Origin of the sequence: Streptomyces sp. NPDC005761, assembly GCF_040630635.1 — a bacterium.
Taxonomy (GTDB): Bacteria; Actinomycetota; Actinomycetes; order Streptomycetales; family Streptomycetaceae; genus Streptomyces.
The window spans coordinates 1-57,009 of sequence record NZ_JBEXXX010000027.1 but is presented as its reverse complement, the minus strand read 5'-3'; the positions used below and the strand labels follow the sequence as shown (position 1 = coordinate 57,009).

Sequence of the window (57,009 nt, the reverse complement as noted above, 5' to 3'; positions counted from 1 at the left end):
GCTACCCCGTCTCCACACATCTGGCCCGGCTGCTGGACGACAAGATCCTGTGGGCCCCGGCCGTCGCGGGCGGGGTACTGCTGTCCACGCGGGGCGGAGACTTCGAGCTGTGCCTGGGCGAGGACCTGTCCATCGGCTACCAGGACCATGACGCGACCGACATCCACCTGTACTTCCACCAGTCGTTCACCTTCCGCATGCTGACCCCGGAGGCCGCGGTCCCGATCGTCGCCTGAGCGGCGGCAGGGGCGGATCCGGGCGCCCCCGGCCCGCACGGTCCGTACGGTTCACCGGCCGCTCGGACAAGTGCCTGCACCGATGCTGTCCTGTCGGACAGAGACTGTGGGGCTACCATCACCGACTCCGGCTCCCCGAGCCCCCCTCCGTCGCCATGTGCCCCTCACTCCTCCGCGCGTGTCGCGGCCGCGGTCCGCCACGCCGTCGCGACCGGCCTGCTCGGCGAGTCCAGCCCGGTTGCCGGGTTCGTCGACGCGGACGGGGTCCGGGACACGGTCGCCGCCCTCCACGCGTCGTTCGAGGGAGTCCCCGGAGTGCTGCACACCTTCGCCGCGAAGGCTGCCTCACTCGTGCCCGTCCTGAGGCTCCTCGCGAAGTGCGGCATGGGGTGCGAGGTCGCGAGCCCGGGTGAGCTACGGATCGCGCTCGACGCCGGGTTCTCGCCGTCGAAGATCGTCCTCGACTCCCCGGTCAAGACGCGTGACGAGATCCGGTGGGCCCTGGCGCTCGGTGTGGCGCTCAACGCCGACAACCTCGACGAGGTGGACCGGATCGCCGCGCTGCGGCCCTCGGACGCGGTGTCCGCGATCGGGCTCCGGGTCGATCCCCAGCCCGGCGGCGAGGCCGTCGGGCCGATGAGCCCAGCGCCGGCCACCTCCCGGTTCGGCGTGGCGCTGCACGATCCCGGCGCGCGCGAGCGGGTCGTGGAGGCGTTCGCGGCGCACCCGTGGCTGACCCGTCTGCACGCCCATGCCGGTTCGCAGAGCGGTTCCCTCGAACTGATCGCGGCGGGCGTCGGCGAGACGTACCGGCTGGCCGAGGAGATCAACACACGGCTCGGCTGCAGGCAGGTCACGGGGCTCGACATCGGCGGCGGGCTGCCGGTCGGCTTCACCGGCGACACGGCCCGCCCCGCCTTCGCCGCCTACGCGTCCGCGCTGCGCGGGACGGTCCCGGGGCTGTTCGACGGACGGTACGGCCTCGTCACCGAGTTCGGCCGGTCACTGATGGCCGAGAACGGTTTCATCTGTGCACTCGTGGAGTACACGAAGGATGCCGGGGGCCGGCGGATCGCGCTCACCCACGCGGGCACGCGGACCGCTCCCCGCACCGTCCTCGCGCCGGACGCCCAGCTGCTGCGAGTGGGCGCGTTCGACTCGGACGGGCTTCCGAGGACCGGGCCGGCGCTCGCCCAGGACATCGCGGGTCCGTGCGGCTTCGCCGGGGAGGTCGTCACCCACGCCCGGGAGCTGCCCGAACTGCGGGCGGGCGACTACGTGGTGCTGTACGACACCGGCGCCCACCTTTTCTGGACACCGTGGGCCGGCACCAGCCTGCCGCGGCCCGCGGTGTACGGATTCGGAACGGCGGCGAGCGCGGGGCAGGACGGGCCCGCGGTGCGCTTCGCCCCCGTGCGTGACGCCCAGTCGCTGGACTCGATCGCCGCGGAGAGCGGGCTCGCGCACGCCGATGCCTTGCTGGGGCTGGACGCCTGAGTCCCGCATCTCGCCCTCAATCCCGCGCCCCCGCCCTATTTAGTAGCCATGGACATAGTAGCCATGTACTGTATCGAGCATGAGCAAGACACCTTCGGGCCCGACCCCCGGCTTCCTGGTCTGGCGACTGTCCATGAGATGGCGGGTGGCCCTCGACCGGGCGCTGGCGCCGCTCGGGCTGACACACGCGCAGTACTCCCTGCTCGCGTCCCTGTCGGGGATGCAGCGGGCGGGGCTGAGACCGAGCCAGCGCGCACTCTCGGACCACACCGGACTCGAAGCGCTCTACGTATCGAAACTGGCCCGCGGCCTGGAGGCCGCCGGCCTCGTCGACCGGGCCGCCGACCCCTCCGACACCCGGGCCGTCCGGTTGTCCCTGACCGACGAGGGGCGCACGGTCACCGACCGTGCGGTCGAGGTGGTGCGCCGGCTCATGGACGAGTTGCTCGCCCCTCTGGGCGGCCTGGACGGTCCGGACACCGAAACCTTCACCCGGACGCTGACGGCACTGCTCGACGTGCCGTCTCCCGTATCCACCGGCCCTTCCACCAAGGAGTCATCATGACCACCGCACCCACCGTCAACGGACAGGTGATCGGCCAGGCCCACTACGCCACGCGCGCCGTTCTCGAGAGCGTGCTGGCTGCCACGGGCACAACGTTCCACCAGTCGGTCGCGCTGAATGCCACGGCGGACAGCGGCGGGAGCACCGAGCGGCACCTGCTCCTCGAACGGATGACGTCCACGCTGAAGATCGACGCCACGACCGTGGAAACGGTCTTGGCCGGGCTGATCGCGCAGGGGCTGCTGGAGCAGGAGCCGGGGGACGCGGCACGGCTCACCATGACGCCCGCGGGCAGCGAGCTGCACCATACGCACAGGGCCGCACTCACCAAGATCACCGACCGGCTGTACGCGGACCTGCCGGCCGAGGACCTGGCGGCGGCGGGCCGGGTCCTGACCGAGGTCACCGCACGGGCCGACGCCGTGCTGGCCGAGGGCTGAGACCGGCGCACCGGGCCCGCGGCCGGGGCTGAGCGGGCCAGGTCGCCGGGCCCGCGGCCGGGGCAGGTTCAGCCGACCGGCGAAGGCTCCGGCTCGGGCGAGGGCACCGGCTCGGGGTTCGGCGCGGGCGGCTGCGGGATCGGGTCCGGAGCCGGGCCCGGCGGCGTGGGCACAGGCGGCGTCGGCCCGGGGCCGGGCGGAACCGGCGTCGGCTCCGGCAGCGGCTGGGGCGGCCCCGGCATCGGCCCGGGGGTGGGCGCCGGCGGGACCGGGTCGGGGAACGGGTGAGTCATCTCGGGCCTCCGAACGGTCGGGGTGGATCTCCTCCACCGTCTCCCGGAGCGGCTGCCCGCGCCCGGCGAGTCCACACGTACGGGCTGCGGATGCGCCAGTCGGCTCACGGCCCGCGCGCGGTCAGCGCCCGGCCGCGACCGCCGCAGCGTCCAGACCCGGCCGCGGGCTGGACAGGACCGGGATCCGGGTGACCGAACGGCCTGCCGCGCCCGCCATGGAGGCCTGGGCCAGCACGATCACGTCGGCGTCCTTCACGGCGTCGGCCGCGGCCGCCACGAGATCCAGATAACCGTCATGATCGCCGGCCTCGAAGCGCTCCCAGGCGCCGTCGACCAGGACGGTGCGCACCTCCACGTCCGGCTCCCCCGCCCGCTCCGCCTCCTGCGCGAGCAGCGCGCGGGTCGGCTCCAGGGTGGCGTGGTGCGCCGCCAGGACGGTGACCCGCCCCGCGCGGACGGCCGCAGCGGCCATCGGGCGGTCGATCCGCAGGACCGGGATTCCGAGCCGCGCTCCGACGGACTCGGCGACCCCACCGATCGTCGAACAGGTACAGAGCACCGCGGTGGCCCCGTCGGCAACGGCACCACTGACCAGCGCCTCGACATCACCTGCCACCGCCTCCGGCCCCAGCACGCCCGCCCGGTCGAGCAAATCCTCGTACACGAGGTGGCGCACGACGAGCCCGGGGTGGTGGGCGTCACGCAGGGCGTCGAAGACCGGGACGTGGACCGGGGAGGTGTGCAGGAGTGCGAGGCTCATCCGCGACACGTTACCGGCAGCCCGGCCCACGCCCGACAGCCGTCCGCCCGCCGGTCAGCGGCTCAGCCAGGTCAGACGGGTCAGTAGAGCTCGGGGTGGGTGGCGAGCTCCTTCTTGGCCTGCTCCACCAGGTCCGCCGGCGCCTCGGGCGCCTCGTCGGGGTGACGCGATGCCCACTTCGCGGCGTACGGGCAGAGCGGGACGACGGGGACACCCTCGCGGGCGGCCATGGCGTAGAACTCCTTGACCAGGGCACCGCCGATGCCCTTGCCCTCGTGCCCCTGCTCGACGACCGTGTGCACGGGGACGAGCGCCGCGGGCGCCCCGTCCATCACGAAGTACACGATGACTCCGGCGGCCTCGCCGTCCACATACGCGAGCAGCTTGCCCGCCGCCCGGTCGTCCCGGATGTCGGGCACGGTCTGTCCGTCCTGCTCCGCCATGGCTGACGCTCCCTCGCTGAAATGAGGCGTAGTCAGCGCGCCGCGGGCACGGCGTGCGGACTGCGCTCGGTGTCGGAACCCGGCACGGGCGCGGAGGCGTCGGTACCGAGCTCGACGATCCGGTTGCCCGCGTCGACATGGACGATACGCGGAATCAGCTCACGCGCCTCGGCATCGTCGACCTGCGCGTAGCTGATGAGAATGACCAGGTCGCCGGGGTGAACGAGGTGGGCGGCAGCGCCGTTGATCCCGATGACACCGGAGCCTCGCTCGCCCTCGATGACGTATGTCTCCAGCCGGGCACCGTTGTCGATGTCGACGATGTGGACGAGCTCGCCGGGCAGCAGATCAGCGGCCTCCATCAGCGCTACGTCGACCGTGACCGAGCCGACGTAGTGGAGGTCGGCCTGGGTCACGGTGGCGCGGTGGATCTTGGACTTGAACAGAGTACGCAGCACTTTGGACTCCTCCGAGACGGCTCCCTGCCTGCTTTGTGCAGGTCAAGGGCGGCCCCGAGTGTACACCGGCACGTGCCGAACGATGTTTGTGAGGAACATCGCTCCGGTCAGGCGAAGTGGCTTCCTATCTGGGCTTTCCCTTCTCTCGGGCCCTTGTTGAAACAATCGCCCCGGAACGCGCGGGGGCCTCCTGCTGACCGGATGCCGACATACCTGACGAGTCATCATGCATGCGGAAGACCCCTCGGCACTCCGCACCTGGGTCTGATCCCTTGTACGTGGCAGCGCGAGCGCGCCCCGCTGCTCACTCCCCGCGCAAACGATGTGTGCACCGGCCCAGCGATCCGATATGCCCACACAGGAGGGCCTCGCCGCGGCCCGCGGTCCAGCTACAACCACTCCCCTCCATGCCCAGCTCCGGACACCACCGGGGGCGGAACGATCAGCAATATCTCGTCGACCAAACGCAGCCGTGGGAGCGCAGACCACTCATCCCACCGAGAAGGCGTCAAAACCTCAGGTCATGGATGCCCGGAAGCACGATGACGCAGAACGCTGCAAGTTCGCTGCACCGTTGCGGAGCCCACAGGTCCCCAGAAAACGCGTTTCCCCTTTCCATCCGGCTGCGTCCCCCTCGACCCAGCTCGAATGCGGATCGGTCAGGCGCCCGCCACACCGATTCCACGGCATTCCCACGCGACCACTGCTGCCAGGATCACAGAACCCCGGCCCACCATTCGATGATCGTCTTTCGGACAAAAAGGTCTGCCGGCTGCGCCGCCGAGCGTTGCGTCACCCGCTTGAAGCAGAGGCGTGGGATCGCCACCCGCTACGAGAAGACCGCGACCGTCTACCTGGCCGGACTCCAAGTCGCGGCACCTTCCTCTGGTCAACCCGATGATGCAAACACACACTGCCTAGTCATCGTGGTCGTCCTGCAACGTGCGGCGACGTTCCTGTTCGCGCTTGGAGTAGGCGGCTGCCCGGATCGCCTCGTCGCTCTCCAAGCCCGATCCCAATGCGCCGCCCACCGTGGCGATCGAAGCGACGAACCAGGACAGCGTCCAGTATTCCGTGGCGTGGAGCGGCGTTCGTGTCATGGAGGCGAACACCTGGTCGGTAAGGATGAACAGCGCCCACACCCAGTTGATGACCAGCAAACCCACGTAGCAGACGAGCACCCCGATACCTACGGTCACAACGGTCGAGGCGTTATAGAGAGCCTCCCTCTTCCTCGCCTCCGGCGTGGCCTCCGCTGTTCGATGCCACAGGTTCGCGTCCACGATCAGCCAGCCGATCATGAGCGCGACAGAGCCGACCATGGCGATCACGAGACGCGGCGCGCTCAGGGACGCGGCCAGGTTCCAGACGGTGGAGTTCACGGTGGCGATGGCTCCTGTGGCGAGTGCGGCGGCCAGGGCCTTGGACAGACCCGGCACCAGCAGCCACGGGCGGTTGGCGCGGACCATACCGACGAGCACTCTGAGGTAACCGCGCGGCCCGCTGGCGACGTAGCGCAGATCGGCGGTCTCGTCCTCGTCGACCGGGCCCGGATGGATAGGTGCGAGACGACCGGCGAAGGGCCCCAGCGGTGGCTGACTTCGCCGCGCTTCCTCAGCCCCAGTGGCCTGCGGGTTCGCCAAGCTGAGCACGGCTTCTTCCACGGCTCGCCGGGCTCTTCTCTGCAGCCGCCAGCCCCCCAGTGTCGGAAGGGACAGCAGCGCGACGCCGTGTTCGTGACTCAGATCCACAACGAGCTTGCGCCTGTGAGAGTGCAGCGGAAGGTCGGTGAGGGCCACGACGATGTCCCAGTTCTCCGTACTCGCGCGGTCCATGACACGGCGCATCAAGGTGGGCGGATCCTCGGCCCCTGCGGTGAAAGGCTCACTGACCACCTCGACGTCGAACCGTCGCCCCTGGCCTGACTTGCCCGCGAGCCGATCAGGAAGCGTCTGGGCCATGCGCTGAGCGATCTCGGTCGGCGCGTCCGGGTCCGCGAGGAGCGCCACGACCGTAACGCCCTGCGAGGACACCGGCATGGCTGGACCCTTCGTCGGCTGTCCCCGCGATCGCGGGTGCCCACAGGATGCCCCCGGGGTGGCGTGGGCACGACGTGACACGCTGGCTCCCGCCGACCGGTGCAGGCGGTAGGGCAGATCTCTTCGGTCGCCCAGTACCAAAGCCTGCTCTCACCACCAAGGTCACGATCGCGTGTGTCACCGCGGCCACCCGCTCCGGTACCGCGCCTGCGCCCGCCTGCACCGCATGCCGCGCCACCGTCCCCGCCGGGCCGGTTAGGGCACGACGTCCGGCCCGCGGGCGACTTCCCTGCTGTCAGCGCGTGGACGTAGGACAGGCCCCGTTCCTCAAGACCGAGACGGGAGCGCGTGCTGACGCCGTAACCCGCATCGCCGACGACGACCGGGTCGCTCGGATTTCGCCTGGGGACGTTGTCGAGCAGGCTCAGCGCAAGGCGCCACTTCTCCTGGCACACCGCGCCCTCCGGAATACCGGCTTGGCGGCAGCGCTCCGACTCGTCCGTCCAGCCTCTCGGCAGATACAGCTGCCACTCCAAGGGCAGGACGCTGTGTCGGTCACGGCATGCACACTGACCGCGACCTGGCAGTTCGCCCGGTTGCCCGGCACCCCGCAATACTGCCGGGCAACCCCTGCCTGCATGTTCCCGTCCGGCAGACGAGCAGCCATCGCTGGATCGACTTGCGCCGGCCACGCAGCATCGAGGCCCGCAGCTAACGGCGCCCCATCGCCACTGATCGCGCTGCGGAACGACCTGAACATCTCGCCCCGAACTCCGTCACCTCAGGCCGGCGCCCCTCCACATCGCTCAGCTTCACGTCCAGACCTCCAGAAGGTGCCCATCACCAGCCACTGTCACCCAGGGTGACCAAGCGATACTTGCAGTGTGTCGGGAATGGATCCGGGACACTTCGAACGCTCGTGCGAGCGAGCCCGGTGACGGTGCCTGTCGCGCGGTTCCCGGCGCGATCAGGTAATCAGGAACGGTGAACAAGGACGCGAGCGACCCCTTCGTGCATGTCCGGGGCGCCAGTGAGAACAACCTGCGGAACATCGATGTCGACGTTCCGCGGGACGCGATGGTCGCCTTCACCGGCGTCTCCGGTTCGGGCAAGTCCTCGCTCGCGTTCGGCACGCTCTACGCGGAGGCCCAGCGGCGCTACTTCGAGTCCGTAGCACCTTACGCCCGAAGGCTGTTGCAGCAGGTCGGTGCGCCGCACGTGCAGGAAATCACCGGACTGCCACCGGCCGTGGCCCTGCAGCAGCGCCGCGGGTCGCCCAGCTCGCGCTCGACGGTCGGCACCATCACCACGCTGTCCAACCTGCTGCGCATGCTGTACTCCCGCGCCGGCACCTATCCGCCCCGGGCCGCACGGCTTGAAGCCGAGTCGTTCTCACCCAACACCCCGGCCGGCGCCTGCCCGGAGTGCCACGGGCTGGGCCTCGTACACGACGTCGCCGAGGACCTGCTCGTCCCGGACCCCTCGCTCAGCATCCGCGAGGGGGCGATCGCCGCCTGGCCGGGTGCATGGCAGGGCGCCAACCTGCGCAGTGTCGTGAGCGGCCTGGGGATCGACATCGACCGGCCGTGGCGCAGGCTCCGGAAGAAGGACCGGGACTGGCTGCTGTACACGGACGAGCAGCCCTCCGTGTACATCGAGCCGGAGGAGGACCGCGTCGACTACGGCTACCAGGGCAAGTTCTGGAGTGCCCGCAAGCACGTCATGCACGTCCTTGCCGACTCCAAGAGCGAGAAGATGCGCGAACGGGCGCTCCGGTTCGTCAGGAGTGTGCCGTGCCCGGAGTGTCACGGCAGCGGACTGCGTCCCGAGGCGCTCGCCGTGACCTTCGCCGGACGTTCCATCGCCGAAATGAACGCGATGCCGCTCACCGAGGTCGTGGCGCTGCTGCGGCCGATCGGGGGGCGGTCCAGGGCCGACGCCACCACGTCAACCGCCCGATCCGGGGAGACGACCGAGGTCGCGGTCCGGATCTGCGGCGATCTGGTCGCGCGGGTCGACGTACTGCTCGACCTGGGCCTCGGGTACCTCAGCCTCGGGCGCCGCTCGACGACCCTGTCGCCCGGCGAGGCACAGCGCCTGCGGATCGCCACCCAGCTGCGCTCGGGGCTGTTCGGCGTCGTCTACGTCCTCGACGAACCCTCCGCGGGCCTGCACCCGGCTGACGCGGAACCGCTGCTGGACGTACTGGACCGCCTCAGGGCGGCAGGCAACTCACTGTTCGTCGTGGAGCACGACATGGACGTCGTACGGCGGGCGGACTGGGTGGTCGACATCGGCCCCCGCGCGGGCGAGGGCGGCGGACGCGTGCTGTACAGCGGCCCGGTCGCCGGTCTCGAGCGGGTCGGGGAGTCGGCCACGAGCCAGTACCTGTTCGGGCGCGCCCAGCCGCTCGATCACCGCCCACGCACACCGCACGGCTGGCTGCACCTGCGCGGCGTCTCCCGCCACAATCTGCACGACGTGTCCGTCGACATACCGCTCTGCGTACTGACGGCGGTGACGGGCGTGTCCGGCTCCGGAAAGTCGACGCTGGTGACGCAGGTCCTCGCCGAGGTCGTCCGCGCCCACCTCGGACTCGTACCCGAGGGGCCCGACGAGGCGCAGTTGGAGGTCGACGTCCTGGACGCGTCGGGGGTCGAGTCGTTCGACCGCCTGGTCCGGGTCGACCAACGGCCCATCGGCCGAACTCCCCGGTCCAACCTGGCCACGTACACGGGGATGTTCGACGCGGTGCGCAAGCTGTACGCGGCGACGGACGAGGCCAGGGCGCGTGGCTACTCGGCCGGGCGGTTCTCCTTCAACGTGCCCGAAGGTCGGTGCGAGACCTGCCAGGGCGAAGGATTCGTCGCGGTGGAACTGCTGTTCCTGCCCGGCACCTACGCGCCATGCCCTACCTGCCAGGGCGCCCGGTACAACGCGGAAACGCTGGAAGTCACCTACCGCGGCAAGAACATCGCGGAAGTGCTGGCGCTGTCGGTCGACGCCGCCGCCAAGTTCCTCTCCGCCGTTCCGGCCGCCTCCCGCAGTCTGGAGACGTTGCGCGAGGTGGGACTGGGGTACCTGCGGCTGGGCCAGCCCGCGACGGAACTCAGCGGTGGTGAGGCGCAGCGCATCAAGCTGGCCACCGAACTGCAGCGAGCCCGCCGCGGGCACGCGCTCTACCTGCTCGACGAGCCGACGGCGGGGCTGCACCCCTCGGACATCGCGCTGCTGCTGCGACAGCTGCACCGGCTCGTCGACGCCGGGAACACGGTCGTCCTCGTCGAGCACGACCTGGACACGATCGCCACCGCCGACTGGGTCATCGACCTCGGGCCGGGCGGCGGCGACGCGGGAGGGCGGGTGGTCGCGGCGGGCCCGCCGGCCAAGTTGGCGAGGGCCCGCCGCAGCGCCACCGCGCCCTATCTCGCGGCCCGGCTCGCGCGCTCCTGACGCCGCGCGAAAGGCTGAGCACCAATCAGCCGGGTTCGGAGCGCAGGATCACGCGCGTCGCCATGCCGCGTTCCAGCTTGTGGCGTTCTCGTGGACAAGGCCACGCTCGGGAGGTGCTCCGTCCGGGCCCACTCCACGATGAGTTCGGCGACGTGGCGCATCTTGGGATGTCGAAGGCCGCCGCGATGCGAGTGCTGGTCAAAGACCGCGGCGCCGATCCAGGGTCCGGGGCTCGGTGCGGCTGACGCGGACGGCCCCGGCCTCGGCCTAAGCTCGGCGCCGTGACGTGGCCGCGGGCGCTGATGGAGGTCGTGCGTTCCGGGCTGACGGTCGAACGCACGCGGCTCGAACCCCTGGTCGCGCTGCGCGCGGCGGCCGGTCTCGCAATCGTGATCGGATTCTCTCTGTGGCTTTCCTCCCCGGCCTCCGCCGCCTCCGCGGCGTTCGGCGCGTTCTCGGCCGGCACCGCCACGTTCCAGCGCAGTTGGCGCCCGCGCAAGGTGCTCGCCCTGGCTGCCGGTGCCGGTCTGTCGCTCAGTACCTTCCTGGGCTATGTCGCGGCGGCACACCTCGTAGCGTTCCTTTCACTGCTCGCCGTGTGGGCGTTTCTCGCCGGGGTGGCCTGGGCCGCGAGCCCGACCGCCGGGATCGTCGCGACCACCACCGTCGGCATCATGCTGGTGACCGTCACCCTGCCCACCAGCATCGGAGAGGCAGCGGAGCACGCCGCGATCATCGCCATCGGCGGAGTGGTGCAGGCGACACTCATCCTGCTGGTCCCGATCCGCCGATGGGGAGCACACCGGGACGCGCTCGCCGACGCCCTCGCCGCCGTGGCGGACTATGCCCGGCGGCTGCGGCACGATCCCACGGCCCGCTTCGACCCGGAGCCGATGATGACGGCTCGGGACGCTGCCGCGGTCACGCCGTTGCAGGCACGCACGCGGCCCGCTGCCCTGCACGGCCCCCGAGGCCTGGCCGAGCGCATCCGGCCGGTCCTGGCCTCGCTCGCCGACCCCGGGGTAGGCGCACCGGCGGAGGGCCCGGAACGCGACCGGGCGCGGGAACTGCTGGCCACGGCCGCCGAGGTCCTGGACTCCGCCGCTCGGTCCATCCGCCGCGGTGCCCCGGCCCAGGTACCCGCCCCGGCCATGGAGGCGCTACGGGCCGGAGCAAAAGACGAGGTGCTGAAGGGTCCGGCGAGGGCGGCCGCGTCCCGGCTGGTCGACCTGCTCGGCGAGGTCGTGGAGACCGCGGAGTGCGGTCACAGCCACGCGGAGTACACCCCTGCCCCCGGGAAGCCGGGCGCCTCGCCCCTGCTGCGTCCGACCGTGCTCCGGATGATGCCGACCGTCCTGCGCTCGATGCGTCACGAACTCGTGCGGGACTCGCCGGTCCTCCGGCACGCCGTACGCCTGGCGGTGGTGGCCTCCCTCGGCTATCTGCTCGGTACGGCGCTCCCTTTGGGACACGGCTACTGGGTGCCGATCACCTCCGTCATGGTGCTGCGACCCGACTTCCATCAGACCTATGCCCGTGCTGTGGCCCGGTTCGTCGGCACTCTGATCGGTGTCGGACTGGCCACCGGGGTGGTTCAGTTGCTGGATCCCGGCCCGTATCTGTCCGGCGGGCTGGCCGTGTGCTCGGCCGCGTTGCTGTACCTGCTGATGCACACCGGGTACGCGGTCTCCCAGTCCTTTGTGGCGGCGTATGTCGTCTTCCTGCTCGGGATGGGGGGCGAGGAATGGCACCAGACCGTGCCGGACCGGGTGCTGCTCACACTGATCGGCGGTGCGCTCGCGATGCTGGCCTACATGGTTTTCCCGGCCTGGGAGACCCCGCGGCTGCTTGACCGGCTCGCGGACTGGCTCGCCGCGAGCGGGCGCTACACGGCGGCGGTGATCGCCGCCTACGCGGATCCGGCGGACCGGCACCGTGCAGAAGTGCGGCGGGCCCTGCTCGCAAGCCGTGCGGCGGAGGCAGCGTGGGACGAGGCCTTCGACCGGGCCAAGCGGGAGCCCGTCAAGCTCCGTGGACTGAGCCGCAGTGCGGCAGAGGATGCCCGGGAAGCACTCAAATCGCTGGGGCGGGCGGCGATGCTGCTGGAGGCCCATCTGCCGGCGCGGGGGACGCGGCCTGTCCCCGACGCCGAGCGGTTCGCCGAGTCCCTGAGGGCGGACACCGCGCAGGCGGCACGGGAGGTACGTCAGCGGCTGACCCCGTCCTGGGACCGCGTCGAGGAGGCGCTCGCCGCCTGGAAGAGCGCCGAGGACAGCCCGGCTCCGGTGGTGCGGCGCGGTGCCGAACTCGTGCTCCGGGCCCTTGAGGAGCTGACGACCGCCATCGGTACGTCGCCGCTGGAGCGGGAGGTGGCGTCGGTCCGGCAGGATCGACAGGCACGAGCGGACATGGAAGAGGGAGCGCAGGACGACGTATCGGCCCGACCGCCGCGGCAGGGCATCTGAGCGGGCCGATCAGCCTCCGGCGGCAGCCGTCGCGCCGGGCGCTTTTCCGGGCGCCGGGCAGTACGGATTTTCCATGATCATGCCGTTGAGCCAGACCAGCGGGTGGGCCTTGACCAGGGGAAGGATCACATCGCTGCGGAATACGTCCAGGTCGTACATGCACATGCCCACCTGGGGATAGGACCGCAGCCAGCGCGTCGCGTTCACCTCGTACCGGACGAGTGCCCGGACGAAGGAGAGCTGCACGAGGGGCCGGGCCCAGCTCATATCGGTTGCCAGCCGGGCGAGGGCGCCGTTGCCGCCCGGGAACGTCTCGTCGGACCAGGCGTACATCCGGGCCAGCGTGCGGTCTCCGTCGAAGGTCCCGTTCTGCAGGTACTCGGTCGGGCCCTTGATCTGGAGGTTCTCCAGACCCCGGCCGCCGGCGGGCCCGGCCGCGGTCAGGACGTCGCGGAAGGTGGGGCCCTCTCCCTCCGCGGCCAGGAAGAGACAGGTGTGTCCCCTGTCCAGACCGTCCGCGAAGAACGGTGCCACGAGCCGGTCCCGCTCGGCGCGGCCCCGGTACAGGGCGCAGACATGGTCACCAGCAGTCAGCGGACTACCGCTCACCGAAGCGACGGATGCCCGGAGGGTCTCCGCTGTCCGTCGATGCATCGCTCGTCTCCTGATCAGGGTCATCCACCCAGAACTTTCCACACCCGGGTGGCGACGTGCAGATTCAGCCGGTTGTCGACGTCGCCGAGGTCCGTACCGCTGACCTCGCGGATGCGCTGGAGCCGGTAGCGCAGAGTGCTGCGGTGGATGGCCAGGGCGCCGGACGTGGCGTCGTAGTTGCCGCCGCACTCGAAGTACTGGGAGAGGGTCTGGACCAGGTCCGAGTGGTGTGCGGCGTCATAGTCCAGGAGCGGCCCGAGCCACTCACGGACGAACTGCTCGACCTCGCGGTAGCTGCCCCCCGGCCCCAGGATGCGATAGAAGCCCAGCTCGTCGAAGGTGGTGGCGCCGTGCGGTGACCGCGAGTGCTGACGGACTTCCAGAGAGCGCAGCGCCTCCTGGTACGAGCGCGAGATCTCGCTCGGGGTGTCGCAGCGTCCGCCCACACCGATGGAACCGGTGGGCGAGCCCAGTTCGCCGGCCACTGCCTCGTACAGGGCCGTCGCCCGGGGACGGCCCTGTAGGACCAGGACGGCCATCCCGGACCGTCTGACCAGCATTGACCGCATCGACAACCCGGCCGCAGCCCGGCCGATCGCCTGCACGAAGGTGTCGTCAGCCGGCTGGCCCACCCATTGCACCGCGGCAAGATAGTGCGGGCGGTGCAGGTCGTGGCCGAGCGCGGCGGCCCTGGCGTAGGCGCTTTCGTCGTCGGTGCCGGTGATCAGATCGTCCACCAGCTCGCGCCGTAGCCGCAGTTCCACCTCGGCGAGGTTGCGCAGGTGGGCCAGTTCCAGGGCCAGCACGGTGCAGGCGTGGTCGAGGGCGAACTGCTCCTGCTCGCCGGTACTCGCCGCGGGGTCGATCAGGGCGACGGTGCCGAGGACCTCGCCACGGTGCCGGGCCAGGGCGATGAGCCGCTCCCCCATCCGCACCGGCCGCAGTCGGCGGGCCACCCCTTGGAGTAGCTCTTCGTGCGGGGCCGCCTCGGACTTGGGGTAGGGGTCGGGCGGGCCCGGGCCTGCCCAGGCCCACAGATTGCCGAAGCGGTCCTCGATGGCGACCGGGTAGCCGGTGAGCCGGTGGAGGGCCCCGGCGATGCCTTGTACGCCGTCATCGTTCGCGGAGACGTCATTGAGCATCTCGTGGACGGAACGCTGATGCTCCAGCTCGGAGAGGGACGTGGCGAGCCGGGCGTTCGTGGCCGAGTGGTCCTCGTTCACCTTCCGGAGCTGCTGTGCGCCGGCTCGCTCGGTCCGCCGGGTCATGGCATGTGTCAGGGCCACCGCGGTCTGCTGCGCCAGGACCCGCAGGAGAAAACACTCGTCACCCGTGGGCTGTGACGGAGCGCTGACCACCAGGTGTCCGATGCTCTCGGCCTTGCCGCGCAGTGCGAAGTTCCAGCCCCATGCCCGGTCCGGGAGCGTGACCGGCCCGTCCCGCCCGCTCACCCTCTTGACCTGGGCATCGATGTGGGGGGTTGCGTGCGGCCAGTCGGCGGGGGTTCGGGTGGGGCCCCCGTCGAGGGTGAGGTAGGCGGCCTCGGCCCGGAACGGACCGAGGCTGCCCACGGCAGTGAGCGCCAGCGTCAGCACTTCACGCTCGTCCGGCCCGTCATCCATGATCATCGAGAGCACGAAAAGGCTGAACACGCTCGCCAGATGCTCACGGCCCCCGGTGTTCCGGGTGGATCTACCGGCGGTGCCCGAGGTCGTGGCCATGACTGGTGCCGGGACCTTCCTGGGTGAATAAGCCTTGAAACTCCACGTTACTCACATATCTGGACCCTGTCCGTGGATGTCCCGTTCTGCGCTCGTCCTGTCAGGCCGAGATCGCGTCGAGATTTCGGCCTAGCAGGCGCAGGCCGCAGGGCACCCGCGGCGGTGAGACTGAAGCGGTCAGCAGTGATCCGGTGGTGCCGCGTGTCGTCCGGAGAAGGGGCCGTGTGCATGCAGGACCGTCAGCCCATGTGTAACGAAGGAGTACCTCATGGCTAAGGCAGTCGGGATTGACCTCGGCACCACCAACTCCGTGATCGCCGCGTGGGAGGGCGGTGAGGCGGCGGTTCTCCCGAACTCCGAGGGCAACCGCACGACTCCGTCGGTCGTCGCTTTCACCGACGCGGGCGAACGGCTCGTCGGACAGTTGGCCCGCCGCCAGGCGATCCTCAATCCCAAGGGAACCATCTACTCGGCCAAGCGGTTCATCGGCCGCCGCTACGACGAGATATCCGACGAGGCGAAGGCCGTCGGCTTCGACGTGGTCGGAGATGAGCAGGGCAATGCCCGCTTCGAGGTGCGCGGCAAACTGTATGCGCCGGAGGAGGTCAGCGCACTGGTTCTGCGCAAGCTCGCCGACGATGCCGCGAAGCAGCTGGGCGAGAAGGTGACGGAAGCCGTCATCACCGTCCCCGCCTACTTCAACGACGCCCAGCGCACCGCGACGAAGGACGCGGGGCGCATCGCGGGCCTTGAGGTCCTGCGCATCATCAATGAGCCCACAGCGGCGGCCCTCGCCTACGGACTGGACAAGAAGGGACACGAGACCGTGCTCGTCTTCGACCTGGGCGGCGGCACCTTCGACGTCAGCCTGCTCGACGTCGGCGACGGGGTGGTCGAGGTCCGGTCGACCGCGGGCGACAGTCACCTGGGCGGTGACGACTTCGACCGGCGACTGGTGGACCACCTGGCGGACAGCTTCCAACGGGACAACGGCATCGATCTGCGGAACGACCCGCAGGCCCTGCAACGACTCTTCGAGGCCGCCGAGAAGGCCAAGACCGAGCTCAGTTCGGTCACTCAGACTCAGGTCAGCCTGCCGTTCATCACTGCGGACGCCGCCGGACCGAAGCATCTCACCGAGACGGTCATGCGGTCCACGTTCGAGCAGATCACCGAGGACCTCATCGAGCGAACCATGGAACCGGTCAAGCAGGCGATGGCCGACGCCAAGATCAGCGAGAACGATATCGACGAGGTCATCCTGGTGGGCGGCTCCACACGCATCCCCGCCGTCCAGAACCTCGTCCGCCGGCTTACCGGCGGCAAGGACCCGAACATGAGCGTCAACCCCGACGAGGTCGTGGCCATGGGAGCCGCGATCCAGGCCGGGGTGCTCAAGGGCGACGTCAAGGACGTCCTGCTGCTCGACGTCATCCCGCTGTCGCTCGGTGTGGAGACCCGCGGCGGTGTCATGACCACACTCATCGAGCGGAACACCACCATCCCGGTCCGGCGCACGGAGACCTTCTCCACCGCCGAGGACAATCAGGGAGCCGTCGACATCGTCGTCCTGCAGGGCGAGCGTGAGCTCGCGAAGGACAACCGTGTCCTCGGGCGCTTCCAGCTCAAGGACATCAGGCCCGCGCCCCGCGGTGAGCCGCAGATCGAGGTCACCTTCGATGTCGACGCCAACGGCATCCTGAACGTCACCGCACGGGACAAGAACACCGGCGCCGAGCAGGGCATCACCATCAGCGAGGGCTCCAACCTCGACCAGAGTGAGGTCGAGCGGATGGTCCGGGAAGCCGAAGAGCACCGCGGCGACGACCAGGCGTTGCGCGAGGCGGTGGACGCCCGCAACGAACTGGACGCCGTTGCCTACCAGGTCGAACGCCGGCTGAACGAACTGGCCGACGCCGCGCCCGCGCACGAGAGGGCACGTGCCGAGATGCTCGTCACCGACGCCCGGGAAGCCGTCAAGCAGGAAGCGCCGCTCGACAGGGTCAGGTCGCTGACCTCCGAGCTCCAGCAGATCCACGCGTCGCTGGCCTCCCACCAGGCAGGCGCGGGCACGTCCGCGGAGGACCAGGCCACGGCAGGCTCCGCGGCAGAGGGCGGGCCGAGCAGCTCCAGCGGATCCGACGACGACGTGATCGACGCCGAATTCGACAAGAGCTGAGGTGCGGTGATGTCCACCGAACAGGAGCCGACCACTCCCCAGGAGGAGCTGACCCAGGCCCCGCCCCCGGAGCAGCAGGAGGTGGACGACCACGCCGCAGCCCTCGACGAACTCCAGGACCGCTGGCGCCGCGCGCTCGCGGACCTGGACAACCTCCGCAAGCGTCACGCGAAGGAACTGGAGCGCGAACGCAGTACCGAACGCGCCCGCACCGCGGCGGCCTGGCTGCCCGTGATCGACAATCTGGACCTGGCGCTCACACACGCCGGAGCCGACATGTCGGCCGTACTGGAGGGCGTCAAAGCTGTACGCGACCAGGCGGTCGACGTGCTCGGCCGACTCGGGTACCCCCGCTACGAGGAGACCGGCGTGCCCTTCGACCCAGCCAGGCACGAGGTCGTCGGCACCGTCGAGGACCCCGATGCCGAGCCGAACACCGTGGTCCGGATCCTGCGTCCCGGGTACGGCGAGGGCAGCCAACAGCTGCGTCCTGCAGCCGTCATGGTCACCAAGCGGCAGGAGTGACGCACCATGTCACGGGACTACTACGACGTGCTCGGGGTGCAGCGCAACGCGAGCTCCGACGAAATACAGCAGGCCTTCCGCAGACTGGCGCGCAAATACCACCCCGACATCAACAAGGATCCGCAGGCCGAGGAGCGCTTCAAGGAACTCAACGAGGCTTACAGCGTGCTGTCCGACCCCAAGACCCGCAGTCGCTACGACCGCTTCGGCGAAGACTTCCGGCAGATCCCGGAGGACTGGGACGAGCGGGTGGCCGCAGGGGCAGGAGCCCGTGGCCGTGGCTCGTCCGGCCGGGGCGGCGACGGCGGCGGGGTCCGGTTCGACTACGGCGAGGGATTCGACGGCTCCGGCGTCAACTTCGAGGACCTCTTCGGAGGAATGTTCAGCGGCGGAGACAGCGGCCGGCGCGGGGGGCCGGTACCCGGCGCCGACCAGGAGGCCGAGATTCAGCTCGGTGTCGAGGAGGCGTACCGCGGCGGTCACCGCAGCGTCACCCTCGCCGGGCTCGGCGGACAGCGGACCTATGACGTCAACATTCCCCGGGGTGTGATCGACGGGCAGCGCATCCGGCTGGCCGGGGAAGGCGGAACGGGGAGGGGCTACGGCCCTCCGGGGGATCTGTACCTACGTGTACGGATCAAACCAGACTCGCGATTCCGCCTGGAGGGACGGGACATCCATGTCGCGGTGCCGGTGACGCCGTGGGAGGCGGCGCTCGGCGCGACGGTACCGGTTCCCACGCCCGGCGGAACTGCCAAGGTCACCGTGCCCAAGGGCTCCTCCAGCGCCCGTCGGCTGCGGCTGCGCGGCGAGGGCATGCCCAACCCCCGTGGCACCGACGGAGACCTCTACGCGGAGGTCCGCATCATGGTGCCGCCCGAACTCACCGACCGGGAGCGTGAGCTCTTCGAGGAGCTGGCTGCCGTCTCCACCTTCGACCCGAGGAAGCCAGGATGACCCAAGATCCGCGGCGTGCTGCCGCCGGGCCGGAGGCCGGGTATCGCCGGACGACGGCCCCAGGTCCGCAGCAGCCCTTGAATGTCGTTGTCCGCAACTACGCCATCGTGCCGGTTCACAGACTCAGCCTCGACGTCGTGGCCCGACGCTCCGGACTCCACCCCGATCTCGTCGAGCGGTTCGTCAGACTCGGCCTGGTCGACGCCACGCGGGACGACGAGGAGCGGCTGTGGTTCGAACCGACCGCCCCCGCCGCGCTCGCCCGGATCCAACGGCTACGTGCCGGGCTCCCCCTCAATTACGCATCCCTCGGTCTGGTGCTCGACCTGCTCGACCGGATCAGCGAACTGGAGGCCGCGTTGAGGCGCAGCAACGCCGGCTCTAGGAGTGATGAATCGTGGATATGAACCGGCTCACCCAGAAGTCCCAGGAAGCTCTTCAGCAAGCGCAGACGCTCGCCGGCCGGATGGACCAGACCGAGGTCGACGGCGAGCATCTGCTGCTGGCGCTCCTCGACCAGCCGGAGGGTCTGGTTCCACGGCTCTTCGACCAAGCCGGCGCCGACACGGAGGCGTTGCGCGCCTCGCTCATGAGCGAGTTGTCACGCAGACCGAAGGTGACCGGCCCCGGCGCCACACCCGGGCAGGTATACGTCACCCAGCGGCTGGCCAAGCTGCTGGACACCGCCGAGCAGGAGGCCAAGCGCCTCAAGGACGAATACGTGTCCGTGGAGCACCTCGTCCTGGCACTGGCCGACGAGGGATCCAGGACCGCGGCGGGGCGCCTGCTCAAGGAACACGGCATCACCAAGGACTCCTTCCTGTCCGCGCTGACCCGGATCCGAGGGAACCAGCGTGTCACCTCGGCCACGCCGGAGAGTGCGTACGAGGCGTTGGAGAAGTACGGCCGCGATCTGGTGGCCGAGGCGCGGAACGGCAAGATGGACCCGGTGATCGGCCGGGACGCGGAGATCCGCCGGGTGATGCAGATCCTCAGCCGCAAAACCAAGAACAACCCCGTGCTGATCGGAGATCCGGGCGTCGGCAAGACGGCCATCGTGGAAGGCCTGGCACAGCGGATCGTCCGCGGCGACGTGCCCGAGGGGCTGCGCGAGAAGACCATCTTCTCCCTCGACATGAGCTCGCTGGTGGCAGGTGCCAAGTACCGCGGTGAGTTCGAGGAACGACTGCAGGCCGTACTGAGCGAGGTCAAGGCCGCTGAGGGACGCATCCTGCTCTTCGTCGACGAACTCCACACGGTCGTCGGGGCCGGTGGCGGCGCCGAGGGCGCGATGGACGCCGGCAACATGCTCAAGCCGATGCTCGCCCGCGGTGAGCTGCACATGATCGGTGCCACCACGCTGGAGGAGTACCGCAAGCACGTCGAATCCGACGCCGCCCTCGAGCGCCGCTTCCAGCAGGTCGTGGTGGACGAGCCGAGCGTGGAGGACACCGTCTCCATCCTCCGCGGCCTGCGTGAACGCCTTGAGGTCTTCCACGGCGTGAAGATCCAGGACACCGCGCTCGTCGCCGCTGCCACCCTCAGCCACCGCTACATCTCCGACCGGTTCCTGCCGGACAAGGCCATCGACCTCGTCGACGAGGCCTGCGCACGGCTGCGCACCGAGATCGACTCCATGCCGGCCGAACTCGACGAAAGCACCCGCCGGGTGACCCGCCTGGAGATCGAGGAAGCGGCCCTGTCGAAGGAGACCGACCCCGCCAGCCGCAAACGTCTGGAAGAGCTCCGGCGCGAACTGTCCGACCTGCGTGCCGAGGCCGACGCCATGAACGCCCAGTGGGAGGCCGAACGCCAGGCCATCCGGCGGGTCCAGGAACTGCGTCAGGAACTGGAACAGGTGCGTCAGGACGCCGAGGAGGCCGAGCGCAACTACGACCTCAACCGCGCCGCCGAACTGCGCTACGGCACACTCACCGAGCTCGAACGCCGGCTGGCCGCCGAAGAGGAGGCGCTCGCCGCCAAGCAGGGCGAAACCCGGCTCCTGCGCGAGGTCGTCACGGAAGACGAGATCGCCGAGATAGTCGCCGCATGGACGGGCATCCCGGTGACCCGACTGCAGGAAGGCGAACGGGAGAAGCTGCTGCGGCTGGACGAGATCCTCACCGAACGCGTGGTCGGTCAGAACGAGGCCGTCAAGCTGGTCAGCGACGCCATCATCCGAGCCCGCTCCGGAATCCGCGACCCGCGCCGACCCATCGGCTCGTTCATCTTCCTCGGCCCCACCGGCGTCGGCAAGACCGAACTGGCCAAGACGCTCGCCGCGGCACTGTTCGACTCCGAAGAGAGCATCGTCCGCCTCGACATGAGCGAGTACCAGGAACGCCACACCGTCAGCAGGCTGGTCGGGGCGCCGCCCGGATACGTCGGCTACGAGGAGGGCGGCCAACTCACTGAGGCGGTCCGCCGCAAGCCCTACTCCGTGGTCCTGTTCGACGAGGTGGAGAAGGCACATGCCGATGTCTTCAACACGTTGCTCCAGGTACTCGACGACGGCCGGATCACCGACGCCCAGGGCCGCACTGTCGACTTCCGCAACACCGTCGTCATCATGACCTCCAACATCGGATCGACGCATCTGCTCGACGGGGCGAGCGCCGAGGGCGAGATCAAACCCGAGGCCCGGGCCCTGGTGATGGGTGAGCTGCAGAGCCACTTCCGTCCCGAGTTCCTCAACCGCGTCGACGACATCGTGCTGTTCAAGCCGCTGGGCATGGAGCAGATCAAGCACATCGTCGAGCTGCAGTTCAACGACCTGCGCCGGCGCCTGGCCGAACGCCAGGTCACCGTCGAGCTCACCGAACAGGCCCGGGAGCTCATCGCCCAGCAGGGCTTCGACCCCGTCTACGGGGCACGGCCGCTGCGCCGCTTCATCTCCCATGAAGTGGAAACGCTCGTCGGGCGGGCGCTGATCCGCGGCGATGTGCAGGACGGCTCGGCGATCCGGGTCGACGCCCAGAACGCTGAACTGGTCGTGACCTACGACGGGCCGGCCCGGGCAGACCATGGAATGGCTGCGTGAGAACGGTGACGACGAACCGGAGCAAGACGGTCGCCTGCGAGAAGTGTGGCCGTAAGAACCGGGTGCCGGCAGCAGCGGAGGGACGCCCGCAGTGCGGGAACTGCGGGGCTTCACTGCCCTGGATCGTGGATGCCGGCGATGACGACTTCGCGGAGATCGCCGAGCAGGCGGCGCCCGTCGTCCTCGTCGACCTGTGGGCCACCTGGTGTGGTCCATGCCGCAGGGTCAGTCCCGCGCTGGAACAGGTCGCTCGCGAGCTCGCAGGAAAGATCAAGCTCGTCAAGGTCGACGTCGACCAGGCTCCCCAGCTGTCCCAACGGTTCCAGGTGCAGGCCGTGCCGACCCTGCTCCTTCTCGACAGGGGAAAGGTCATAGCGCGGCAGGCCGGCGCCGCTCCCGCCAGCACACTGCGCCAATGGGTGGAGGACACCCTCGCGGGGCGCCGCTGAGCCGCTCGTCAAGGGAAGGACGATCATCATGACCACCGAAAGCGACTGGCACCTGTCGCTCGTACGCCCGGTGACGCCACGCACACCCGAGGGCTGCGAGGAGTGTCTGCGTCTGGGCTCCCCATGGGTACACCTCAGGTTGTGTCTGACCTGCGGTCACGTTGGATGTTGTGATTCCTCGCCGCTCAAGCACGCCCGACTGCACGCCGCCAACGTCGGCCACCCCATTGTGCGGCCCCTCGAACCGGGGGAGAACTGGCGCTGGTGCTACGTCCACGAGGCAATGGTCTGATGAGCGCGGGTACGGAGGACCCAGACGGGACGATCGCCGAAACCCCCGACCGGTTCGGCGCCTTCCCCCGGCTGACGTCGGAACAGCTCCAAGCGCTGAGCCAGCATGGCGAGCACCGTCCCACGCAGAAGGGCGAGGTGCTGTTTCGCGAGGGCGAGCCGGGCGAGGAGTTCTTTGCCATCGCCAGCGGGATGGTCGAGATCATCCACGACTACGGCGGTCCCGACGAACGCACCGTGGCCATGCACGGCCCCGGCCGGTTCCTGGGCGAACTCGGCCTGCTCGAAGGGCAGCCCGCATTCGACACCGCGATCGTGCGTGTGCCCGGCCAGGTCCTCGCGGTCCCGGTGGAGCGGCAACAGGCCCTGGTGGCACGTGATCCGGTCCTCGGAGACCTGGTGCTGCGCGCCTACCTGGGGCGCCGCTCCCTGCTCATCGGCCTGGGCGCCGGCTTCCGGATCCTGGGCTCGCGTTACTCACCCAACACCCTGCGGCTGCGCGAGTTCGCCGCCCGTAACCGGCTTCCGCACCGATGGATCGACCTGGAGAAGGACCCGGAAGCCGAGGCGCTGCTGCGCCGCTTCGGCATCCGCCCGGTCGAGACGCCGGTCGTCATCTGGAGAGGCGAGCAGGTACTGCGCAATCCCGACATCACGGACCTCGCGCGTCTCGTCGGGCTCCCCTCCTCTGCGCCCGACTCCGGCGCATACGACCTGGTGGTGATCGGCGCCGGTCCGGCCGGACTCGCTGCCGCCGTCTACGGCGCATCCGACGGCCTCGCCACCGTCACCGTCGACGCCATAGCTACCGGAGGCCAGGCGGCCACCTCCTCGCGCATCGAGAACTACCTGGGCTTCCCGTCCGGGATATCGGGTGGTGAACTGATGGAACGCTCGGTGCTCCAGGCCCGCAAATTCGGCTCCCGGATCACCGTCCCCGCCGAGGCCACCGCACTCGAACAACGCGACGGGCGGTACGCCATCACCTTCACGGACGGCTCCGAGATGCGGACCAGCACCATCGTCCTGGCCTCGGGAGTGCGCTACCGCAGGCTGCAAGTCCCCGGTATCGACCGGCTGGAAGGCACCAGCGTCTACTACGCCGCCACGCTCCACGAAGCCAATCTGTGCCGAATGGACCCCGTGGCCGTGGTGGGCGGCGGCAACTCCGCAGGACAGGCGGTGCTCTTCCTCGCCGAGTACGCGCCGAAGGTGTATCTGCTCGTCCGCGGTGGCGACCTCGGCAAGGACATGTCGCGCTATCTCGTGGACCTGGTGACACGCCATCCGAAGGTCGAGGTGCTGACCCGCACCGAAGTGCGCCAGGTCGACGGGGAGGGGGTCCTGGAATCGTTGACCGTGGAGCACACCGAGTCCGGCGACCGGCGCGAACTTCCGGCACGTGCCCTCTTCGTCTTCATCGGCGCCCGGCCGCACACCGAATGGCTGAAGGGCGTAGTCGGGCTGGACCCCCGCGGATTCGTGCTCACCGGCGCCGATGCCCGGTCATCGGCCGACCAGAGTCTCTGGGAATCGCTCGGGCGCGGACCACTGATGCTGGAGACCACCCTGCCGGGCGTCTTCGCCGCGGGTGATGTCAGGAGCGGATCGGTCAAGCGGGTCGCCTCCGCCGCGGGCGAGGGCGCCATGGCTGTCCGGCTCGTCCATGAACACCGGGCTCAGGAGGGCAACCTCGTCCGCGAGCCCGGGAGGAACGAGTCTCAGTCCGTTCCCGGCCAGTCGGTGTCCTGACGCTGCCCCTGCCGCTGGCGCGTGCCATAGGCGGCTTGGCGTACCGCCCTGTCGTCCTCCAGTCCGACGCCCAGGGCGCCGCCCACCGTGCCCATGGACGTGATGAACCAGGCGAGAGAGAGGTAATAGCCTGCGCTCGGCTCCTGCCCGACGGTGGCCCGAACCGTCTCGGGGGTGAGCAGGAACACCGCCGTGACGGTGACGAGCAGGAACAGCACGGCGTACAGGCAGACGATACCGACGTACAGCGTCATGATCGTCGCCACGTTGTACAGGCGTGCCCGATGCCGGGCCATCTCCCCGCTCGGCCGTTCCCACAGCTCGTGATCGATGACCAGCCAGGCCACCACGGCGGTGATGGACGCGAAGGTGAGAAAGGCGTCGTGGGCAGCGTCCAGATGGCGGCTGACCTGCCAGACGTCATTGCTGATCAGTCCGAAGGCAGTGGTGGCGAAGACGCCGGCGAGCGCGCGTGACAGCCCGAGGAACAGTAGCCAGGGCCGGTTGGCCCGAACCATTCCGGCCAGCAGTCGCGCTCGGCCCCAGATGCCGGGGAGAACGTAGTACCGCCGTTTTCCCGCGTACTGGATCCGACGTGGAAGCAAGGTTTCGCCCAGCTTCGCCGGGAGCAGCTCACCGATGGCTCCGAGCACCGCCTCACGCACCCGCCGGGAAATGCGGAACATGCCCAACGACGGCAGGGACAGCAGGGCGATCTGCTCCGAGGGACTCAGCATCAGCACGACCGGCCGGGCCTTGTCGCGATAGGGCAGGTCGGTCACGAACACCGCGATGTCCCACGTCCTGCCCTGCAGACGTTCATTGAGCGCGTACATCATCCGAGGCAGGTCCGTCTGTGCGATCACGCCCAGAGGACTCGAGACCACCGTCACCCGCCAGTCCACGTCCGGCGGCGCCTCGCCAAGAAGACCGGCGAGGTCTTCCTTGAGCCGCTCGGCGACTTCGGTCGGCCACCCCGGATCGGCCATCACAAGGAGGTCGAGCGTCCGGCGCCGGGGCGGGGGGCTCACCTGCGGGTGTGTGCTCACCGGGAGGCCGGGGCGCGGAGGTGCGGGCGCGGGAGGGCCCGGGCGACCTGTCGCCAGTCCCTGTTGACGGGCATCGGAGTCGGCGGCGGTACCACGCGGTAGGTTCTCATCCGGCTCTCTCCGCTGTACGGGTGGGGGCGCCCCGACCAGCACACCAGTCCCGGCCCGGATCCGCCCGCCGGGCGCCGCCGACAGGTGTGGGTCCTTCCCCCCTGAGCGGGCGTCCGCCTGACGGCTAGCCGTATTGCCCTCCTGTCAGCAGGTCCTGCCGGAGGACTGCCGGGTCGGTGCTCCGACGGTCAGGCGCTTCGTGTGCTCATGGGCTGTGTGCGGCTGCCGCTGCCAGGTCCGGGTCAAAGCCGTTCAAGGACCGCCATCGCTGTACGGGGGCCCACGTTCGCCACACCCCGCGAACCGTCAGTCACACGCAAAATGACCCCAGAGAACCTGTTTCCGCAGGTCAGAAAGTTCCTCAGGGTGACACTGGTGGGGCGGGTGGGACTCGAACCCATAAGAGTGACGCCTCCGTCCGGCCGCATCCTCCTCGATCCCGCTCGGACGGGGATCGGTTGGGTGTTCGCCACACCGCATCCCCAGCACGCGGGCCGAACTGACGTCGTCGGCTGCCTGCCTCCAGGAAGATCACTGCCGACGCCGCCCGATCAATCCTCCACACCGGCGCGGAGCTGAACGTATCTGCGGTTCAGCACCTCGTCGTCAGAAGTCCGTGGCCGGATCGCCCCCGCCGTCACAGTCGCCGTCGTGAGTGGTGCGGACGCGGGCCAGGAGCGCGCGCAGGGTGTCGCGCTCTTGTGGCGTGAGGTCCCCCAGGAGTTCGTCCTCGACACGGCTGATGGCGGCGTCGATCTTGGTGACGGCAGCCGCGCCCGCTTTGGTGATCTCCACGATGTGACGGCGTCGGTCGGCCGGGTCACGGCGCCGTCGTACCAGGTCGCGGTCCTCGAGCGAGTTGAGAAGGGTGACCAGGACGCTGGGATCCACGCACAGACGTGCCCCGAGATCACGCTGACCGAGCTGACCGTCGTTGAGGTGCATCAGCACGACGGCGTGGCGTGGGGTGACTCCGGAGGTGGTGAGCGCCTCACGGATCCATGCTTCGGTGACGCCTCCGTGCCGCGCCAGGAGCAGGGAAAGCCGGGACTCCGGGCCGGTTGGCTCGGGGGCGTCGCCACCGGCGGTGGAGCTGACGGGAGCGCGGGTGGCGGGGGTGATGCCGCCGGATTGTTCGCGGGCCATGATCCGACCGTAGCAAGGCGCTGAAGAGTCGGTTGCCGCAAATCGTTGAACCACTTACATTATCTGCCGGGGTACATCTTTTCTCGTACCGCCTCCCCGGACGTTTCTGGGCCCCCTCAGCGGTCCCCGTCCCCATTCCCTTCCGGAGTTCTGCATGTTCATCGCCTATGTCGTCGTCGCCATCCTGTTGTCCCTGCTGCTGCTCGCTTCGGCCCGCGGCGACATCACGCGCGACCCGAAGATCACGGACAACCTCAGGACGCTCGGGGTTCCCGACAGCTGGTTCGTGCCGCTCGGCCTGATCAAGATCGCGGGCGCTCTGGGCCTGCTCGTCGGCATCGCCTACCGGCCGCTGGGCATCGCGGCCGCCATCGGTGTCGTCCTCTACTTCCTGGGCGCCGTGATCACGCATCTCCGCGCGGGCGACAAGAAGGGAGTCGGCGCGCCGGCCGTCATCATGCTCGTCTCCGTGGCACCGCTGGTACTGGCCATCGCAACGATCTGACCGCGCGCACAGCAGTGAAACCGGCTCGAGGCGCACGGGCCGGTGGACGGCTTCCCCCGTGGACGGCTTCTCCCGTCGAGTCGGCATTTTTACGCCGCCGGCCCGGCTCCTGGATCAGCTGCGCGTTCGGTCGCCACGTACTGCGGGCTCGCGACCGAGGTGCCGCACTGGTACGACCTGCTCTCCGGGATCAGGGCCGGCCTCCCGCAGCAGGGCGTACCGCGCCGTCCCATGGCACAACTGCTCGACCGGTGGCGCGCGGTCGGTGAACCTCTGTGGAGCGGTCTGCACGGGCAGCTCCGCCTGTTGCGGAACGTGTCGCACGAGGCCGGTGAGGGCGCGTTGGAGGAGTTGCGCGACGCACTCCTGGTCACCCTGCTTGGGCGGAGCTGACACCACCTGAACCCGACCGCCCTGCGAGGCCGCGGGGAGATCGGGTTCGGTGGCGTCGTCTGCGGCTCAGGAATCCTGGAGCTCGGCGCGGATCCGGGGCAGAACCTTGGTTCCGAGGAGTTCGATGCCGCGCAGGTAGTCACGCTGGGGCATGCCGCCCACGTCCATCTGGAGGATCTGGCGGCTGTGGCCGAGCAGACCGTGGAGGTGGAGGATGCGGTCGGCGATCTCGTCAGGGCTCCCGACGAAGACCATGCCGTCGGACCCGAAGGCGGCGGCCCGGTCGGCGCGCGGCGGGGCCGGGCGGCCGAGTTCGGCCATGCCTTCGGCCATCATGCGGTGCTCGTACTCCAGGTAGGTGGCGCGGGCCTGCTCGCCGGTGTCGGCGACGAATCCGTGGACGGCGACGGCGATGTCGGCCTGTTCGGCGGGGTGGCCGGCCTCCTCCCAGGCGCCGCGATAGGCGCGGCCGTACTGGGCCCAGTGTTCGGGGGTGCCGCCGAGGATGCCGAGGAACATGGGCAGGCCGAGCTCGACCGCGCGGTAGACGGAGTTGGGGCTTCCGCCGGTGCCCAGCCAGATCTTCAACGGCTGTTCGGGGCGCGGGAAGACGGTCGCGTCCTGGAGGGGGCGCTTGCGGTGCGGACCGTCGAAGGAGACGTTCTCGCCGGCGTTGACCGCCATCAGCAGTTCGAGCTTGGAGGCGTAGAGCATGTCGTAGTCGTGCTCGCTGTGGTCGAACAGCGGGAAGGTGATGGCGGAGGAGCCACGCCCGGCGACCGTCTCGATCCGGCCGGGCGAGATGGCCGCGGCCGTGGCGAGCTGCTGGAAGACGCGAATGGGATCGTCGGTCGACAGGACGCTGACGGCGGTACTGAGCTTGATCCGGTTCGTGGACGCCGCGGCGGCGTTGACGACGGAGGTCGGCGAGGACAGCGGCATCGCGCGCATGTGGTGCTCGCCCACTCCGAAGTAGTCCAGTCCGACCTCGTCGGCGAGCTTGATCGCCTCCAGCACGTCCCGGATGGCGTGAGCGGTCGGGCCACGGCTGCCGTCCGCCAGACGCGGCGTATTGCCGAAGGAGTAGACGCCGAGTTCGAAGGTCATGACGTGTTCCTGTTTCCGTTGCTCTGGGTGGGACCGGCCCATGGGTACCGGCGGGCGGTGTGCCAGGACCTCGCACGCGGATCAGGCGGTCCCGCGCTCTCTCAAAATGGAACGGCCTGCCCGATTCCATGTCTGCCACCCTAACAACTGAAGTGGTACGCGTGTTCCACTTGCCGGAAGCGGAACTCCTGTCGGATCGCGGAGCCCGCTCGTCACACGGCGATCGGGTGGCTTCGCGTCAGGCGGACCATCGCCCGGTAGAGGGCCGCGGGCGAGGGCGCCTCCGGCATGGGGGGCACGGGGGCGTCGGGAGTCGCGTAGGAACGGATCATGTGGGCGACCAGGCGCCGCCACGCATCCGGGGCGGCGTCGCCCGCGGCGCTGACGACACCCGCATTGGCCATCAGCAGGATGGGGATGTCCCGGTCGGTGAAGTCCTCGCGCAGGTAACCCGTTTCCCGGGCCCGCGAAATGAGGGCGAGCACGTCGTTGTACGCCTCGGCCCGGCGTGCTTCCAGCGCCTTGGCGGCAGGGAAGGTCATGGTCAGCACGTCGGCGAAGCCGCGGTCGGCCGCCTGCATGGCGCAGATCGCGTAGAGGTAGCCGGTGAACGCGCGCCAGGAATCGGGGTCCGCCAGAGCCGTGGTGACGGATGCGGCATACGCGTCCATCCGGTCCGCGAAAACGGCGTTGATGAGTTCTTCCCTGGTGGCGAAGCGCCGGGAGAGGGTCGCTTTGCCGACGCCCGCCTCCCGGGCCACGGAGGCCATGGACACACCGAGACCCTCACGGGCGTAGAGCCGGCGCGCCGCCGTGAGGATCCGGTCGCGGTTGCGCTCGGCGTCACTGCGCAAGCTCGTCTTGAGCTGCTCACCCTGGGGCGCGTCGGGGTCTGTGGAGGGAGTCATACCGCCATCCTACCCAAGTGGAACACGCGTACCACTTCAGTTGTTATGGTGGTGGTCGTGGAAACGGGTAGGCCGTTCCACTTTAGGAAGGTGTTGTGCCATGCGTGCTCTTACGCTGAATGAGGTTCCCTCCGCTCCCGTCGTCGCCGAGGCCGAGACGCCGCGCCCCGAGGCCGGCGAGCTGCTGGTGAAGGTGGCCGTTTCCTCGGTCAACGGTTTCGACCTCTCCGTCCTGGGCGGTCACCTGCAGGGGATGATGGAGCACCGGTTCCCGCTGGTGGCCGGGATGGACTTCGCCGGTACCGTCGACGCGCTCGGCGAGGGCGTCGAGGGCTACGCGGTCGGCGACGCGGTCTTCGGTGTGGCCCTCAAGCCCTACCTGGGCGGTGGTGCGCTGGCCGAGTACGTCACCGTCAACGCCGGCTTCGGCGTCGCCCCGATCCCCGAGGGCCTGGACGTCAAGGACGCCGGCGGACTCGGACTGGCCGGGACCGCCGCGCTGAACAGCCTCGACGCGGCAGGCGTCACCAAGGACCAGACCGTCCTGGTGTCCGGTGCGACCGGTGGGGTCGGCGCGATCGCCGTCCAGATCGCCGCCGCCCGTGGCGCCAAGGTCATCGCGACCGCCCGCCCCGGCGCCGAAGCCGACTTCGTCACCGGCCTCCACGACACCGACATCGCGGTCGTCGACTTCACCGGCGACCTCGTCGCCCAGGTACGCGCCCTGGCTCCCGGCGGCGTCGACGCCGTCCTGCACCTCGCGGGCGACGGCACCGCCCTGGCCGGCCTCGTCCGCCCCGGCGGCCTCCTCGCCTCGACCGTCGGCCTGACCCAGGAAGCCGTCGAGGGCATCGACATCACCGTCCACCCGATCATGGCCAACCCCGACCCGGCCACCCTCACCACCCTCGCCGACCAGGCCGCGACCGGCACCCTCACCGTGCCCGTCACCTCCACCTACTCCCTCGACGAGGTCGACAAGGCGTTCGCCGCCTTCACCAACGGCACCCTCGGCAAGATCACTGTCGCCTGCTCCTGACCCACCGCGCCCCGGCCTCGCGACCGCACCCGAAGAAGTTCGAGGAAACCCATGGAACTCGGCGTCTTCTCCCTGAGCGACATACTTCCCGGCAGCCCGGACACGGCGGCCGGCCGCACCGACGACATCATCGGGTACGGAGTCCTGGCCGAGCAGCACGGCTTGGACGTCTTCGGGATCGGCGAGCACCACACCAGGCAGTTCACCGTGCCCTCCCCGGCGGTGGTGCACGCCGCGATCGCGAGGTCGACCAGCCGCATCAAGCTGACCACGACGGCGACCGTGCTCAGCGTGCTCGACCCGGTACGCGTCTTCCAGGGCTTCGCCACGCTCGACCTCGTCAGCCACGGACGGGCGGAGATCATTGCCGGACGCAGCGCGTTCGCCGAACCGTTTGCCCTGTTCGGCGAGGAAATCTCGCAGCAGATTCTCGACCTGAAGTCCGAACTCGGGTCGACCGGTTCCTCGGCCAGGTCGACATCGGCGGCATGCCGCCCGAGATGGTCCGCGCGTCCATCGAGCGGTTCGGGGACCTCGTCGCCCCATCCGTCCGCCACGTCCTCGCCTCCTGAACCTCGTGAGCCCCAAGGAAGAAGATCCTGTATGAACGTCACCGTGTTCGGTGCCACCGGCGCGATCGGCGCCCTGACCGTCACCGAGCTCCTGGAGCGCGGCCACCAGGTCACCGCCTACGCCCGCAACCCGCAGAAGGTCCCCGCCACCTGGGGCGACCGCGTCCGCGTCGTGATCGGCGAGGTGTCCGACAAGGACGCCATCGACTCGGCCGTCGCTGGCGCGGACGCCGTGATCAGCGCCCTCGGTCCGAGCATGGACCGCAAGGCCACCGGCACGCCGCTCGTCGCCGGAACCCGCAACATCGTCGACGCGATGAAGCACCACAAGGTGCGCCGTTACATCGGCCACGCCACCCCGGCGGTCCTCGACCCGCAGGAGAAGCCGACCCCGGTCACCCGGCTCATCGGCTTCATGCCCCGCACCTTCATGCGCCGGGCCTACGACGAGATCACCGGCATGAGCGACCTCATCAAACAGTCCGGCCTCGACTGGACCATCATCCGCTTCATCGCACCCAAGAACACCCCCAAGCAGCTGAAGGTGCGCGTCGGCTTCTTCGGCACGGACAAGCTCGGATTCGCCGTCAGCCGCGCCGACATCGCCGCCCTCACCGCCGCCCAGGTCGACGACGACACCTACATCGGCCGCGCCCCCGCCATCAGCAACTGAACCCCGCCCCGCACGGAACGAGGAATTCCATGACCATCGCGATCATCGGCGCCACCGGCAAGCTCGGCGTCCTCACCATCGACGCCCTCATCGCACGAGGCGTCCCCGCCGGCAACGTCCTCGCCCTCGGCCGCAACGCCGAGCGCCTCGCCGAACTCGCCGGACGCGGGCTGCGCACCGCTGCCGTCGACCTCGACGACGTCGACGGCACCGCCAAGTCGCTCGACGGCGTCGACAAGCTGTTCCTGGTCTCCTTCGGCCCCGGAGACCGCGTCGCCCAGCACGGCAACGCGATCGACGCCGCCCGCCAGGCCGGCGTGCCGCACCTGATCTACACCTCGGGTCTGGAAGCGCCGACGACGATCCTCGAACTCGCCGCCGACCACAAGGCCACCGAGGAACTCGTCACCGCCTCCGGCATCCCCGCGACCTTCCTGCGCAACGGCTGGTACACCGAGAACCACCAGCAAGACTTCGCCGGAGCGCGCGAGCGCGGCGTCGTCGCCAACAGCATCGCCGACGGCCGCATCGCCACCGCGCCCCGCAAGGACTTCGCCGAGGCCGCTGCCGTTGTACTGAGCACGCCCGGCCACGAGGGCAAGGCGTACGAGCTGTCCGGCGACACCGCCTGGTCCTTCGAGGAGTTCGCCGCCACCGCGGCCGAGGTGCTCGGCACGCAGGTGCGCTACCAGGCGCTCACCGGCGAGCAGGAGCGCGAGCAGCTCCTCGCGTTCGGTCTCGACGAGGGGACCGCAGCCTTCATGGTCACGCTCAACGCCAACATGCGTGACGGTGCTATGGCCCCTACCTCGGGCGACCTCGCCCGGCTGATCGGCCACCCCACCGAGCCCCTGGCCACGACTCTCCGTACCTGGGTCTGATCTCCGGACCGTGGGAGCGGGGTGCCGCACCCGCGACTCCCCGCTCTTTCCTCCGCGCAGACGATGCGGGCACCCGCCCATGCGATCCGATACGTCCGACCGCATGGGCGGACCTGACCGCAGCCGGCGGCCAACCCACAGCCCCCTGCACCCCGGCTGGTGCATCGCCTTCTCCGCTGACGCCTCCCCTCGTTGCCCTCGTCCGCGGCCTGCGCGCCGAGCCCCAGAGTCAGGCAGGCGGCCGCCGCGGTCAGGGCAGGACTACTGGCAGGCGGGCAGGGCAGCTGCGGCTCGGAGGATCACCTGCCGGACGCGGGTCCTTCATCCGGCGGGGCGTCTCTCTCGGCGACTTCGAGGATGCCCATCATGCCGAGGTCCTCGTGCGCGGAGATGTGGCAGTGGTAGACGGTGCGGCCCGCCTCGCCACGGAAGGGCACGGCGAGGCGGACGGTGGTTCCCGCGGGGATGTTGACGGTGTCGCGCCAGGCGCGGAAGGGCTCGGGCTTGCCGTCCCGGTCGATTACCTGGACGGGGTAGCTGTGGAGGTGGAAGGGGTGTCGGAGGGCACGGCGGGGTCGGTGCCCCGCGCTCAGCGCGAGGGCTGCGGCCAGGGCCGGGCCGCCGGTGAGGGCGGAGGTGCGGCGCTTGAGGAGCGTGGCGGCTACTGGCCCGGTTACCGCGCCGACTGCGGCGAGTTCGAGGAGAGCGGCGGTGAAGTACAGGGGGTCTCCCGGCCGGGTGAGGTCGAAGGAGAGGCCGGCCGTGCGGGTGGCGATGACAGCGACGACGGCAAGGAGGGAGGCGATGGGTGCCCAGCGCACGCGCCGCCAGGTCACGACGGCTGCGGTGAGGGGCAGGACGGCCAGTGCGGCCATGCCGGGGTTCGGCCGGCCTTGCAGCACCGGGTGGGCGAGAAGCTCGCAGGACGCCAGCGCCAGCAGTCCGGCGGTTCCCAGGCGGTCGGGGAGTGTCAGCGGCCGGGCGGCGAGGGGGGGGTGGTCATGGTCGGTTGGGCCTTCCGCGGGGTGGGGGTGTACGGCGGAGGATTGGCGTCGTAGCGGATTGCACGGAGTGCAGGTGAGGCGGGCGGACGGCAGCCGGGAAGGCGCATGGGCATGACGGCCATGCGCCTCCGGTCCGGCCGGGTCGTGCCGGGGTTCAGCTCCCGTTCTCCGCGGTGGCCTTCAGGACGTTCAGCCATGCCACGAGCGATTCCTCGAGCGCCTGGTGCATGGCCTGCGGAGCCGCCTCGACGGGGGCGCCTGCCCAGGACTCGCGGGTGATGACCTGTACGCCCTCGGCGGTCTCCTCGAATTCCCAGACGTGGATGCCGGTGATGCCGTGGGCGGGGCCGCCCCAGACGATGCGGCGCATCGGCGTCAGTTCGGCGACGGTGGAGCGGATGTCAAGGCCGGCTGTGGTCCAGTCGAAGGAGGCGCCAGGGGCGAGAGGTTCGTGCAGGACTGCGGTGTCGATGCCCGCGTTCCATGCCGGCCAGGAGCCGATCTCGGTGTGCAGGCGCCAGATCGTCTCCAGCGGGGCGTGCACGCTCCGGCTCAGTTCGACGACGACGGGTGCGGTGCGGTCGATGTCCATCATGTTCGTTCTCCGGAAGAGGGTGACTGGTTGGGTCGGGTTGGGTGATGCAGGAAGTGCGGTTGCGGCTCTGGCCGGTGGTTCAGGAGCTGCCGGGGAGGGCCGGCTCCGGCGTGGCCGCACGGTTGCGGCCACGCAGCAGGTGGATGCCTGCTCCGGCGGCGGCGAGCAGTGCGATGAGGGCAGCGGCGACGAGGGCGCGGCGGTAGCCGTACGCCAGGGTGGCGAGCGCGGGTGTGGCCCGGGCCGCGGCCGGGGCTGCGAGGGTGGTGAGGATCGCGAGTCCGAGGGCGCCGCCGACCTGCCGGGAGGTGTTGATCAGTCCGCCGGCGATGCCGGCGTGCCGGGGTTCGGCCCTTTCGATACCCAGGGCGGTCAGGGGGACGAAAGCCAGGCCGAGTCCGGCGCCGATCAGTACGGACGGGCCGAGGAGGTCGGGCAGGAAAGCGCCGTCGAGGGGGAGCCGGGCCAGCCAGAGCAGGCCGGCGGCAAGCACGATCAGGCCGGGCAGGAGGGTCCCCCGCAGGCGTCCCGCGGCCCAGGAAGCAGCCATGAGGGCTGCGGCCAGGGGTAGTTGGGTGAGGCCCGCTTCGAGGGGTGAGTAGCCGAGGACCTTCTGCTGGTAGAGCGGGAGGAAGAAGAACGTGGCGACCCATACCGCGCCGAGCAGCAGCATCAGGAGGTTGCCGGTGGCGACGGACCGGGTGCGCAGCAATGCGGGCGGCAACAGGGGGTCTTCAGCCCGTCGCTCGATCGGCATCAGCGCCGAGAGCAGCAGCATTCCGGCTGCCGGGAGGACGAAGTCGGGCAGAGGGGTGGCGTCCTTGGCGCCGAGTCCGTAGACGAGGAGGGTGAGGCCGGCGGTGACGATGAGCGCGCCGGGTACGTCGAGGCGGGCGGTGCGCTTGCGTTCGCTCCGGGCCAGGAGGAGGGGGGTGCCTATGAGACCAGGGAGGGCGAGCAGGGCACTGATGGCGAAGATGGCCCACCAGCCCAGAGTGCCGGTAAGGACTCCGCTGAGCAGGACTCCTGCAGCTCCGCCGGCTGCGGATGCGGCTCCCCAGAGGCCCAGGGCTTTGCCGCGGCCGGGGCCTGGGGCCCAGTGCGCCAGCAGGATGGCGAGGCTGGCCGGGGAGAGCAGGGCCGCACCGAGGCCCTGGACCGCTCGGGCCGCGATGAGTGTCCCGGAGCCTGAAGAGACGCCTGCGGCCAGGGAGCCGACGGCGAAGACGAGGAGGCCGGCCAGGAATGCGGTGCGGTGGCCGAGGAGGTCGGTGAGGCGGCCGCCGAGGGGCAGCAGGGCTCCGAAGGCGATGAGGTAGGCGTTGACGATCCAGGCCAGGCCGTTCGGGGTGAGCTCGAGGTCCTGGCCGATGGCGGGCAGAGCGACGTTCACGATGGAGGTGTTGAGCACGACGAGGAACTGCGCACCGGCCAGGAGGGCGAGGAGGAGGCCCGGGCGGGGAGGGCGTGCCGGGAAGGAGGCGGGCGTAGACATGATGCCTTTCGGAAGTCGTCCGGGGCGGGGCGCGCACGGCACCGGGCGCGCCCCGGGGATGCCGGCGGGGGTGTTGATGCAGCGCTGCGCACCGGGGGCGGCAGTCTGCGGGGGGTGCGGGCCCGGTAGGCGCTCGAGCGGCCTGCCGTCGGATGCCTTGCCGCTGTCGGGCGGTTTCACCGCAGGCAGGGGGCCGCGGGATCAGGGTCGTGGGCGGGCCTGCCGGGTTCAGGGGCGCTGGTCGCTCTTGGACTCACCCTTGAGGTGGGGCTTCTCCGCCTGCTGCTTGAGATTGTTCAGCCAGTTCTCCAGAGAGGCGTCGAGGGCTCCCTGCAGGTAGACGGTGTTGGCGGCGACGGGTTCGCCGGTCCACGACTCCTCGGTGTGGACGTGAACGCCGTCCCGGGCCTGGGTGAAGGTCCACACGTGGACCGCCGTGATCCCCTGGGCCGGCCCGCCCCAGACGATGCGGTGCTTGGGCTGCACCTGCTTCACCGTCGAGGTGATGTTCTCCAGGCCTTCGGTGGACCAGACCCACGAGGAGCCCGGACGCAGCTTTCCAGGGGTCTGCTTGACCGAGGAGCTGACGCCCGGCTGCCAGGCCGGCCAGTTCTCGACGTCGGTCTGGACCCGCCACACCTGGTCCAGAGAGGCGTGGATGACGATGTCGTCCCGGGTGATGACCGGGGCCTTCTCGTCGATCCCTACCGGTGTGGACCCTGCGCTCCCGAAGGCCAGGGGCAGTGCGGCAAGCAGGGCAGTGACGGTGGTGAGCATGAGCGTTCCTTCGGGGATTTGGGAGAGGACACCACACACTGAAGAGTGTGGTTGTTCACTCAGTTACGGGTCAGCTTGAACTTCAGAGAATGACTTGCTTACGGAGAGCGCGCAGAGATGCCTGAAGCGAGGGGCGAGGGTGATCTTCCGACCACCCTTCGGCATGTGAGTAGTCAACCACTCTTACTCCTTCAGCGTCAACGCCGGCGGGGCGGCGAGACTTCACATCGGGACCTGCGGGGGGCGCCTGCCCCCATTCCGCAAGAAGGGGGCGGGCGCCGCGGTGAGGTCGGACCGGGAACAGAGGAGGGCACCTCTCAGGGAAGCCGCGGCGACCCGAAGGCGGCTCTGAAGCCGTCGACTGCCCGGGGCGGCCCTCTTCACGAGTTTCGGCTCTGGCTCAACATGTAAGCCCGGAGCCGGAACCCGTTCTCGCGAACAGAGCCAGCCGGGACACCTGGGTGGCCGGCGGGAGAACCCGCCCGACGTCCACACGCACGGCCCGGCCCGGGAAGGCGATGGGCGACGGCAGGAAGCGGTGATCCCCGGGTTCCAGATGGATCGCGCCCGCCAGGCCAGGGCGCGCGTCGGTTCGGGTGGCTCGCTCCCGAGGGGCCGCGGTACGGGCACCCCGGCCGGATGTCGAGAGGGCCGCGAGGCGCGCGAGCTCCTCCCTCCGGTGGCGACTCCGACCGTTACGGCCGCGATCAGCCCGACCCGCAACCGGGTCCCGCGCGCGGCCGCCAGGCGCGTCGGAGAGGGAAGGCTTTCGATGCGCGGAGTGCCGCCGCCGACCCGGGGGGCTGTCAGGACGTCTGCGCGATCACATGGTCCGCGCATCAACTCGGGCACAACCCGGCACCTCCGTGCCCGGCACTCAGAGGTGGCACTTGACACCCTCCAGTGTGAGTGGTTGAGTACTCACATGAAGATGGAGCGACGCCAACTATCCACAGCCGACGAACGCCGCGAGACGGTCCTGCGGACCGCCATCGGGGCTTTCGCAGCCAGGGGGTACTTCGGGACCACCACCACGGAGGTGGCCAAGGCGGCCGGCATCTCGCAGGCGTACGTCTATCGCCTCTTCCCGAACAAGGAAGCCCTGTTCACCGCGGTCGTCGAGCACTGCTTCGTGAGGGTGCGCGCCGCCCTCGAAGGGGGCGCGGCCAAAGCCGAGAGCAGTTCGCCCGAGGCGGTGCTCGCTTCCATGGGCGATGCCTACGCCCGCCTGATCAGCGACAACGACCTCATGCTGGTACAGCTGCACGCCCAGGCGGCTGCGGTGTCCGAGCCGGCCGTCCGAGAGGCGGTCCGGGCCGGCTACGCCCGCAGCGTCGAGTACGTGCGCAGCGCTTCGGGCGGCAGCGAGGCACAGGTACAGGAGTTCTTCGCCGTCGGCATGCTCTGCCACCTGCTGGTTTCCATCGATGCCGAGGCGATCTCAGCACCCTGGACCCGCACCCTGACAGCGGGCATCATGCATTACTGACCCGCCTCCCGAAAGGCGGCCGCGCGTCTGCGGATCCTGCGGCCGCCCTCTTTTTCGCCCCGATAGTGAGTGTCTGACCACACACACCTGACTGTTGATTCTTCTCGAGTGAGATTGAGGTTCGTCATGGCCCGCAAGCCCTACCTGACCGGTCACTACTCCCCCGTCGCCGACGAGATCACCGCGACCGAACTGAGCGTGGAGGGAACCCTGCCGCCGGAGCTGACCGGCCGTCTGATCCGCAACAGCCACAACCCCAAGCCGGGCATCACCCCTTCCCACTGGTTCAAGGGCAGCGGCATGGTGCACGGCATCCGGCTGAACCATGGCCGCGCCGAGTGGTACCGCAACCGGTGGGTCCACACCCCCGCCCTGGACGGGGCCCCGTATATGACCGGCCGGGGACCGGACCTGCGGGTCAGCACCGCCGGCACGCACGTCATCGAGCACGGCGGACGACTGCTGGCCCTCTCCGAGGCGGCCCTGCCCTTCGAGCTGACGGCCGACCTGGAGACGGTGGGCGCCTACGACTTCGGCGGCAAGCTCACCTCCGCCATGACCGCCCACCCCAAGGAGGACCCGGCCACCGGCGAACTGCACTTCTTCGCCTCCTCCCCCTTCCAGCCCTACCTGATCCACCACGTCGCCTCCCCCGACGGCCAAGTGCTCGACAGCCAGGAAGTTCCCGGCGCGAGCGCCGCTCTCAAGCACGACTTCGCGATCACCAAGCACCACGTGATCTTCCTGGAGGGCTCGGTCACCTTCGACCCCTCCGAGCACTCCGGAATCCCCTACGGCTGGAGCGACGCCCAGGCCTCGCGGATCGGCGTCATGCCACGCGGTGCGGGCGGCGCAGCGAAGATCCGGTGGTTCGAGATCGGCCAGGGATACGGCATGCACTTCGCCAACGCCTACGAGAACGCCTCCGGGCACATCGTCGTCGAGGGCCCCACAGTGGGACGCGAGGGCTGGCAGCGCTCGTGGAACTGGTGGGTCGGTGCCCCGGACCGCGGCGCCGAACCGAACTCCGGCTCCCGCAGCCGCCGCTGGACCATCGACCTCGCCGCAGGAAGCGTCCACGAGCAGCAGACCGACGACCTGACGGTGGAGTTCCCCACGATCAACGACAACTTCACCGGCAGCGAGCACCGCTACCAGTACGCCCTGTCCTTCCCCGACGACCTCGGCATCGGCAACCACACCCTGGTCAAGTACGACCGCGCTTCCGGCAACCGGCAACTGCTGCCCTTCGGTACCGGCCAGCTGCCCAGCGAAGCGGTGTTCGTCCAGGCCGAAGGCACCACCGGAGAGGACGAGGGATACCTTCTGACCATCGTGAGCGACCTGAACGCCGACGCCTCCGAGATGCTCGTCCTGGACGCCTCCGACCTCACCGTTCCCCCGGTCGCCACCATCCACCTCCCTCGCCGGGTTCCCGCGATGATCCACGGCTCGTGGATCCCTGACTCCGCCCTCTGAGACGGCGTCCGACCCTCGCCGCCCGGGCCGCCGACCGCCCCGTCGGCTCGGCCGCACTACTGCCGGCCCTTGCGGGCCGCGCCCCCCTCGACCGATGTCCCACCGTGCCGCCGTCGCCGGACGCCGGCCCATCCGAAATGAGGAGCAATCCCATGTACGACTCCCCCGCCCGCGACTCCGCCGCCGCATCCCCGCTCGCCCCGTCCACCGTCACCGAAGCGGTGCTGCCCGGCATCGTCGAGCCGAACGGCATCCAGTTACAGACCCGCTCCGCCCAGCCCGCCGCCCCGGGGCAGGTGGTGCTCGCGATGGAGGCCGCCGGGGTTTCCTTCGCCGAGCAGCAGATGCGGCGCGGCAAGTACTACGACCAGCCGCCCTTCCCCTTCGTCCCCGGCTACGACCTCATCGGGCGGGCCGTCGACATCGGCGAGGGCGTGCCGGGCAGCGTGCTGGGGCGGCGTTTCGCGGCGCTGACCAAGACCGGCGCCTGGGCCAGCCATGTCAGCGTCGACGTCGGCGACCTCACCGAGGTGCCCGAGTCGGTGGACTCCGCCGACGCCGAGACGTTCGTGGTCAACGGCATCACCGCCTATCAGATGCTCCACCGCCTGGCCAAGGTCCGCGCCGGTGACACCGTCCTGGTACTGGGCGCGAACGGAGGCGTGGGCTCCACTCTCGTGCAGCTCGCCCGCATCGCCGGCGCCCAGGTCGTGGGCACCGCATCGGCCAAGCACCACGACGCCGTACGCGCGCTGGGAGCCACCCCCATCGACTACCGTGCTGCCGACCTCGGCGACCAGCTCCGCGCCCTGGCCCCCAAGGGGTACGACGCGGTCTTCGACCACGTGGGCGGTGAGGGCATCTTGACCTCCTACCGGCTCCTGGCCTCGAAGGGAACGCTCGTCTCCTACGGCACAGCCTCCACCCGTGACGCCGAGGGCTCCTCCAAGGCCCCGGTCCTCAAGCTGCTCGCCCGCCTGACGCTGTGGAACGCGGCCCCCAACTGCAAGAGCGCCTACTTCTACAACATCTGGGCCGGCAAGCGGCGGCTCAACACCTTCCGCGCCAAGCTGCAGGCCGACCTGTCCCAGGTCTTCGCCCTCCTGGCCGACGGCAGCCTCACCCCGCAGGTCGCCGCCCGCATCCCCCTCGCCGACGTCGCCAAGGCGCTACAGGTGGCCGAATCCGGCACCGTGGTCGGCAAGGTCGTCCTGGTCCCCTGAGCAACGGCCGAACGCCTGACGCAGCTCGTCCCGCCCGGCCCGCCGACGCCTCCACCGACCTGGCAAGCATGCCCCTTCCCCCGCAGCGGACGCACGCAGGGAAAGGGGCGTTCGCCGTGCGGGCCGCACAAGGCGGCGCAAGCACGCCGACGGCCCGGTCTTGCTGAACAAGTCCTGCGGCATGCTTACCGTCTTTCCTCGTCTCCGCAGTGAACGTACGCCCGCGAATGCGGGTGTGACGTACGTCTCTGGAACTCCCCTCCCCGCAACGACAGCTGACTGAAGTGACCACAACCATGCGCGCGCGTATTCGAGCGGGGGATCCGCAGGCCTTCGCGGAGCTCTTCGACGAGTACGCGAGAACCGTCTACAACCACGCCTACCGGTTGACCGCCGACTGGGCAGCCGCCGAGGACATCGTGTCCGCGACCTTCATGGAAGCCTGGCGCGGCCGCCAGCGCCTGGATGCGGAGGGCGGGAGCCTGCGTCCGTGGATGCTGGGCATCGCCACCAACCTCGTACGCGCCCAGTCACGGAGCAACCGCCGGTACAAGGCGGCGGCGGCCGCAGCCACCCATGCCGCCGGCCCCGGGGGCGAGGCGGCGGTGGCCGACCACGCCGACGAAGTCGCCGGGCGGCTGGACGACCGCAACCGCCTGGCCGCCACGGCACAGGCACTCTCGTCCCTACGACGCACCGAGCGGGAGGTGTTGAGCCTGTGCCTGTGGCAGAGCTTGGACTATGCCGCCGCCGCGCAGGTCCTCGAAGTCCCGGTCGGCACGGTCCGCTCCCGGCTCTCCCGCGCCCGGAAGAAGCTGAAGAAGCTCGCTGACGCACAACTTCTCGACGAATTTCGGGAACCCCGGCCGGTGAACCGGCAGGTAAGAGAAGACCGCACGATCGCGGCCCGGTCCGCACAGGAAGGAACCCGGTGAACATGCGCCAGCCCCGTCCGAGCAACTCCCGCCCCACGCCCGACGAATGGCCCGAGAGCGAGCACCTGCTCTCCCTCGACGAAGCCGACTTCCCCGCAGGCCGCCATGCCTTTCGCAAGGAAGAACTCATGACCTTCATCCAGCAGGACACCCAGGACGCGGCAGCCACCACGCCCGCTCCCTCTGTCGCGCCCGCCCGACGCCGACTCCTGCGCCCCCTGTTCATCCTGCCCGCCACCGCGTGCTCACTCGCCGTCCTCGCCGCGGGCGCCCTCACCATCGTCGGCGGCGCAGAGAGCGGTCCCGACACGGTGACCGGACCGCCGCTCACCGCCACGGTCGGCGCCGGCACCAGCTCCGGCGTCCCCCAACTCCTGAACCGGATCTCCCTGGCCGCGACGCGCAACCCGGAAGTGAAAGTCGGCCCGGGCCAGTACGTCTACATCGAGAGCGAGGTCGGCTCCACCTACGAGCGGACCGTCGACGACAAGACCACCCTGGCCAGCGACGGCATCCACCGCCGCCAGATCTGGAACTCCGCGGACGGCACCGAGGGCTGGCTCATCGACCCGGCGGTCACCTCACCCGGCGGCGAGAAACTCGACCGCACCAACGAGAAGGGCACGAGCGAACCCGGCCGCCTCAACGCCCCGACCCACGACTACCTCGCCACCCTGCCGACCGATCCCGACGCTCTCCTGAAGAAGATCTACAAGGAGACCAAGGGCATGGGCAACACCCCCGACCAGCAGGCGTTCACCACCATCGGCGACCTGCTCCACGAGACCCTTCCCTCCGCCGAGCTGAACACGGCCCTCGTCAAGGCCGCCGCCAAGATCCCCGGCGTCGTCCAGGTGAAGGACTCCGCCGACGCGATCGGCCGGCACGGGATCGCCGTCGCCCGCCTGGACGAGACCTCCGGCGCCCGCACCGAATGGGTCTTCGACCCCAAGACGTACACCTACCTCGGCGAACGCACGATCCAGGTCCGCCCGCACGGCGGTGACTCCGGCCTGATCAAACCCGGCACCGTTCTCTACACCGAAGCCGTCACCCTCCGCCAGGCCGTCGACGCGCTCAAGGAGGTTCCCTCCTCCAACGTGTGAGGAGGACCGCACGACCACAAGCGTGTTCCCGCTCTGCGCACGAGGCAGCGCGGGGACAAACCCGCAAGTACGCTCCCGCACCCGGGCGAAGAGGCCCGGATCGGAAAGCTCCCCTCCCCTGGCTACCCGCAGATCTCTGGCGATCGCGGTTTGCGCACCCCGCCTGACCTGTCGGACCAGTGGACGGTCGTCACCGCCGAATTCGTCGTCGAGTTCGTCACCGCCGAACTGCGCGGGCAGCACCGTGGCGGCGCCCTCGGACGGTTCAAAATCGCGTTCTCACGTCGTCGCGACGACGGCTTTACCGGCCCTCGCCCGTCCCTTGTCCGGCTCCTCGGAAGGTCCCCCAGCGGAGTGCCTTCCGGAACGCGAGGCCGCCGGAGCCGCGCATCGCGAAAAAGAGGAGCGGTGAAGTGTCGCCTGGTGACCATCGGGTGACTGCTCTCCGCCGGGCGAGCTGTCGGATCTCAAGGAAGGATTGGAGGGCGTCACCGCAACAACCCGCTGCCATTACACCGCGCGGACCAATCCAAAACCGCGCCGGAAGGACACGTCATGACCGCCACCCCTCCCGAGGCCCCCACCGCACCAGGGGTGCGGTCCTGGTGGGGAATTCGGTACGCCACCGCCGAGCGGTACCGCCGCCCCGTGGTCGCGGACTTCGATCCGGACCTCCCCTACGACCGCAAGGGCGTCGTGTCCGTCCAGCCCAACAGCGGCGACTGGCTCGAAGCGGACAGCGGAATGGGCGAGGACTGCCTGAACCTGAACGTGTGGGCCCCCGAGCAGCCCACCGGCAAGGCGCTCCCGGTGACCGTGTACATCCACGGCGGCGGATTCGAGTACGGCGCGAACACGCAGATCACCTCGAACGCCGCCGGTCTCGCCGCGACGGGGCGCGTGGTGGGCGTGTCGATCAACTACCGACTCGGCGCCCTGGGCCCGCTCTCGCTCTCGCAGTACGGCGGGAAGCTCGCCGAGGCCAGCAACCTCTTCCTCCAGGACATCATCGCCTCGCTCACCTGGATCCAGCGAAACATCGCCCACTTCGGCGGAGACCCCGACAATGTCACCGTCTACGGTCACAGCGGCGGCGCCTACTCCTCCTTCGGACTGCTCGGCGCCTCCTCGGCCGACGGCCTGTACCGACGCCTGGCCGGGTTCTCCGGCGGGCCCGCTCGCTCCATCCCGGCCTGGTGGGCCGAGGAACTCGCGGAGCGGTTCGTCACCGAACTCGGTGTCGCGGACAACCCGGAGAAGCTGCTCGACCTCGACCCGCTCTCCCTGAGGGACGCCCTGCGCAAGGTCGCCCCGACGGACCTCGGAGAACGCGGCGGGGTGGACAACAAGGCCACCGGCGTCGTCCTTGACATCGGGCAGCCCGGTGCGGTGGTGCACGCCCACCCCATGGACGTCCTCGCCTCGGGCGCGCACCGGAACGTCGACGTGCTGCTGAGCATGGCCAGCGACGACATGGGCTGGTGGGTGGCGAACGACCTCGACCGGTTCGACCCGGGCACCATCGACCGCGTCGTCGACGAGGTCGCGGGGTGGCGCATTTCCCGCTCCCGCGCCAAGAAGATCGTCGCTGTCCACGACCAGGGCGGCCGTACGCCGGCCGAGGTCCGCGCCGCCGTCATGGCGGACTACCTCTTCGCGATCCCCGCCGCACGCGGCGCCCTGGCCCACGCCGCCGCCGGCGGCAACGCCCACCTCCTCCTGATCGGCCCCGCCGAAGGCGCGCCCGCCGTGCACGGCACCGAGATGCACGCCCTGGTCGGCCAGGAACAGCCGGACCGCAGCGCGGAGCAGGCCGAGCGGGACATCCGTATCCGCGACATCGTCCTCGACTTCGCCACCGGCGAGCACTCCCGCCTGTGGCCCGCCGTCACGGACAAGCCCACCTCGGAAACCGTCGGCAACTCCCCCTTCGAGGGCACCGCCCACTACCAGCAGGTCCTCGACCTGTGGGAAGGCATCGAACGCCCCTGACGGCCGGCGGGCGATACGGAACAGCGCATCAGGAGGGTGCACAGAGTGAGGAACTCGCCATGAGCCAACCGACAGCAGCAGCCGACGGCGCCGCACCGGCGACCATGCGGGCCGTCGTCGTCAGCCGCCCCGGCGGCCTGGACGCACTTCAGATCAGGGACGTGCCGGTGCCCGTCCGCAAGCCCGGCTGGGTGCGGATCAGGGTAAAGGCGTTCGGCGTCAACGAGTCCGAAGTCATCACCCGCAAAGGCGAGTCGGACGCGGAGGTCACCTACCCGCGCATCCCCGGCATCGAGGGTGTCGGCGTCATTGAGGAGGCCGACGAGGACAGCGGGCTGCGGCCGGGCCAGCAGGTGGCCACGATGATGGGCGGCATGGGCCGCTCGTACGACGGCGCGTACGCCCAGTACGTCACCGTTCCCGCGCAGCAGGTCATCCCGTGCGAGACCGGCCTGCCGTGGGACGTGGTCGGCGCACTGCCGGAGATGTTCCAGACCGCCTACGGATCGCTGACCCACGGCCTGGACCTCAAGGCCGGGCAGACGCTACTCATCCGCGGCGGCACCTCCACGGTCGGGCTGAGCGCGGCCACGATCGCGAAGGACCTCGGAGCGACCGTGCTGTCCACCACCCGCAGCCCGGACAGGGCCGGGGAACTACGGGCCGCGGGCGTCGACCATCCCCTCGTCGACAACGGCACCCTTGCCGGCCAGGTGCGCGAGCTGATGCCGGACGGTGTCGACGCCGCACTGGAACTGGTGGGCTGCTCGGTCCTCGCCGACACCTTCCGCACCGTCCGTCGTCACGGCACCGTGTGCTTCACCGGAGCCCTGGCGGGCCAGTGGGCGATCCCCGACTTCAGCCCGTTCATGATCCCGGGCGGGGTGCGGCTGACCTCCTACGGCGGTCAGGCCGCCGACCTCCCGGCCGACGTCTTCGCCCACCAGCTCCAGGCCATCGCCGAAGGACGCCTCAACGTCCCGGTCGCGAAGGTCTACCACGGCCTGGAACAGGTCCGTGACGCCCAGGCCGACCTCGAGTCCGGCGCCACGCCGGGCAAGCACGTCGTCGTCCTGGACGACTGAGACCCGGGCAGCCGAGACCGCGCCGCGTCTCCCTCATACGTCGGTCACTTCGCGGGCCGCGAAGGCGCCCGGGGTGAGACCGGTGCGGTCGCGGAAGAACCGGCCGAAGTTCGCGGGGTCGGTGAAGCCGAGGTGGTCGGCCACGGACCGGGCATCCCACCGGGCGCTTCCCAGCAGGCGCCGCGCTTCGAGCAGGCGCCGCTCGTCGATGAGCTCACGCACCCCCTTCCCCGTGGCCCCCCGCGCGGCACGGCTGAGAGTACGGACCGAGCAGCCGAGCAACTCCGCGTAATCCGCGGCCCGGTGCAGTTCGCGGAAGTGCACCTCCAGGGCGTCCGTGAACCCTCTGTAGGTGTCACCACGGCTCGCGCCGGCACTCGTGCCGGCGGGGGTGACCCCAGGGGCGTTGGCCAGGCGCAGCAGCAGCGATTCGAGCAGGCTGCGCCGCAGGGCGTGATGAACACCGAGGGGCCGGCGCCCCAGTGCGCGGTGTTCGTCCAGAAGCTGGAGTGCCGTCTGCTGGAGCCAGGCGGCATCGTCGGGGTGCGGGCTCAGCACGGCAGGAGCCTCATGTGCGGTGAGCGGGGCCAGCAGGCGGGCGATGTCGGGCCGCAGTACATCCGGTTCGAACAGGATGAACGGGCCGCGGGCGGTGCCGGGCGGATGCCAGCACAGCGCGTGCCCCGGGCGCACCCACAGCCACTGGCCGGGGGTGACGGTCCGCGTGAGGTGGTCGACGTCGTGCCGCAACTCGCCCTCGGCGACGGCGATGAGGTAGTGGAAGGTGGCGCGGCCCGGACGGGGCGGGTTCCACGGCCAGTCGTCGTGCTGGACGAAGAAATCTTCGACGGTGCTCACTTCAAGGCCGTACGGGGTGCCGACCGGGGGCTGGAAACCGTACAACGGGACCGCGGACGGTCCCGCCTGGCCGCTCGGGCTGGGGTGTCGCTTGTCGACCATCACGTGTCCGCAGCCTACTGCACCTTATGTCGGTTTCGGGGAGAGAGTGGGAGGTGGTGCCGCCACAACCGCTCGGCGCGCCATTCGCGTCATGGGGTGCCCAGCCCGCGCTCACCTGAGGAAGGAAACGTTCATGAACGGAACGACCCTGCACAAGACTGCCGCCGAGTGCGCCGAGGGGCTTCCCGGAGCCCGGCTGGAGCATCCCTTCGGCGACGACTGGGAGGTCTTCAAGGTGCGCGGCAAGGTGTTCATGCTGATGACCGAGGTCCCGGGGCGTCCCGTCGTGATCCTCAAGGCGGACCCCGGCGAGGCCCACGCCCTGCGGGAGCAGTACAGCCACATCGCCCCCGGCTACCACATGAACAAGAAGCACTGGATCACCCTGGAGAGCGGAGAAGGCGTCGACAACGAGCTCGTCAGGGAGCTCGTCACCGACTCCTACCGGCTCGTGGTCGCCCGCCTGCCCGAGGCGGAGCGGCCTGTCGACCCGCACACCTACGGCATCCTCATGCGGGCGGCCCGGTGAGCGCGGCCGGTGACCGGCTCCAGGACACCGCCCGCCGCGCGGCCCTCGCGCTGCCCGGGACGGACCACGGTTACCCGTTCACCAAGCACCTGGACGTGTACAAGGTCGCGGGCAAGGTGTTCCTGATCGTCACCGACGACCCGGACGAGCAGATCATCACGGTCAAGTGCGAACCCGAACACGCCCGCGCGCATGTGCACGGCCATGCCTCGATCACACCGGGCCGCTACCTCGACAAACGGCACTGGATCTCGCTCGGACCGGGCCCCGGTATCACTGAGCGGCTGGTCACCGACGCAGTCGAGGATTCCTACGATCTGGCCGTCGAGCGGCTGCCGCAACGCGACCGCCCCCGGCCCCGTACCTGATGATCACCGCAAGCGCGCCCACGAGCTGCTGAGCCCGCGCCTGTCAGTGCCCCGTGCAAGGCTCGCCACACCCACACACCTCCGCCCGCCCACCGCTGCCTGCAATCCGAGAGACCGATGGAACCCACCGAAGCGACATTGCCGCTCTTCGACGAAGAGCCGGCCCGGCCACTCGCCGACCGCATGCGTCCCACCCGACTGGAAGACGTCGTCGGGCAGGACCACCTCCTGGCCCCGGACGCCCCGCTGGGTCGCATGGTCGCGTCGCAGCGCCTTGGCTCCGCCATCCTGTGGGGCCCGCCCGGCGTTGGGAAAACGACCATCGCCCGCCTCCTCGCGGACGGCAGCAACCTGGCCTTCGAACCAGTGTCGGCCACCTTCTCCGGCGTGGCCGACCTGCGCAAGGTCTTCTCCGCCGCCCGCAGCCGGCGCACCATCGGCCAGGGCACCCTGCTGTTCGTCGACGAGATCCACCGCTTCAACCGCGCCCAGCAGGACAGCTTCCTGCCCTACGTCGAGGACGGCACGATCACCCTGGTCGGCGCCACCACGGAGAACCCCAGCTTCGAACTCAACGGCGCCCTCCTCTCCCGCACCCAGGTCCTCGTCCTCAAACGCCTCGACGAAGCCGCCCTGTCCACACTCCTCGACCGTGCCGAGGACCTCAGCGGCCACCGGCTGCCGCTGGACGACGACGCCCGCCGCGCCCTGATCGCCATGACCGACGGCGACGGCCGCTACCTCCTCAACATGGCCGAACAGCTCCAGGCACTCCCGGACCCCGGCACCCCCTGGACACCGCCGCGCTCGCCCACCACATCCAGCAGCGCGCCCCGCTGTACGACAAGGCGCAGGAGGGCCACTACAACCTGATCTCCGCGCTCCACAAGTCGATGCGTGGCTCCGACCCGGACGCGGCCCTGTACTGGCTCGCCCGCATGCTCGACGGTGGCGAGGACCCGCTGTTCGTCGCCCGCCGCCTGGTCCGCTTCGGAGTCGAAGACATCGGCGTCGCCGACCCGCACGCCATCCAACAGGCCCTCGCCGCCTGGGACATGTACGAGCGACTCGGCTCCCCCGAGGGCGAGTTGGCGATCGCCCAGGCCGTCGTCTACCTCGCCACGGCCCCCAAGTCCATCGCCGTCTATCGCGGCTTCAACGCGGCCCACCGGTCCGCCCGCCGCACCGGCTCACTCATGCCGCCCGCCCACATCCTCAACGCCCCGACCCGGCTGATGAAGGACCTCGGCTACGGCACGGACTACCTCGGGCGCCGACTACTTCCCCGACGGCATGGACCACGAGACGTACTACCAGCCCACCCGCAACGGCTACGAAGCCCAGATCAGCGAACGCCTACGCCACTGGGCAGCGCTGCGCGCTCGCCGACGCAGCGGCTGACTGGACGGGTGGGCGGCGGACTCCGCGAGGAGACATCTGTAAGTACAGCTCTCCGGGCGTCCCGTCGCCCAGGTGGCCCGAGACCTCAGCATCCACAATGGCCCAGGACTCCGAAGAGATCGGCCGGAAGGCAGCGGAGACCGCCCTGGCACGCCTGGACGGCGACCGTTCCCGCGCCCGCACCATCACCGTCCCCACCCGGCTGATCGTCCGAGGATCGGGAGAACTCACTGCTTCGTAGGCGCAGGAGGACGGAGACGGTGCGGGCCGGCTCGCGCATGCCTGTCCGGACCCCGTACGTCGACGATCCTCGTTGTGACTGTCGCAGCACTGAGGGACGGCGGATACCGCCCTGTCAGGCAGGGAATCAGCCGGTCGGCGCCCATCCCCGGGCCGTAAAGGTCGGGGCTCTCAGGGCGTCCGCCTGGGTGAGGTCCCAGGCTTCGACCGCGAATTCACTGCGCAGGGTGCCCGTCGTACGAGCTTGGAGCCGCCACGGCCCTTCACCGAGTGGATAGAACCGCAGGGTGAGGACTTGTTCGTCGGCCAGGTAGATCTCGGCTATCGAGCGGTCCACGATCACGCGGAGTTCGACGGGACTGCCGGTGCGCTGCATGGCGGGGAAGGGCAGTGTGTACGAGCCTCCCCGGGCTCGTGTGTCGAGCGACGCGTGACTGCGGTCGACGGTGAGTTGCCCGACCGCGGGATCGAGACGGATGTCGAGGTATTCCGAGCCGTCGGCGGAGGTGATCAGTCGCAGCCCGCTCGTACCTGTGGGGTCGGGAACGAGTGCGGCGGTCAGATCGAAGGTAGGGCTCACCTCACCGAGTTCGGTCGGCTCGGCCTGCGTGACGTGTCCGGTGCGGTGCAGCACACGCGCGCCACGCAGGGCCAGCAGTTCGCGGGCAGGGCGTTGGGCGACCGTGCCGTCGGCCGTCAGGCTCACTTCGCGAGGAAGGGTGAGTACGCCTGCCCAGCCGGCTTCGTGCGCCCAGCCGTCGTCGCGGGCCTCCCAGGCCCAGCCCCACATCAGCCATCGGTCTTCCCCTGGGGCCTTCAGCAGGGCGGGAGCGTAGATGTCGGGGCCGTGGTCCAGCGGCGCGGGGGAGGCAGCCGGTGTGAAGCGGCCGTCCTTCTCGTGGCCGGTGTGGACGGTGGTGTGGCTGGGGCCGTTCTGCGGGGTCCAGTCGCTGACGATCAGGATACTCCGGTCGCCGAAGGTCGCGTACTGGGGACACTCCCAGCCGATCGGGCCGGCATCGGACCCGGTGTCGCTGGTGTGGAAGAGGCCGACGTACGTCCAGCGTTCCAGGTCGTCGGACTCGTACAGCAGCACAGCGGCACGGCCGTCGTCGAGGGCTGAGCCGACGAGCATCCGCCAGCGCTCGTCCTGCTGCCAGACGTAGGGGTCCCGGTACATGGTGGTGCCGGCGGGCGGTTCAGGGATCAGCAGTTCCGGACGTTTGGTCCAGGTGGTGCCGTTGTCGGACGACTCCGCGGTGGTGATCGGCTGCCACCAGCGGTCGTTGCGGTGGGCGGAGTAGAAGGCCACCATGCGGTGGTCGAGGGAGACGGCGTTGCCCGAGTAGCAGCCGTCGGCGTCGTAGCCGCCGGGGGTGGGGGTGAGGGCGACGGGGAGCGGCTCCCAGTTGATCAGGTCGGGGCTGCGGAAGTGGCCCCAGTGCACGTTGGAGTGCTGCGGGCCGTGCGGGTTGTACTGGAAGAACACGTGGTAGTGGCCGTCGTGGAAGACCAGCCCGTTGGGGTCGTTGATCCAGTTGCGGGGCGGCCTCAGATGGACGGCCGGGAGGTGGGGGTCGACAGGCGACGTGGACACACGGGGCCTTTCTCACGGTGCGCGGAGCACAGGGGGCGTCACAAGGGGCGAGGTGCAAACGAGCGGTGGTGCTGCCGCTGCGCGGGGTCAGCCCTTGACGCCGCTGGAGGCGATGCTGTTGACGAAGGAGCGCTGGAACGCCAGGAAGAGAGTCAGGATCGGCACGGTGATCATGGAGGAGTACGCCATGATCTGGCCCCATCCGACGTTCAGCTGGAAGAAGTAGGAGATGCCCACCATCACCGGCCGCAGTTCCTCGCTCTGCACCACCATCAGCGGCCAGAGGTAGGAGTTCCAGGCCGGGAGGAAGGTCAGGATCGCGACGGTGGCGACGGCAGGTCCGGACAGCGGCATGACGATGCGGCGGTAGATGGTGAACCAGCCGGCGCCGTCCACGATGGCTGCCTCGTCCAGCTCCCTGGGGATGCTCTGGAAGTACTGGTGGAAGAAGAAGACCGAGAAGGCGTTGGCGACGAACGGCAGGATCTGCACCTGGTAGGTGTCCATCCAGCCGGTGCTCCACTGGAGGTGGAAGCCGTTGACGCTCAGTAGCGGTAGCTGGTTGACCCACCACACCAGCGGCAGGGCGAAGGTTTCGAACGGCACGATGAGGGTGGCGATGACCGCGGTCAGGACGAGTTTGCGGCCGGGCCACCGCATACGGGACAGGGCGAAGGCGGCCATGCTGTTGATCACGATGCCGAGCACCACCGTGCTGGCGGAGATCAGGACGGAGTTCAGCAGGAACCGTGCCGCGGGAACCCGGTCGAAGACGGCCGTGTAGTTGTCCAGCGACAGGGCGCCCATGGGCAGGAAGGCACGCAGGGAATCCAGGTCGCCGAAGATCTGGTCGTCCGGCTTGAACGACGAGACGAGCATGAAGACGAGCGGAAGCGCGAAGACCAGGGCCAGGGCGATGCGGCCGGTGTGACCGCCGAGGCGTTTGAGGAAGGCAGTCATGTCAGTCCTTCTCCCGGGTCAGGAAGCGCTGGACGAGGGACACGCTCAGTACGAGCACGAAGAAGATCAGCGAGATGGCCGCCGCGTAGGCGGTCTGCTGCTGGTCGTAGCCGGTGTGCACCGCCTGGTAGACGACGGTGGTGGTGGAGTCGAGAGGGCCGCCTTGTGTCATGACCCTGATCTGGGTGAAGAGGCTGAAGGCCGAGATCGTGATGGTGACGAGCACGAACGTGCGGGTGGCGCGCAGTCCTGGCCAGGTGACGTGGCGGAAGCGGTCCCAGCGGTTCGCTCCGTCGAGGTCGGCGGCCTCGTACAGCTCGGCGGGGATGGTCTGCAGGCCGGCCAACCAGATGATCATGTGGAAGCCGACGCCCTGCCACACCGACATCAGGATGATGGCGGGCATCGCGGTGGCCGGGTCCCCCAGCCAGTCCGGGCCTTCGACATGGCCGAGGGTGAGCGTGGAGATGACGTGGTTGACCAGACCGTCCTTCCGGTAGAGGAAGGTCCACAGGAGGGACACGACGACCATCGAGGTGACAACCGGCAGGAAATAGACGGTACGGAAGAAGTTGACGCCCCGTACCTTGGCGTTGACCAGCAGGGCCAGGACCAGGGCGAGCCCGCCCTGGAGCGGGACGACGACGACGGCGAAGTAGGCCGTGTTGCGCAGGGACCTGTAGAAGGTCGGGTCCTGGAAGAGCAGGGTGAAGTTTCTCAGGCCCACGAAGCGGGCCGGGGTGGGCGAGACGAGCCTCGCGTCGGTGAACGCCAGAGCGAAGGCCAGAGCGACCGGTATGACGAGGAAGACGATCAGCAGCACGACGGCCGGTGTGGCCATGCCGAAGGCGGTGAGGCTTTCACGGCGACGGGCGTTGGTCGTTCGGGTTCGCCGGACCGGACGCAGCCGCTTGCGGGCTGCGGTCATGGTGGGCACGGTATCTCCAGAGGGTCGGCCCGGCTCGGACGGCGTGATCTGCGCCCGAGCCGGGCCGGGCGGGTCAGTTGGAGTAGTAGTTGTTCGTCTTCAGGTTGCTGTCGATGTCCTTCGCGGCCTGGCCGAGAGCCTTCTGCGGGTCGGCGCCGGCCAGGACGTCCTTGGCCGCCTTCTCGAACTCGGTGGAGATGTAGGGATAGGCCGGGGTGGCCGGGCGCACCACCGCGTACTGGCGCGCGAACTCGACGAGCACCTCGAACTTGCCGCCCGGCTGGTAATCGGCGATCTGCTCCGCGGCGGCCTCGGTGGCCGGGATGGTGCTGGTGGCCTTGGCGTACTCGGTGAAGTACTTCGTCTGGCGGGAGAACTTCAGCCACTCCTGCGCCCCGGCCTTGTTGGAGCAGGTGGAACTCATCGCCCACTGCCAGGACGCACCGCCGATCTTCGGCCCGTTCTCGAAGTCCACCGGCGGGATGATCGCCAGGTCGTCGCCGAGCTTCTCGGCGTTCTTGGCCGCGTTCCAGCTGCCGTCCCACTGGATGGCGCTCTTGCCCGCCAGGAAGTCCTTGTTGGGGTCGGCTCCGGACTTCTTCGCCATGTAGTCCTTGGCCACCAGCGACTGGAACCAGGTGGCCCAGTCCACGGCGGCCTTGCCGTCGAGGGTGCCGGAGGCGCTCTTGTAGCCGCCACGGTCGATCAGGTCCCCGCCGAAGCTCTGCAGCTGCGGGGAGTAGCCGTACGACCACCACTCGCCTGTGCCGCCGGTGCCCATCTCCAGCGGGTACTCGAACGTGCCGCTCTTCTTCAGCTTGGCGAGCGCCGCGTCGAACTCGTCCTTCGTCCAGGGCTTGTCCATGGTGGCGACACGGATGCCGTGCTCTTCCAGTACCGACTTGCGGGCGAAGAAGGCCAGCGAGACGTCGTAGAAGCCGAACGCGTAGAGCTTGTCGTCGTAGCGTCCGACGGTGCTGGGCAGTTGGCTGAGCACGGGCACTTCGCTGCCGGTGACGTCGATCGGGTCCAGGTAGCCACCCCACGCCCAGTTCGCCACATTGGGGCCGTCGACGTCGAGGAGGCAGGGCAGCTTGCGGGCGGAGGCAGCCGCCACGACCGAGTTGTTGTAGTCGCTCTGCGGAAACGCCTGCAGCTTGACCTTGTACTTGTTCTGGGAGCCGTTGAAGTCCTTGATGATCTTCTTGACGACGTCGAGTTCCACCGAGTTGCCGGCGTTGTGCGTCCACAGGGTCAGCGTGTCGCCGCTGGCACCGGACGTGCCGCCGCCCCCTGAGGTGCACCCGGCGACCAGCGCGGTCGCCGCCGTGACGGCTACACTCGCAGCAGCGAGGCGTCGTGTTCTGAACAGCATGAGGTTCCTCCATCTCACTGAGACGGGTCTTGCAGGACCCGCCCTCGGCGACCGGTTGCGACGGTCGCTGTTCTTGGTGCTCGTCCCGTCACCCGCCCGGTCATCGGTGCGGGTGACGGGACGACTGTCTTGGGCGCCGTGTGTCAGCCGCTGACGGGTGCGCCGAGCGAGGCACGGCTTTGCAGGGGCATGGGCACCCGGTGCACGACGGCTTCGAGCGGACCCGGGCGGAGAATCAGATCCATTGCGAGGTGCCCGAGCCCGTAGTGCGGGAGCCGTAGCGTGGTGAGCGCCGGACGCAGCACGGAAGCGATGTCCTGATCGTCGAACGAGATGACCGATACGTCACCGGGCACGGAGAGACCTGCCTCACCCAGGGCCTGGTAGGCGCCGAACGACACCCGATCGGCCAGGCACACCAGGGCGCGGGGCCTGTGTCCCGCCGCCAGCAGGGCGGCCACCTCGCGGTAGCCGTCGAGGGTGTCCCAGTCGCACTCGATGACACCGTCCAGGCGTGCGCCGCCTTCCCGGAGGACTTCCTCCAGGCCTCGCATGCGCTCGTTGCCGGCGACGATCCCCTCAGGGGTGGCCGGCACGGCCTGGTGGCCGCCGATCGCCCAGATCCCCTCGGAGTGACCGGCGGCGAGCAGAGCCCTGGCGGCGTCCCGCCCGGCCTCGAACTCGTCCGGGACGACCGAGGGCGCGTCGAATCCGGGGGCCAGACAGTTCAACAGGACCACCCGGCGGCCGAACAGCTCCTTCGGCGGGGTCACGTACCGAGTGAACATGGAAGCGTAGATCACCGCGTCGACCTGACGGTCCAGCAGTGCGTGAACGAGCGACGCCTCCGCGGCGCGGTCGCCGTTCGCCTCCGTGATGAACAGCAGGTTCTCCCGTTCCCGGGCGGCCTCCATGGCGCCGCGGATCACGTCGCCCGCGAACGGGGTCGTGGTGATCCGGTCCGACACGAAACCGATCGTCTGCGTGGACTTCGTCCGCAGGCTGCGCGCGGTGACATTCGGGCGGTAACCCAGCTCTCTGGCGGCCTCCAGGACGCGCTCCCGTGAGGCGTCGGAGATGCGCATGTCGGTCCGGCCGGACAGGGCGAACGACGCGGTCGTCGACGAGACGCCCGCCCTGCGGGCCACGTCGGCCATGGTCACGCGACGCTCGGACATCAGAGAACCAGCCCCCTATGGCTAAATCGGATTAGCAACGTGTGACGAGACTGCGCCTCCCGTTATGCACTGTCAACACCCCGGACATCTCACCTACATAACGGTGACCTTATAGGCCCTTTTGTGAGCGATGGGGGGTACGAAAGCAAAATCTGCGTGCGTTAGCTCTTGCTTTAGCGCCAGCCGCGCACGAACCATGCCGACCCATGACCTAAACCGAATTGGTGCTACGTCAGGTGACGCCCAAGCACACCGAACCGGGCACGACGGCATGGAACGGCATCACTGTCGTCGCCGCCACCTTCGCAAGCAGCTCAGAAGCCTTCTGATCGCAACAAGGCCCGACCGCTCCCACCGGCAGGCGCACCGAGCAGCACCCAGCCCCGCCTTCGGTCTCACCGTCCCCATCGGTGACCGGATGTACAGGAAGACCGCCGCCTGGACCACCGGAGGCGATGGCCACACCGCCCTCGCCGAAACCGCCCCTGTCCCGCCTCAGAGCTGCACGCCCAGTACTCGCTGTTCATGGACCTCGTCGCGTCCACGGACGGCGCATGCTCACCCCCGCACCTCACCCCACACACCGGAGGTTCGTATGCGAACCCGCTCTCCAGCGAAATCCGCGACATCCAGCAGAAGCGCCCTGCTGCGCCTGCTGCTCGCGCTCACGATATGCCTCGGCCTGACATCACCCCTGATGACGCACACCGCCGACGCAGCCGAAACCACCCTGTCGAATCCTGGCTTCGAGACCGGTGACCTCAAGGGCTGGACGACGACCGGAACCGCCTTCGACGGGGCGGTCACCGACAAACCCGGCTGGGGCTGGGGCTGCTGCTTCAACCAAGCCGGCACCCACCACCTGTGGGGGTTCGCGTCCGGCAGTGACACCCCCACCGGAACAGTGACCTCCGAGCCGTTCACCCTCACCGGCACCGGAATGGTCAGCGTCCTGGTCTCCGGCGGCCGCAACGACAACGACCTGTACGCAGCCCTCACCACCCTCGACGGCACCGTCCTCCACAAGGCAACCGGAACCGACGACGAGGCCTACCGCCGCGTCACCTGGGACGCACGCGCCCACCTCGGCAAGCAACTGCGCATCACCCTCGTCGACAAGGCCACCGGAGGCTGGGGCCACATCAACCTCGACGACGTCCGCGTCGGCACCGACAAGGCACCCGACCCCACGCAGGAAGGTCTGGCCGCTTACTGGGACTTCGCGGAAGGCAAGGGCACCACGACCACCGAGCAGATCAGCCAGGCCGCCGACCCCATCAGCTACGTCTTCAACGACGCAGTGGACAAGCCGGACAGCGCCCCCCTCTGGCGCACCGAGCGCGAAGAGGAAGGCGTCCTCTCCGGCGCCCTCCTGTTCGACGGCTACTCCACCTGGGTCACACGCGCCGCGTCCCAGACGCAGATCCCCACCGACGGCATGACCATCGAGGGGTGGGTGGCCCCACGCGCATTCGAATGGGGCGACGAGGGCAAACCCTCCGCCATCGTCAACCAGCAGGACAAGGGCGCGAAGCGCGGCTTCTCCCTCGGCGTCGGACGGCACGGGGTATGGGAGTTCGGCATCGGCACCGGTGACTGTCGGCGTACACGTGAACGCACATAGCCGCGTACGGATGAACGTGCAGAGTTCTTGATGTGCTGAGTGCCGGCCCCCGGCACGCTGCTGCCTGT

50 protein-coding genes and 3 pseudogenes (1 of these 53 only partly in view) are annotated in these 57,009 nt (G+C 69.6%); 32 read left to right on the top strand and 21 right to left on the bottom strand.

The features are described from left to right. The 4 genes from ABZ434_RS23425 to ABZ434_RS23410 all read left to right on the top strand — a co-directional run. On the top strand, positions 1-236 hold the end of the coding sequence (locus tag ABZ434_RS23425) for a family 1 encapsulin nanocompartment shell protein (RefSeq protein ID WP_359140126.1). It extends 562 nt beyond the left edge of the window; only the last 236 of its 798 coding nucleotides appear in the window; the start codon falls outside the window, past its left edge; it ends in the stop codon at positions 234-236. Positions 237-353: 117 nt separating this feature from the next. Further along, the gene (locus tag ABZ434_RS23420; RefSeq protein WP_359140243.1) at positions 354-1,733 is read left to right on the top strand and encodes a diaminopimelate decarboxylase; all 1,380 of its coding nucleotides are present in this window, start codon (positions 354-356) and stop codon (positions 1,731-1,733) included. A 79-nt stretch (positions 1,734-1,812) separates the two neighbouring features. Continuing rightward, on the top strand, positions 1,813-2,298 hold the full coding sequence (locus ABZ434_RS23415; protein WP_359140123.1) for a MarR family transcriptional regulator: 486 nt from the start codon (positions 1,813-1,815) through the stop codon (positions 2,296-2,298). Further along, on the top strand, positions 2,295-2,738 hold the full coding sequence (locus ABZ434_RS23410) for a MarR family winged helix-turn-helix transcriptional regulator (RefSeq protein ID WP_359140120.1): 444 nt from the start codon (positions 2,295-2,297) through the stop codon (positions 2,736-2,738). The genes ABZ434_RS23415 and ABZ434_RS23410 overlap by 4 nt, the downstream gene beginning before the upstream one ends. A 414-nt stretch (positions 2,739-3,152) precedes the next feature. Here the strand turns inward: ABZ434_RS23410 and ABZ434_RS23405 are convergent, their stop codons facing one another. From ABZ434_RS23405 to ABZ434_RS23385, 5 genes and pseudogenes are all read right to left on the bottom strand, one after another. Then, a complete protein-coding gene (locus ABZ434_RS23405) occupies positions 3,153-3,791 on the bottom strand; it encodes an aspartate/glutamate racemase family protein (RefSeq protein WP_359140117.1) in 639 nt (212 codons plus the stop codon). An 80-nt stretch (positions 3,792-3,871) separates the two neighbouring features. Next, positions 3,872-4,234 carry a GNAT family N-acetyltransferase gene (locus ABZ434_RS23400; protein ID WP_359140114.1) on the bottom strand — a complete coding sequence of 121 codons (363 nt, stop codon included), beginning with the start codon at positions 4,232-4,234 and terminating at the stop codon, positions 3,872-3,874. A 32-nt stretch (positions 4,235-4,266) separates the two neighbouring features. Further along, positions 4,267-4,692 carry an aspartate 1-decarboxylase gene (gene panD, locus ABZ434_RS23395; protein WP_359140111.1) on the bottom strand — a complete coding sequence of 142 codons (426 nt, stop codon included), beginning with the start codon at positions 4,690-4,692 and terminating at the stop codon, positions 4,267-4,269. A 917-nt stretch (positions 4,693-5,609) separates the two neighbouring features. Then, entirely contained in the window at positions 5,610-6,653 is a 1,044-nt protein-coding gene (locus ABZ434_RS23390; protein WP_359140108.1) for a hypothetical protein, read from the bottom strand. Continuing rightward, a pseudogene (locus ABZ434_RS23385) lies at positions 6,539-7,371 on the bottom strand (transposase). The gene ABZ434_RS23390 and the pseudogene ABZ434_RS23385 overlap by 115 nt, the downstream one beginning before the upstream one ends. Before the next feature lie 344 nt (positions 7,372-7,715). Between ABZ434_RS23385 and uvrA the strand changes: the two are divergent. Both uvrA and ABZ434_RS23375 read left to right on the top strand, forming a co-directional pair. Continuing rightward, positions 7,716-10,184, top strand: coding sequence for an excinuclease ABC subunit UvrA (uvrA, locus tag ABZ434_RS23380; RefSeq protein ID WP_359140105.1), 2,469 nt, complete (start codon positions 7,716-7,718; stop codon positions 10,182-10,184). A gap of 281 nt (positions 10,185-10,465) precedes the next feature. After that, entirely contained in the window at positions 10,466-12,649 is a 2,184-nt protein-coding gene (locus tag ABZ434_RS23375; RefSeq protein ID WP_359140103.1) for an FUSC family protein, read from the top strand. Between the two features lie 9 nt (positions 12,650-12,658). On the opposite strand, the gene ABZ434_RS23370 is transcribed toward ABZ434_RS23375, so the two are convergent. Beyond that, positions 12,659-13,303: an MEDS domain-containing protein gene (locus ABZ434_RS23370; protein WP_359140100.1), complete on the bottom strand. Its 645-nt coding sequence runs from the start codon at positions 13,301-13,303 to the stop codon at positions 12,659-12,661. 20 nt (positions 13,304-13,323) lie between these two features. Next, positions 13,324-15,024 carry a helix-turn-helix domain-containing protein gene (locus tag ABZ434_RS23365; RefSeq protein ID WP_359140097.1) on the bottom strand — a complete coding sequence of 567 codons (1,701 nt, stop codon included), beginning with the start codon at positions 15,022-15,024 and terminating at the stop codon, positions 13,324-13,326. A 268-nt stretch (positions 15,025-15,292) separates the two neighbouring features. On the opposite strand from ABZ434_RS23365, the gene dnaK reads away from it, so the two are divergent. The 8 genes from dnaK (at position 15,293) to ABZ434_RS23325 (ending at position 24,217) form a co-directional block, all read left to right on the top strand. Then, positions 15,293-17,203, top strand: coding sequence for a molecular chaperone DnaK (gene dnaK, locus ABZ434_RS23360; RefSeq protein WP_359140092.1), 1,911 nt, complete (start codon positions 15,293-15,295; stop codon positions 17,201-17,203). Positions 17,204-17,212: 9 nt separating this feature from the next. Then, the gene (locus ABZ434_RS23355) at positions 17,213-17,728 is read left to right on the top strand and encodes a nucleotide exchange factor GrpE (protein ID WP_359140089.1); all 516 of its coding nucleotides are present in this window, start codon (positions 17,213-17,215) and stop codon (positions 17,726-17,728) included. A gap of 6 nt (positions 17,729-17,734) precedes the next feature. Beyond that, positions 17,735-18,685 carry a DnaJ C-terminal domain-containing protein gene (locus tag ABZ434_RS23350; protein WP_359140086.1) on the top strand — a complete coding sequence of 317 codons (951 nt, stop codon included), beginning with the start codon at positions 17,735-17,737 and terminating at the stop codon, positions 18,683-18,685. A 77-nt stretch (positions 18,686-18,762) separates the two neighbouring features. Further along, entirely contained in the window at positions 18,763-19,092 is a 330-nt protein-coding gene (locus ABZ434_RS23345; RefSeq protein ID WP_359140083.1) for a chaperone modulator CbpM, read from the top strand. After that, on the top strand, positions 19,083-21,725 hold the full coding sequence (gene clpB, locus ABZ434_RS23340) for an ATP-dependent chaperone ClpB (RefSeq protein WP_359140080.1): 2,643 nt from the start codon (positions 19,083-19,085) through the stop codon (positions 21,723-21,725). Before ABZ434_RS23345 ends, clpB begins: the two co-directional genes overlap by 10 nt. Positions 21,726-21,730: 5 nt before the next feature. Then, entirely contained in the window at positions 21,731-22,174 is a 444-nt protein-coding gene (trxA, locus tag ABZ434_RS23335) for a thioredoxin (RefSeq protein ID WP_359140240.1), read from the top strand. 28 nt (positions 22,175-22,202) lie between these two features. Further along, on the top strand, positions 22,203-22,466 hold the full coding sequence (locus ABZ434_RS23330) for a UBP-type zinc finger domain-containing protein (protein ID WP_359084181.1): 264 nt from the start codon (positions 22,203-22,205) through the stop codon (positions 22,464-22,466). Further along, the gene (locus ABZ434_RS23325) at positions 22,466-24,217 is read left to right on the top strand and encodes an FAD-dependent oxidoreductase (RefSeq protein WP_359140077.1); all 1,752 of its coding nucleotides are present in this window, start codon (positions 22,466-22,468) and stop codon (positions 24,215-24,217) included. The genes ABZ434_RS23330 and ABZ434_RS23325 overlap by 1 nt, the downstream gene beginning before the upstream one ends. Here ABZ434_RS23325 and ABZ434_RS23320 read toward each other — a convergent pair. Both ABZ434_RS23320 and ABZ434_RS23315 read right to left on the bottom strand, forming a co-directional pair. Then, positions 24,187-25,248, bottom strand: a complete 1,062-nt coding sequence (locus ABZ434_RS23320; RefSeq protein ID WP_359140075.1) for a hypothetical protein — start codon at positions 25,246-25,248, stop codon at positions 24,187-24,189. The genes ABZ434_RS23325 and ABZ434_RS23320 overlap by 31 nt on opposite strands. Before the next feature lie 735 nt (positions 25,249-25,983). Next, positions 25,984-26,523 (bottom strand): MarR family winged helix-turn-helix transcriptional regulator, encoded by a 540-nt coding sequence (locus ABZ434_RS23315; protein ID WP_359140072.1) that lies wholly within the window; start codon positions 26,521-26,523, stop codon positions 25,984-25,986. Between the two features lie 154 nt (positions 26,524-26,677). Between ABZ434_RS23315 and ABZ434_RS23310 the strand changes: the two genes are divergently transcribed. Beyond that, complete coding sequence (locus tag ABZ434_RS23310) at positions 26,678-27,028, top strand: DoxX family protein (protein ID WP_359140069.1); 351 nt, start codon at positions 26,678-26,680, stop codon at positions 27,026-27,028. A gap of 159 nt (positions 27,029-27,187) precedes the next feature. Continuing rightward, positions 27,188-27,421: a hypothetical protein gene (locus tag ABZ434_RS23305; protein WP_359140066.1), complete on the top strand. Its 234-nt coding sequence runs from the start codon at positions 27,188-27,190 to the stop codon at positions 27,419-27,421. Positions 27,422-27,487: 66 nt separating this feature from the next. On the opposite strand, the gene ABZ434_RS23300 is transcribed toward ABZ434_RS23305, so the two are convergent. Both ABZ434_RS23300 and ABZ434_RS23295 read right to left on the bottom strand, forming a co-directional pair. Further along, positions 27,488-28,528 (bottom strand): LLM class flavin-dependent oxidoreductase, encoded by a 1,041-nt coding sequence (locus ABZ434_RS23300; RefSeq protein ID WP_359140064.1) that lies wholly within the window; start codon positions 28,526-28,528, stop codon positions 27,488-27,490. A 212-nt stretch (positions 28,529-28,740) separates the two neighbouring features. Then, complete coding sequence (locus ABZ434_RS23295) at positions 28,741-29,436, bottom strand: helix-turn-helix domain-containing protein (protein ID WP_359140061.1); 696 nt, start codon at positions 29,434-29,436, stop codon at positions 28,741-28,743. A 100-nt stretch (positions 29,437-29,536) separates the two neighbouring features. Between ABZ434_RS23295 and ABZ434_RS23290 the strand changes: the two genes are divergently transcribed. The 3 genes from ABZ434_RS23290 to ABZ434_RS23280 are packed head-to-tail and all read left to right on the top strand — an operon-like array spanning position 29,537 to position 32,601. Then, complete coding sequence (locus ABZ434_RS23290) at positions 29,537-30,475, top strand: NADP-dependent oxidoreductase (RefSeq protein ID WP_359140058.1); 939 nt, start codon at positions 29,537-29,539, stop codon at positions 30,473-30,475. Positions 30,476-30,526: 51 nt separating this feature from the next. Next, positions 30,527-31,720: an LLM class flavin-dependent oxidoreductase gene (locus ABZ434_RS23285; protein WP_359140055.1), complete on the top strand. Its 1,194-nt coding sequence runs from the start codon at positions 30,527-30,529 to the stop codon at positions 31,718-31,720. 29 nt (positions 31,721-31,749) lie between these two features. Then, on the top strand, positions 31,750-32,601 hold the full coding sequence (locus ABZ434_RS23280; protein ID WP_359140052.1) for an SDR family oxidoreductase: 852 nt from the start codon (positions 31,750-31,752) through the stop codon (positions 32,599-32,601). Positions 32,602-32,900: 299 nt separating this feature from the next. Here the strand turns inward: ABZ434_RS23280 and ABZ434_RS23275 are convergent, their stop codons facing one another. The 4 genes from ABZ434_RS23275 to ABZ434_RS23260 form a co-directional block, all read right to left on the bottom strand. Next, positions 32,901-33,476 (bottom strand): multicopper oxidase domain-containing protein, encoded by a 576-nt coding sequence (locus tag ABZ434_RS23275; protein WP_359140049.1) that lies wholly within the window; start codon positions 33,474-33,476, stop codon positions 32,901-32,903. 283 nt (positions 33,477-33,759) lie between these two features. Then, on the bottom strand, positions 33,760-34,200 hold the full coding sequence (locus tag ABZ434_RS23270; protein ID WP_359140046.1) for an SRPBCC family protein: 441 nt from the start codon (positions 34,198-34,200) through the stop codon (positions 33,760-33,762). Between the two features lie 79 nt (positions 34,201-34,279). Further along, on the bottom strand, positions 34,280-35,695 hold the full coding sequence (locus ABZ434_RS23265) for an MFS transporter (protein ID WP_359140044.1): 1,416 nt from the start codon (positions 35,693-35,695) through the stop codon (positions 34,280-34,282). A 228-nt stretch (positions 35,696-35,923) separates the two neighbouring features. Beyond that, on the bottom strand, positions 35,924-36,472 hold the full coding sequence (locus ABZ434_RS23260) for an SRPBCC family protein (RefSeq protein WP_359140040.1): 549 nt from the start codon (positions 36,470-36,472) through the stop codon (positions 35,924-35,926). 925 nt (positions 36,473-37,397) lie between these two features. Here ABZ434_RS23260 and ABZ434_RS23255 point away from each other — a divergent pair. From ABZ434_RS23255 to ABZ434_RS23225, 7 genes are all read left to right on the top strand, one after another. Further along, positions 37,398-37,961, top strand: a complete 564-nt coding sequence (locus ABZ434_RS23255) for a TetR/AcrR family transcriptional regulator (protein ID WP_359140037.1) — start codon at positions 37,398-37,400, stop codon at positions 37,959-37,961. Positions 37,962-38,087: 126 nt separating this feature from the next. Next, entirely contained in the window at positions 38,088-39,440 is a 1,353-nt protein-coding gene (locus ABZ434_RS23250; RefSeq protein ID WP_359140034.1) for a carotenoid oxygenase family protein, read from the top strand. Positions 39,441-39,592: 152 nt separating this feature from the next. After that, positions 39,593-40,663 carry a medium chain dehydrogenase/reductase family protein gene (locus ABZ434_RS23245; protein ID WP_359140031.1) on the top strand — a complete coding sequence of 357 codons (1,071 nt, stop codon included), beginning with the start codon at positions 39,593-39,595 and terminating at the stop codon, positions 40,661-40,663. Positions 40,664-40,959: 296 nt separating this feature from the next. After that, positions 40,960-41,598 (top strand): sigma-70 family RNA polymerase sigma factor, encoded by a 639-nt coding sequence (locus tag ABZ434_RS23240; RefSeq protein ID WP_359140028.1) that lies wholly within the window; start codon positions 40,960-40,962, stop codon positions 41,596-41,598. 2 nt (positions 41,599-41,600) lie between these two features. Then, a complete protein-coding gene (locus ABZ434_RS23235; RefSeq protein WP_359140025.1) occupies positions 41,601-42,704 on the top strand; it encodes a CU044_5270 family protein in 1,104 nt (367 codons plus the stop codon). A gap of 555 nt (positions 42,705-43,259) precedes the next feature. Continuing rightward, positions 43,260-44,696, top strand: a complete 1,437-nt coding sequence (locus ABZ434_RS23230; protein WP_359140022.1) for a carboxylesterase family protein — start codon at positions 43,260-43,262, stop codon at positions 44,694-44,696. Between the two features lie 59 nt (positions 44,697-44,755). Then, on the top strand, positions 44,756-45,781 hold the full coding sequence (locus tag ABZ434_RS23225) for a zinc-binding dehydrogenase (RefSeq protein WP_359140019.1): 1,026 nt from the start codon (positions 44,756-44,758) through the stop codon (positions 45,779-45,781). A gap of 33 nt (positions 45,782-45,814) precedes the next feature. Here ABZ434_RS23225 and ABZ434_RS23220 read toward each other — a convergent pair whose 3' ends face one another. After that, positions 45,815-46,744 (bottom strand): AraC family transcriptional regulator, encoded by a 930-nt coding sequence (locus tag ABZ434_RS23220; protein ID WP_359140015.1) that lies wholly within the window; start codon positions 46,742-46,744, stop codon positions 45,815-45,817. 130 nt (positions 46,745-46,874) lie between these two features. Between ABZ434_RS23220 and ABZ434_RS23215 the strand changes: the two genes are divergently transcribed. The 5 genes and pseudogenes from ABZ434_RS23215 to ABZ434_RS23195 all read left to right on the top strand — a co-directional run. Then, a complete protein-coding gene (locus tag ABZ434_RS23215; protein WP_359140012.1) occupies positions 46,875-47,270 on the top strand; it encodes an MmcQ/YjbR family DNA-binding protein in 396 nt (131 codons plus the stop codon). Further along, on the top strand, positions 47,267-47,638 hold the full coding sequence (locus ABZ434_RS23210; protein WP_359140009.1) for an MmcQ/YjbR family DNA-binding protein: 372 nt from the start codon (positions 47,267-47,269) through the stop codon (positions 47,636-47,638). Before ABZ434_RS23215 ends, ABZ434_RS23210 begins: the two co-directional genes overlap by 4 nt. Positions 47,639-47,755: 117 nt before the next feature. Beyond that, complete coding sequence (locus tag ABZ434_RS23205; protein ID WP_359140006.1) at positions 47,756-48,511, top strand: AAA family ATPase; 756 nt, start codon at positions 47,756-47,758, stop codon at positions 48,509-48,511. Continuing rightward, positions 48,430-48,849, top strand: a pseudogene (locus ABZ434_RS23200) (replication-associated recombination protein A); the annotation flags it as partial. The gene ABZ434_RS23205 and the pseudogene ABZ434_RS23200, both read left to right, overlap by 82 nt. A gap of 269 nt (positions 48,850-49,118) precedes the next feature. After that, a pseudogene (locus ABZ434_RS23195) lies at positions 49,119-49,280 on the top strand (substrate-binding domain-containing protein); the annotation flags it as partial. 126 nt (positions 49,281-49,406) lie between these two features. Here the strand turns inward: ABZ434_RS23195 and ABZ434_RS23190 are convergent. The 5 genes from ABZ434_RS23190 to ABZ434_RS23170 all read right to left on the bottom strand — a co-directional run bounded on the left by ABZ434_RS23190 (position 49,407) and on the right by ABZ434_RS23170 (position 55,317). Next, positions 49,407-50,876: a glycoside hydrolase family 32 protein gene (locus ABZ434_RS23190; protein ID WP_359140003.1), complete on the bottom strand. Its 1,470-nt coding sequence runs from the start codon at positions 50,874-50,876 to the stop codon at positions 49,407-49,409. An 87-nt stretch (positions 50,877-50,963) separates the two neighbouring features. Next, on the bottom strand, positions 50,964-51,836 hold the full coding sequence (locus ABZ434_RS23185; RefSeq protein WP_359140000.1) for a carbohydrate ABC transporter permease: 873 nt from the start codon (positions 51,834-51,836) through the stop codon (positions 50,964-50,966). A 1-nt stretch (position 51,837) separates the two neighbouring features. Then, positions 51,838-52,764, bottom strand: coding sequence for a sugar ABC transporter permease (locus ABZ434_RS23180; RefSeq protein WP_359139997.1), 927 nt, complete (start codon positions 52,762-52,764; stop codon positions 51,838-51,840). Between the two features lie 73 nt (positions 52,765-52,837). Beyond that, the gene (locus ABZ434_RS23175) at positions 52,838-54,139 is read right to left on the bottom strand and encodes a sugar ABC transporter substrate-binding protein (RefSeq protein WP_359139993.1); all 1,302 of its coding nucleotides are present in this window, start codon (positions 54,137-54,139) and stop codon (positions 52,838-52,840) included. 143 nt (positions 54,140-54,282) lie between these two features. Beyond that, a complete protein-coding gene (locus tag ABZ434_RS23170) occupies positions 54,283-55,317 on the bottom strand; it encodes a LacI family DNA-binding transcriptional regulator (protein WP_359139990.1) in 1,035 nt (344 codons plus the stop codon). 697 nt (positions 55,318-56,014) lie between these two features. On the opposite strand from ABZ434_RS23170, the gene ABZ434_RS23165 reads away from it, so the two are divergent. After that, positions 56,015-56,941: a hypothetical protein gene (locus ABZ434_RS23165; RefSeq protein WP_359139987.1), complete on the top strand. Its 927-nt coding sequence runs from the start codon at positions 56,015-56,017 to the stop codon at positions 56,939-56,941. Positions 56,942-57,009 lie beyond the last annotated feature (68 nt).

What these genes read in the sequence shown, in the direction of transcription:
- ABZ434_RS23265 (WP_359140044.1), bottom strand. Translation starts at nt 35,695, where the DNA reads ATGTCTACGCCCGCCTCCTTCCCGGCACGCCCTCCCCGCCCGGGCCTC.
- ABZ434_RS23280 (WP_359140052.1), top strand. Translation starts at nt 31,750, where the DNA reads ATGACCATCGCGATCATCGGCGCCACCGGCAAGCTCGGCGTCCTCACC.
- ABZ434_RS23255 (WP_359140037.1), top strand. Translation starts at nt 37,398, where the DNA reads ATGAAGATGGAGCGACGCCAACTATCCACAGCCGACGAACGCCGCGAG.
- ABZ434_RS23370 (WP_359140100.1), bottom strand. Translation starts at nt 13,303, where the DNA reads ATGCATCGACGGACAGCGGAGACCCTCCGGGCATCCGTCGCTTCGGTG.
- ABZ434_RS23275 (WP_359140049.1), bottom strand. Translation starts at nt 33,476, where the DNA reads ATGGCCGCACTGGCCGTCCTGCCCCTCACCGCAGCCGTCGTGACCTGG.
- ABZ434_RS23325 (WP_359140077.1), top strand. Translation starts at nt 22,466, where the DNA reads ATGAGCGCGGGTACGGAGGACCCAGACGGGACGATCGCCGAAACCCCC.
- dnaK (WP_359140092.1), top strand. Translation starts at nt 15,293, where the DNA reads ATGGCTAAGGCAGTCGGGATTGACCTCGGCACCACCAACTCCGTGATC.
- ABZ434_RS23175 (WP_359139993.1), bottom strand. Translation starts at nt 54,139, where the DNA reads ATGCTGTTCAGAACACGACGCCTCGCTGCTGCGAGTGTAGCCGTCACG.
- ABZ434_RS23400 (WP_359140114.1), bottom strand. Translation starts at nt 4,234, where the DNA reads ATGGCGGAGCAGGACGGACAGACCGTGCCCGACATCCGGGACGACCGG.
- ABZ434_RS23365 (WP_359140097.1), bottom strand. Translation starts at nt 15,024, where the DNA reads ATGGCCACGACCTCGGGCACCGCCGGTAGATCCACCCGGAACACCGGG.
- ABZ434_RS23230 (WP_359140022.1), top strand. Translation starts at nt 43,260, where the DNA reads ATGACCGCCACCCCTCCCGAGGCCCCCACCGCACCAGGGGTGCGGTCC.
- ABZ434_RS23225 (WP_359140019.1), top strand. Translation starts at nt 44,756, where the DNA reads ATGAGCCAACCGACAGCAGCAGCCGACGGCGCCGCACCGGCGACCATG.
- ABZ434_RS23310 (WP_359140069.1), top strand. Translation starts at nt 26,678, where the DNA reads ATGTTCATCGCCTATGTCGTCGTCGCCATCCTGTTGTCCCTGCTGCTG.
- ABZ434_RS23250 (WP_359140034.1), top strand. Translation starts at nt 38,088, where the DNA reads ATGGCCCGCAAGCCCTACCTGACCGGTCACTACTCCCCCGTCGCCGAC.
- ABZ434_RS23415 (WP_359140123.1), top strand. Translation starts at nt 1,813, where the DNA reads ATGAGCAAGACACCTTCGGGCCCGACCCCCGGCTTCCTGGTCTGGCGA.
- ABZ434_RS23405 (WP_359140117.1), bottom strand. Translation starts at nt 3,791, where the DNA reads ATGAGCCTCGCACTCCTGCACACCTCCCCGGTCCACGTCCCGGTCTTC.
- ABZ434_RS23285 (WP_359140055.1), top strand. Translation starts at nt 30,527, where the DNA reads ATGGAACTCGGCGTCTTCTCCCTGAGCGACATACTTCCCGGCAGCCCG.
- ABZ434_RS23295 (WP_359140061.1), bottom strand. Translation starts at nt 29,436, where the DNA reads ATGACTCCCTCCACAGACCCCGACGCGCCCCAGGGTGAGCAGCTCAAG.
- ABZ434_RS23290 (WP_359140058.1), top strand. Translation starts at nt 29,537, where the DNA reads ATGCGTGCTCTTACGCTGAATGAGGTTCCCTCCGCTCCCGTCGTCGCC.
- ABZ434_RS23260 (WP_359140040.1), bottom strand. Translation starts at nt 36,472, where the DNA reads ATGCTCACCACCGTCACTGCCCTGCTTGCCGCACTGCCCCTGGCCTTC.
- ABZ434_RS23390 (WP_359140108.1), bottom strand. Translation starts at nt 6,653, where the DNA reads ATGGCCCAGACGCTTCCTGATCGGCTCGCGGGCAAGTCAGGCCAGGGG.
- ABZ434_RS23355 (WP_359140089.1), top strand. Translation starts at nt 17,213, where the DNA reads ATGTCCACCGAACAGGAGCCGACCACTCCCCAGGAGGAGCTGACCCAG.
- ABZ434_RS23180 (WP_359139997.1), bottom strand. Translation starts at nt 52,764, where the DNA reads ATGACCGCAGCCCGCAAGCGGCTGCGTCCGGTCCGGCGAACCCGAACG.
- ABZ434_RS23245 (WP_359140031.1), top strand. Translation starts at nt 39,593, where the DNA reads ATGTACGACTCCCCCGCCCGCGACTCCGCCGCCGCATCCCCGCTCGCC.
- ABZ434_RS23315 (WP_359140072.1), bottom strand. Translation starts at nt 26,523, where the DNA reads ATGGCCCGCGAACAATCCGGCGGCATCACCCCCGCCACCCGCGCTCCC.
- ABZ434_RS23270 (WP_359140046.1), bottom strand. Translation starts at nt 34,200, where the DNA reads ATGATGGACATCGACCGCACCGCACCCGTCGTCGTCGAACTGAGCCGG.
- ABZ434_RS23330 (WP_359084181.1), top strand. Translation starts at nt 22,203, where the DNA reads ATGACCACCGAAAGCGACTGGCACCTGTCGCTCGTACGCCCGGTGACG.
- ABZ434_RS23300 (WP_359140064.1), bottom strand. Translation starts at nt 28,528, where the DNA reads ATGACCTTCGAACTCGGCGTCTACTCCTTCGGCAATACGCCGCGTCTG.
- ABZ434_RS23235 (WP_359140025.1), top strand. Translation starts at nt 41,601, where the DNA reads ATGCGCCAGCCCCGTCCGAGCAACTCCCGCCCCACGCCCGACGAATGG.
- ABZ434_RS23350 (WP_359140086.1), top strand. Translation starts at nt 17,735, where the DNA reads ATGTCACGGGACTACTACGACGTGCTCGGGGTGCAGCGCAACGCGAGC.
- ABZ434_RS23165 (WP_359139987.1), top strand. Translation starts at nt 56,015, where the DNA reads ATGACGCACACCGCCGACGCAGCCGAAACCACCCTGTCGAATCCTGGC.
- ABZ434_RS23240 (WP_359140028.1), top strand. Translation starts at nt 40,960, where the DNA reads ATGCGCGCGCGTATTCGAGCGGGGGATCCGCAGGCCTTCGCGGAGCTC.
- ABZ434_RS23170 (WP_359139990.1), bottom strand. Translation starts at nt 55,317, where the DNA reads ATGTCCGAGCGTCGCGTGACCATGGCCGACGTGGCCCGCAGGGCGGGC.
- ABZ434_RS23205 (WP_359140006.1), top strand. Translation starts at nt 47,756, where the DNA reads ATGGAACCCACCGAAGCGACATTGCCGCTCTTCGACGAAGAGCCGGCC.
- ABZ434_RS23410 (WP_359140120.1), top strand. Translation starts at nt 2,295, where the DNA reads ATGACCACCGCACCCACCGTCAACGGACAGGTGATCGGCCAGGCCCAC.
- ABZ434_RS23185 (WP_359140000.1), bottom strand. Translation starts at nt 51,836, where the DNA reads ATGACTGCCTTCCTCAAACGCCTCGGCGGTCACACCGGCCGCATCGCC.
- ABZ434_RS23215 (WP_359140012.1), top strand. Translation starts at nt 46,875, where the DNA reads ATGAACGGAACGACCCTGCACAAGACTGCCGCCGAGTGCGCCGAGGGG.